This is a genomic window from Bacteroides sp. 1001136B_160425_E2, assembly GCF_015559655.1.
GTDB lineage: Bacteria > Bacteroidota > Bacteroidia > Bacteroidales > Bacteroidaceae > Bacteroides > Bacteroides luhongzhouii.
Genome location: NZ_JADMQH010000024.1, coordinates 1 through 57,671 on the forward strand (window position 1 = coordinate 1; position 57,671 = coordinate 57,671).

General features: G+C 44.0%; 56 protein-coding genes and 1 tRNA gene (1 of these 57 running past the window's edge). 9 read left to right on the top strand and 48 right to left on the bottom strand.

All coding sequences use genetic code 11. The features are described 5' to 3' along the window. Window positions 1-139 precede the first annotated feature (139 nt). From I2I04_RS20020 to I2I04_RS20050, 7 genes are all read right to left on the bottom strand, one after another. Window positions 140-385 carry an RNA recognition motif domain-containing protein gene (locus tag I2I04_RS20020; RefSeq protein WP_143258595.1) on the bottom strand — a complete coding sequence of 82 codons (246 nt, stop codon included), beginning with the start codon at window positions 383-385 and terminating at the stop codon, window positions 140-142. A gap of 253 nt (window positions 386-638) precedes the next feature. After that, window positions 639-1,382 (bottom strand): LytR/AlgR family response regulator transcription factor, encoded by a 744-nt coding sequence (locus tag I2I04_RS20025; RefSeq protein ID WP_143258596.1) that lies wholly within the window; start codon window positions 1,380-1,382, stop codon window positions 639-641. Beyond that, a complete protein-coding gene (locus tag I2I04_RS20030) occupies window positions 1,379-2,440 on the bottom strand; it encodes a sensor histidine kinase (RefSeq protein WP_195655774.1) in 1,062 nt (353 codons plus the stop codon). The genes I2I04_RS20025 and I2I04_RS20030 overlap by 4 nt, the downstream gene beginning before the upstream one ends. After that, complete coding sequence (locus I2I04_RS20035; protein WP_195655775.1) at window positions 2,437-3,474, bottom strand: sensor histidine kinase; 1,038 nt, start codon at window positions 3,472-3,474, stop codon at window positions 2,437-2,439. Before I2I04_RS20035 ends, I2I04_RS20030 begins: the two co-directional genes overlap by 4 nt. A 23-nt stretch (window positions 3,475-3,497) precedes the next feature. Beyond that, entirely contained in the window at window positions 3,498-4,394 is an 897-nt protein-coding gene (locus tag I2I04_RS20040) for a DUF6268 family outer membrane beta-barrel protein (protein WP_195655776.1), read from the bottom strand. Between the two features lie 224 nt (window positions 4,395-4,618). After that, window positions 4,619-6,121: a glutamine synthetase family protein gene (locus tag I2I04_RS20045; RefSeq protein ID WP_143258600.1), complete on the bottom strand. Its 1,503-nt coding sequence runs from the start codon at window positions 6,119-6,121 to the stop codon at window positions 4,619-4,621. Between the two features lie 67 nt (window positions 6,122-6,188). After that, window positions 6,189-6,995 (bottom strand): DUF4846 domain-containing protein, encoded by an 807-nt coding sequence (locus I2I04_RS20050; protein WP_195655777.1) that lies wholly within the window; start codon window positions 6,993-6,995, stop codon window positions 6,189-6,191. Window positions 6,996-7,119: 124 nt separating this feature from the next. Between I2I04_RS20050 and I2I04_RS20055 the strand changes: the two genes are divergently transcribed. From I2I04_RS20055 to I2I04_RS20085, 7 genes are all read left to right on the top strand, one after another. Beyond that, window positions 7,120-7,833 carry a DUF169 domain-containing protein gene (locus I2I04_RS20055; RefSeq protein ID WP_143258602.1) on the top strand — a complete coding sequence of 238 codons (714 nt, stop codon included), beginning with the start codon at window positions 7,120-7,122 and terminating at the stop codon, window positions 7,831-7,833. Between the two features lie 358 nt (window positions 7,834-8,191). Continuing rightward, window positions 8,192-8,701: an ECF transporter S component gene (locus I2I04_RS20060; protein WP_195655778.1), complete on the top strand. Its 510-nt coding sequence runs from the start codon at window positions 8,192-8,194 to the stop codon at window positions 8,699-8,701. Between the two features lie 13 nt (window positions 8,702-8,714). Next, the gene (locus I2I04_RS20065; protein ID WP_195655779.1) at window positions 8,715-9,650 is read left to right on the top strand and encodes a DUF362 domain-containing protein; all 936 of its coding nucleotides are present in this window, start codon (window positions 8,715-8,717) and stop codon (window positions 9,648-9,650) included. Between the two features lie 7 nt (window positions 9,651-9,657). Continuing rightward, a complete protein-coding gene (locus I2I04_RS20070) occupies window positions 9,658-11,205 on the top strand; it encodes a 4Fe-4S binding protein (protein ID WP_195655780.1) in 1,548 nt (515 codons plus the stop codon). 240 nt (window positions 11,206-11,445) lie between these two features. Further along, window positions 11,446-12,252 (top strand): patatin-like phospholipase family protein, encoded by an 807-nt coding sequence (locus tag I2I04_RS20075; RefSeq protein WP_143258606.1) that lies wholly within the window; start codon window positions 11,446-11,448, stop codon window positions 12,250-12,252. 53 nt (window positions 12,253-12,305) lie between these two features. Further along, window positions 12,306-14,003, top strand: coding sequence for an alpha-amylase family glycosyl hydrolase (locus tag I2I04_RS20080; protein ID WP_143258760.1), 1,698 nt, complete (start codon window positions 12,306-12,308; stop codon window positions 14,001-14,003). 143 nt (window positions 14,004-14,146) lie between these two features. Beyond that, window positions 14,147-14,635, top strand: coding sequence for a PepSY-like domain-containing protein (locus I2I04_RS20085; RefSeq protein ID WP_143258607.1), 489 nt, complete (start codon window positions 14,147-14,149; stop codon window positions 14,633-14,635). A 90-nt stretch (window positions 14,636-14,725) separates the two neighbouring features. Here I2I04_RS20085 and I2I04_RS20090 read toward each other — a convergent pair whose 3' ends face one another. The 6 genes from I2I04_RS20090 to I2I04_RS20115 form a co-directional block, all read right to left on the bottom strand. Further along, a complete protein-coding gene (locus I2I04_RS20090; RefSeq protein WP_143258608.1) occupies window positions 14,726-16,738 on the bottom strand; it encodes an alpha amylase C-terminal domain-containing protein in 2,013 nt (670 codons plus the stop codon). Between the two features lie 18 nt (window positions 16,739-16,756). Continuing rightward, a complete protein-coding gene (locus I2I04_RS20095; RefSeq protein ID WP_195655781.1) occupies window positions 16,757-17,203 on the bottom strand; it encodes a YhcH/YjgK/YiaL family protein in 447 nt (148 codons plus the stop codon). Between the two features lie 37 nt (window positions 17,204-17,240). Continuing rightward, complete coding sequence (locus tag I2I04_RS20100) at window positions 17,241-17,915, bottom strand: DUF2461 domain-containing protein (RefSeq protein ID WP_195655782.1); 675 nt, start codon at window positions 17,913-17,915, stop codon at window positions 17,241-17,243. 277 nt (window positions 17,916-18,192) lie between these two features. Beyond that, a complete protein-coding gene (locus I2I04_RS20105; protein WP_195655783.1) occupies window positions 18,193-18,789 on the bottom strand; it encodes an aminotransferase class IV family protein in 597 nt (198 codons plus the stop codon). After that, window positions 18,773-19,780, bottom strand: coding sequence for an aminodeoxychorismate synthase component I (locus I2I04_RS20110; protein WP_195655784.1), 1,008 nt, complete (start codon window positions 19,778-19,780; stop codon window positions 18,773-18,775). The genes I2I04_RS20105 and I2I04_RS20110 overlap by 17 nt, the downstream gene beginning before the upstream one ends. A 127-nt stretch (window positions 19,781-19,907) precedes the next feature. Beyond that, on the bottom strand, window positions 19,908-20,642 hold the full coding sequence (locus tag I2I04_RS20115; RefSeq protein WP_143258612.1) for a tetratricopeptide repeat protein: 735 nt from the start codon (window positions 20,640-20,642) through the stop codon (window positions 19,908-19,910). A 287-nt stretch (window positions 20,643-20,929) separates the two neighbouring features. On the opposite strand from I2I04_RS20115, the gene I2I04_RS20120 reads away from it, so the two are divergent. Both I2I04_RS20120 and I2I04_RS20125 read left to right on the top strand, forming a co-directional pair. Beyond that, window positions 20,930-21,003 (top strand) — tRNA-Arg (locus I2I04_RS20120). Window positions 21,004-21,161: 158 nt separating this feature from the next. Further along, the gene (locus I2I04_RS20125) at window positions 21,162-22,307 is read left to right on the top strand and encodes a site-specific integrase (RefSeq protein ID WP_004303351.1); all 1,146 of its coding nucleotides are present in this window, start codon (window positions 21,162-21,164) and stop codon (window positions 22,305-22,307) included. Between the two features lie 49 nt (window positions 22,308-22,356). Here I2I04_RS20125 and I2I04_RS20130 read toward each other — a convergent pair whose 3' ends face one another. From I2I04_RS20130 to I2I04_RS20300, 35 genes are all read right to left on the bottom strand, one after another. After that, a complete protein-coding gene (locus I2I04_RS20130; RefSeq protein ID WP_004325876.1) occupies window positions 22,357-22,851 on the bottom strand; it encodes a hypothetical protein in 495 nt (164 codons plus the stop codon). 1 nt (window position 22,852) lies between these two features. Continuing rightward, a complete protein-coding gene (locus tag I2I04_RS20135) occupies window positions 22,853-24,148 on the bottom strand; it encodes a reverse transcriptase domain-containing protein (RefSeq protein WP_004325875.1) in 1,296 nt (431 codons plus the stop codon). A gap of 432 nt (window positions 24,149-24,580) precedes the next feature. Continuing rightward, window positions 24,581-31,369 (bottom strand): CotH kinase family protein, encoded by a 6,789-nt coding sequence (locus I2I04_RS20140; protein ID WP_195655785.1) that lies wholly within the window; start codon window positions 31,367-31,369, stop codon window positions 24,581-24,583. Between the two features lie 9 nt (window positions 31,370-31,378). Beyond that, window positions 31,379-32,545 (bottom strand): hypothetical protein, encoded by a 1,167-nt coding sequence (locus I2I04_RS20145; RefSeq protein ID WP_004318207.1) that lies wholly within the window; start codon window positions 32,543-32,545, stop codon window positions 31,379-31,381. After that, complete coding sequence (locus I2I04_RS20150) at window positions 32,542-32,751, bottom strand: hypothetical protein (protein ID WP_004318206.1); 210 nt, start codon at window positions 32,749-32,751, stop codon at window positions 32,542-32,544. The genes I2I04_RS20145 and I2I04_RS20150 overlap by 4 nt, the downstream gene beginning before the upstream one ends. Before the next feature lie 43 nt (window positions 32,752-32,794). Next, window positions 32,795-34,930 carry a hypothetical protein gene (locus I2I04_RS20155; RefSeq protein ID WP_195655786.1) on the bottom strand — a complete coding sequence of 712 codons (2,136 nt, stop codon included), beginning with the start codon at window positions 34,928-34,930 and terminating at the stop codon, window positions 32,795-32,797. Window positions 34,931-34,939: 9 nt separating this feature from the next. Continuing rightward, entirely contained in the window at window positions 34,940-39,241 is a 4,302-nt protein-coding gene (locus I2I04_RS20160) for a phage tail tape measure protein (protein ID WP_005681019.1), read from the bottom strand. A gap of 343 nt (window positions 39,242-39,584) precedes the next feature. Continuing rightward, complete coding sequence (locus I2I04_RS20165) at window positions 39,585-39,812, bottom strand: helix-turn-helix domain-containing protein (RefSeq protein WP_004303369.1); 228 nt, start codon at window positions 39,810-39,812, stop codon at window positions 39,585-39,587. A gap of 5 nt (window positions 39,813-39,817) precedes the next feature. Beyond that, window positions 39,818-40,057, bottom strand: a complete 240-nt coding sequence (locus tag I2I04_RS20170; RefSeq protein WP_004318202.1) for a DUF2442 domain-containing protein — start codon at window positions 40,055-40,057, stop codon at window positions 39,818-39,820. 6 nt (window positions 40,058-40,063) lie between these two features. Further along, window positions 40,064-40,369: a DUF4160 domain-containing protein gene (locus I2I04_RS20175; protein WP_004303371.1), complete on the bottom strand. Its 306-nt coding sequence runs from the start codon at window positions 40,367-40,369 to the stop codon at window positions 40,064-40,066. Between the two features lie 33 nt (window positions 40,370-40,402). After that, entirely contained in the window at window positions 40,403-40,813 is a 411-nt protein-coding gene (locus I2I04_RS20180; RefSeq protein WP_004325872.1) for a hypothetical protein, read from the bottom strand. Between the two features lie 4 nt (window positions 40,814-40,817). After that, window positions 40,818-41,264: a hypothetical protein gene (locus I2I04_RS20185; protein ID WP_004318197.1), complete on the bottom strand. Its 447-nt coding sequence runs from the start codon at window positions 41,262-41,264 to the stop codon at window positions 40,818-40,820. Then, entirely contained in the window at window positions 41,261-41,695 is a 435-nt protein-coding gene (locus tag I2I04_RS20190) for a lysozyme (protein ID WP_004325871.1), read from the bottom strand. Before I2I04_RS20190 ends, I2I04_RS20185 begins: the two co-directional genes overlap by 4 nt. Continuing rightward, window positions 41,692-42,504 (bottom strand): hypothetical protein, encoded by an 813-nt coding sequence (locus I2I04_RS20195; protein WP_004325870.1) that lies wholly within the window; start codon window positions 42,502-42,504, stop codon window positions 41,692-41,694. Before I2I04_RS20195 ends, I2I04_RS20190 begins: the two co-directional genes overlap by 4 nt. A 9-nt stretch (window positions 42,505-42,513) precedes the next feature. Then, the gene (locus I2I04_RS20200) at window positions 42,514-43,464 is read right to left on the bottom strand and encodes a DUF6712 family protein (RefSeq protein WP_004325869.1); all 951 of its coding nucleotides are present in this window, start codon (window positions 43,462-43,464) and stop codon (window positions 42,514-42,516) included. Then, window positions 43,448-44,149 carry a hypothetical protein gene (locus I2I04_RS20205; protein ID WP_004318193.1) on the bottom strand — a complete coding sequence of 234 codons (702 nt, stop codon included), beginning with the start codon at window positions 44,147-44,149 and terminating at the stop codon, window positions 43,448-43,450. The genes I2I04_RS20200 and I2I04_RS20205 overlap by 17 nt, the downstream gene beginning before the upstream one ends. Beyond that, window positions 44,142-45,506, bottom strand: coding sequence for a hypothetical protein (locus I2I04_RS20210; protein WP_004318192.1), 1,365 nt, complete (start codon window positions 45,504-45,506; stop codon window positions 44,142-44,144). Before I2I04_RS20210 ends, I2I04_RS20205 begins: the two co-directional genes overlap by 8 nt. A gap of 4 nt (window positions 45,507-45,510) precedes the next feature. Next, window positions 45,511-45,789: a hypothetical protein gene (locus I2I04_RS20215; protein ID WP_004318191.1), complete on the bottom strand. Its 279-nt coding sequence runs from the start codon at window positions 45,787-45,789 to the stop codon at window positions 45,511-45,513. After that, window positions 45,777-46,298 carry a hypothetical protein gene (locus tag I2I04_RS20220; RefSeq protein WP_004318190.1) on the bottom strand — a complete coding sequence of 174 codons (522 nt, stop codon included), beginning with the start codon at window positions 46,296-46,298 and terminating at the stop codon, window positions 45,777-45,779. The genes I2I04_RS20215 and I2I04_RS20220 overlap by 13 nt, the downstream gene beginning before the upstream one ends. An 8-nt stretch (window positions 46,299-46,306) precedes the next feature. Continuing rightward, window positions 46,307-46,651: a hypothetical protein gene (locus tag I2I04_RS20225; protein WP_004318189.1), complete on the bottom strand. Its 345-nt coding sequence runs from the start codon at window positions 46,649-46,651 to the stop codon at window positions 46,307-46,309. Window positions 46,652-46,670: 19 nt separating this feature from the next. Then, a complete protein-coding gene (locus I2I04_RS20230; protein WP_004318188.1) occupies window positions 46,671-46,898 on the bottom strand; it encodes a hypothetical protein in 228 nt (75 codons plus the stop codon). Between the two features lie 156 nt (window positions 46,899-47,054). Beyond that, window positions 47,055-47,288 (bottom strand): hypothetical protein, encoded by a 234-nt coding sequence (locus I2I04_RS20235; protein WP_004318187.1) that lies wholly within the window; start codon window positions 47,286-47,288, stop codon window positions 47,055-47,057. 13 nt (window positions 47,289-47,301) lie between these two features. Continuing rightward, complete coding sequence (locus I2I04_RS20240; RefSeq protein ID WP_004325868.1) at window positions 47,302-47,676, bottom strand: hypothetical protein; 375 nt, start codon at window positions 47,674-47,676, stop codon at window positions 47,302-47,304. After that, window positions 47,673-48,029: a hypothetical protein gene (locus tag I2I04_RS20245; protein WP_004318185.1), complete on the bottom strand. Its 357-nt coding sequence runs from the start codon at window positions 48,027-48,029 to the stop codon at window positions 47,673-47,675. The genes I2I04_RS20240 and I2I04_RS20245 overlap by 4 nt, the downstream gene beginning before the upstream one ends. Beyond that, on the bottom strand, window positions 48,026-48,376 hold the full coding sequence (locus I2I04_RS20250; protein WP_138294011.1) for a hypothetical protein: 351 nt from the start codon (window positions 48,374-48,376) through the stop codon (window positions 48,026-48,028). Before I2I04_RS20250 ends, I2I04_RS20245 begins: the two co-directional genes overlap by 4 nt. Then, on the bottom strand, window positions 48,373-48,624 hold the full coding sequence (locus tag I2I04_RS20255; RefSeq protein WP_004318183.1) for a hypothetical protein: 252 nt from the start codon (window positions 48,622-48,624) through the stop codon (window positions 48,373-48,375). Before I2I04_RS20255 ends, I2I04_RS20250 begins: the two co-directional genes overlap by 4 nt. Before the next feature lie 377 nt (window positions 48,625-49,001). After that, window positions 49,002-49,388 (bottom strand): hypothetical protein, encoded by a 387-nt coding sequence (locus tag I2I04_RS20260; RefSeq protein ID WP_004303389.1) that lies wholly within the window; start codon window positions 49,386-49,388, stop codon window positions 49,002-49,004. A 457-nt stretch (window positions 49,389-49,845) separates the two neighbouring features. Next, window positions 49,846-51,567 (bottom strand): hypothetical protein, encoded by a 1,722-nt coding sequence (locus I2I04_RS20265; protein ID WP_118049951.1) that lies wholly within the window; start codon window positions 51,565-51,567, stop codon window positions 49,846-49,848. Further along, on the bottom strand, window positions 51,527-52,207 hold the full coding sequence (locus I2I04_RS20270) for a hypothetical protein (RefSeq protein WP_004318181.1): 681 nt from the start codon (window positions 52,205-52,207) through the stop codon (window positions 51,527-51,529). The genes I2I04_RS20265 and I2I04_RS20270 overlap by 41 nt, the downstream gene beginning before the upstream one ends. After that, window positions 52,188-52,532, bottom strand: coding sequence for a helix-turn-helix domain containing protein (locus I2I04_RS20275; protein ID WP_118049953.1), 345 nt, complete (start codon window positions 52,530-52,532; stop codon window positions 52,188-52,190). The genes I2I04_RS20270 and I2I04_RS20275 overlap by 20 nt, the downstream gene beginning before the upstream one ends. Continuing rightward, entirely contained in the window at window positions 52,507-53,181 is a 675-nt protein-coding gene (locus I2I04_RS20280) for a DNA-methyltransferase (RefSeq protein ID WP_004318179.1), read from the bottom strand. The genes I2I04_RS20275 and I2I04_RS20280 overlap by 26 nt, the downstream gene beginning before the upstream one ends. A gap of 156 nt (window positions 53,182-53,337) precedes the next feature. Next, the gene (locus I2I04_RS20285; protein WP_004318178.1) at window positions 53,338-54,285 is read right to left on the bottom strand and encodes a hypothetical protein; all 948 of its coding nucleotides are present in this window, start codon (window positions 54,283-54,285) and stop codon (window positions 53,338-53,340) included. A 114-nt stretch (window positions 54,286-54,399) separates the two neighbouring features. Next, on the bottom strand, window positions 54,400-55,206 hold the full coding sequence (locus I2I04_RS20290; RefSeq protein WP_122139276.1) for a hypothetical protein: 807 nt from the start codon (window positions 55,204-55,206) through the stop codon (window positions 54,400-54,402). A 59-nt stretch (window positions 55,207-55,265) separates the two neighbouring features. Then, window positions 55,266-57,467, bottom strand: coding sequence for a hypothetical protein (locus I2I04_RS20295; protein ID WP_195655787.1), 2,202 nt, complete (start codon window positions 57,465-57,467; stop codon window positions 55,266-55,268). Window positions 57,468-57,491: 24 nt separating this feature from the next. Further along, window positions 57,492-57,671, bottom strand: partial view of a S49 family peptidase gene (locus I2I04_RS20300; RefSeq protein ID WP_113748488.1) — the 3' portion only. 687 nt of this gene lie beyond the right edge of the window; 180 of the gene's 867 nt are visible here — the last part of the coding sequence; the start codon falls outside the window, past its right edge; the stop codon is at window positions 57,492-57,494.

Below are 57,671 nucleotides of genomic sequence, written 5' to 3' on the forward strand. Positions count from 1 at the left end.
CTTTGGCTGTACGCTTGCCGCTATTAAGCTGCGTTAGGGACTTGCACCCGTTAGACTATGCCCATGTCGGGCGAACAAGGAAGAAGGGCGCGCTAGTTACCTAGTGCGCCCTTCTCTATTACTGTCTATTTATTCAGTATTAGTTCTTTGGCAATGCTTCTTTCACTACCATTGAACGACCTACATATTCTGCACCGTTCAATTGTTTGATAGCGTTGTTAGCTTCTGTATCATCCGGCATTTCGATAAACGCAAAACCTTTTGATCTTCTAGTTTCACGATCTGTGATTAACTTTACTGAAGCAACTGTTCCATACTCTTCCATTACATGTCTCAAATCCGATTCCTTAACATTATAGCTAAGATTTCCAATGTACAAATTCATAAAATACAAATATAAAAAATTAATAATTCAATAAGAAAGTTTTAGGAAGATCTTAATTAGAGATGGATATGCTCAAATAAATGAGAAGATTCATGTAAAAAAATCAAATCGTAATAAACCTCTTTATTGTTGTTGGTACAAAGGAAAGCATTATTTGGAGATATTGCACTATATTCCCTCATTTTTCTTTTCTCAAAACATCTTTTTTATGAAAATAGGTCAATACTTAACGTTCGTATCCTTTTATATCGGGCTATTTCATACCAATCACCGGATTAGTCTTCTGCAGATTCTTTGTTACAAACTCCTCGAAAAACAATTTCTTATAGCTACCACTACCTATCGCTATCTCATAAGTTCTGATAAAAACATCATTGGTATCAAAAGAGTCAATCTGTGAGGTATTGACAATATAGGATTTATTTACCCGGAGGAATTGCCTGCCGGGCAGTTGCTCATGAATATTTTTCAAATTCATTTTAGTAACTACCCTCTGATCTTCTAATTGGAGAATTGAATAATCTTTTAGCCCTTCAATAAATAGAATGTCGTTAAAGTTTATTTTAAAATATCGTCGTTCCGACCTGATGAAGATGTACTCTTCCTGTATTTCTTCCACTTTCTCGGGCGTCTCCAACAACAACAGTTTATGGTAGGCAACAGCTTTATTGACCGCTTTCAGAAAACGATTCATCTCTATCGGTTTCACCAAATAATCGATGGCACTCACTTCATAACTATCAAGTGCATATTCTGCATAGGCTGTCGTAAAAATAATCAATGTATTTCTGGGGATACTTTGCGCAAATTCCATTCCCGTAATTCCCGGCATTTGGATATCGAGGAAAACCAAATCAACTGTATGTTCATTCATAAAGGCGGATGCCACGATAGCATTATTAAAACTACCCGTCAGTACTAATTGAGGTATTTGTTCCACCAATAATTTCATTCCTTTACGAGCCACCGGCTCATCATCAACAATAATACAATTCATAAATTTAGATGTAAGTTGACACTATAAGTTGTTTCTTTATCTTCTATCTGTAACGTATACTGTGATTCATAAAGTAAATCCAGTCTACGCCTCACGTTGGCTAATCCTATTCCCCCTTCCCGCTTTACAGGAATACGAGGCTTAGAATTCTCACAACGAAACATTAACTGCTTATTATGCACGGAAAAGTATAGGTGAACATAAGATAAATGATCGCTGTCCGAATTATGTTTCACCGCATTCTCTACAAAGGGGATAAACAATAACGGAGGAATACAGATATTCTCCATATTTCCCTCCTGAAAAATCGTATATTCAAAATGATCCCTTCTCACCTTCTCCAGTTCAAGAAAGCTGGTGAGAAATTGTATATCTGCACTAAGAAAGACTTCCCGTCTTGTACTGTCATTCAATTGGTAGCGAAGTAAGTCATCCAGTTTACCCAATATTTGTGAAGCCTCATCCGGAGCATCTTTTAGCAATATATTGGCATTATTCAGCATATTAAAAAGAAAATGCGGATTGATCTGTTTCTTTAATTGTTGAAGCTCCGTCTGCATAGTCGCTTTCTCCAATTCCTGAATCTTTCTATCGGAGACAACCCAACGACGGAAAAGTTCAAAACTAGTACAACCACCTGCGCTCAATAGTAGCACTAATATTCCATAAGAAATACTCCCAAAAGAAACGGAATGATTATCCTGCACACAGAACTCATGAATGCCATATCGTTGATATAACTGAGACAGAAAAATAAATCCCAATAGCACACTCACTAAGTTAACTCCGAGAAACGAAATCCAATAATACAATAATTGACGCTTAGCCCTATACAAGAAACGAGGTACCAACCAATAAATATTCAGATAGATAGGAAATGCAAAAACCAATACACTAACCGGACATGCATATAGGAAACCTTCTCTATTAAAATCTCCATATATATTCTGAAATCCCAAGAAAAATATAATAAATAGCAATAATAGATTACTGATAAACCTAAAACGGTCATTTACCATACTCTTCGCCCAATCGTATACATTCCCAGTATCTTTCATAATTTCAACATTAAATCAATGGCACACAACGCCTCATCGGTATAGCAATTTTTCAATTGATAACTTCCCGGATATAACAAATCCAATCGCCGTTGTAGCTTGTCAAAGACAGGTACTACCTGCTGAATTCCATTTCTTTGCAGATGATAGTATGTACAAGTGAACCGGAGCTGATTCTCTTCCATTTGAAAATCAACCCTGATATTTTCTCCCCTTTCATTTTTCCCACAAGTAGTTGTCTGAATCACATATTCTATAACAGGCATAAACAATAAAGGAGGTATTTGTATATAACGTACTTCATTTAGGATTCTGATTTCAAAATTAAGCTCCGGATTACATATTTTCTCCAACTTCATATAATCTGTCATAAAGCAAATGTCATCTCCCAATAATACCTTTTGCCGTTCACTTTCATAAAGTTGGTATCTTAGTAACCGGCTTAATTTAAAGATGAGCAACGATGCCTTTTCTCCATCTTCTTTCAACAAGGTCCGCACCTTATTCAACATTCTCGAAAAGAATTCCGGTTGGAGTTGATCTTTCAAACGATTCAGTTCAGTCTGTATATTCATATTCTCCAATTCGTTTAACCGTTGTTGATAGGCCACCCAATGATGCAGAAAAATAGTAAAAGAAAAAGCAAAGAAATAGAGTATAAGTGCCAATGCATTTAGAAATAGGAAGAAAGGAAGATCATCATTTAGTTTTTGTAATTGTTCGGGCATAACATAATATTGCCCTAAAAGACAAATACCAGTCACCATGGCCGCCAGCATAAATCCAACAAGGCTACTTAAATAAATGATATACTTTTTATATCTACGCTGAAACAGATAACCGGGAATCAACCAGCAAGTGTGCAGATTAATAATTCCCCAAAGTATGATAGAAAGTAAAAGGCTAACCCCTGTAGAAAGATTAAGTCCTAAACTGTTGCTTTCGACAAAAGTTCCTCTGAACACCAAAAAGGAGACTACAAGAAAAATCCCTATTTGTTTCAGTAGTGTATATAGTGGTATCTTAACTGACATCGGGCGATAAAGTTACCACTTTTTTAGAATTTATACTTCATTCCCATCGAAACATACATTGCCGGTTTAAAATACGGATCGGAATCTTTGGACATATCCTCGAAAAAAGCCTTTAATGTGCGGGTAGTGTAATAAGCGATTCTGCTGCACGAAACACCGGCAGTAGCAGTGACTGAAAAAGAGTCCCCCACATTTAATTCCGGTTGTAAACCAACAATAATGAATTGCTGGGAAAACATGGTATCTTTCCCTTCCCTTTCCAACAAAGCCAATGACCCGTTCATTTCTGCCACGATCCTTAGATTCAGGAATTTATTCATTCTCATCCCTGCCGAAACCTCCATTGCATTCAACATAGATACTTTAATTTGATAACGTCCTTCAGTGCTCCAATCAAAATAAATAGCGGGAAATACCATCGGATAGCCAAATGTGTTGTTAACTGCCAAGCCGGCTCCAAGAGATAAATTAGGCTTGAACTGCCGGATAAAAATAGCTCCTCCCTGCCCCAAAACATTCTTCAACTTTACATCCGAAGCGGTATAGACTCCTGCACCGACTGTCGTCAACAAGAACCATTTTTTGCTGATAGGACGAATATTAGTTATGCTCAACTGCATATTTATGATTTGATCTATGTCTATATATGAGTGAAGATTCTTATTATTCATTGCCGTATAGCTTCCTCCTGCCGAAATCATCCAGATTGTGGGTTGATTTCTTTCATTCATTTTCTGCGATACAGGAATATTGACGTTTCCTTCCACAAACCGCAAGTCTCCCCTCCCATCTGTTTCCTGACCATCTTCATTCTTATAACACGAAGAAGAGATATAACCCGTTTTGATAGTTACTTGCGCACACGTATCTTCCGACAACAATAAAATCAAAACAACTGTACTCAATAAAATATACTTCATTATTTATCTACCTTTAGATTTGAACGTTACAAAAATAGAGCTTTACCTATCTTCGTTGAGGAATTGTAGACCAAACCTCATATTCAGTATACAAAATGAAGAAATACAGCGTCATATATCGATAAATAATTCTGTGAGTTATATTAAAATGATACGTCAGAAAACAAAAAGACTACCTTCTTTGAAACAGAAGGTAGCCTTTTATTTACATATCAGTTTGCAGATTATCCACAATGGAAATACTTATGTACGAGATCTAACATCTCCATCGGCTTTCCTTCCAAATCCGCACGCAACGTTTTATCTTCATAACTGCGAAGTCTGCGGATGATACCATCAATCATTGCCGGACTAAAGACATTATATTGTTCAAAGATTGCCCGTTGTTGTTGCAGGCAATCAGCAGAAGCCTCACAGCTATCCGGCAGTTGTGCCAGTGAATTCAGTTTATCTTCATTCTCTTTCTGATGGATATTCACATTCACATACGTCTTTTGAGCGATATCCAACGCATTCTCAATTTCAAAACCATGACGGCAGGCAACAGCCAAACCGGCCAACAGTTGATATAAATCCGCCGAACCATCCGGAGAACGCATTTCTACAGTCTGCTTCTGGCTGGTGTCAAAATGGCTTTCGGTTTCCAACGGATTGGCCAATGTACACATATCTGTTTTTGCGGCCCATCCTAATGGTACACGTACTAATACGGAACGGTTACGATCTCCCCAGCAAACATTGGTAGGTGCCTCCTGATGAGGAACAAGACGGAAATAAGAAGTAGGATTGGTATTTCCAAAGGCAGTGATTGAAGGAGCAAGTACCATCATTCCGGCAATTGCTTTACGCGCTGTTTCCGACAAAACGCCGTCTTTCAACATTTGGTTCTTTCCGTCTTTCATGATACGCATGTGGACATGCAAGCCCGACCCTGCCTTACCGGCTGTAATTTTAGGAGCAAAGGTCACATTATATCCATATCTGTATCCCAGATTACGAATCACCCATTTGGCAATCATCAACTGATCTGCCGCCTGCGATACAGGAACCGGCAGGAACTCAATCTCATTCTGCTCATAAATATAGCCATCCAGCGTAAAATTACCCACTTCGGAGTGTCCATACTTTATTTGCCCGCCTGTCTGTGCGATATAAGACATACATTGAGTACGGAACTCATTGAATTTAGCGTATGGACCCGATTCGTGATAACCACGTTGGTCGGTTGCTTGAAACATACCTGTATCCGGGGCTATTACATAATATTCCAATTCGCCCATTGCCTGAAATTCCATTCCGGTAACTTCTGTAAAAGTTTTGCTTGCTTTGTAAAGGGTGTGTTCTGGTGCACTTTCGAGGGGTTCGCCGTCTTTATTGAAGAAAGAGCAAAGCATAGACAGCGTCGGAATCTCGGCAAACGGATCAACGAATGCAGTACAGAAACGGGGAATCACATAAAGGTCACTACTGCCCGCTTCTATGAAAGAAAAAAGACTGGAACCGTCTACCCGTTCTCCACAAGTAAGAATAGCTTCCAGATAGGCTTGATTGTTGATAACAAAGTTCAGGGTTTTCAGACGACCGTCTCCCGCCGGATACATGAAATTGACCATGCGGATATCTTTTTGCTGGATAAATGAGATAATGTCGGCTTTTGTAAACTCTGAAGTTGGCTTTTGAAGGAATGCTACCAACTGGTTAGCATTCATTGACAAATCTTGATTCATAATCGGTTGTTTTTCGTTGTTGTATGATTAAAACGGTTTGTTAAATGCCAAAGATAACGAAAAGATTCTACTCCTTAAAGCGTTTTAAATCTTTCCGGCTAAAAATCCATTCCGGAGTATATAGTTTCCCCGCATCCATTTCCGCCAATTCATACCAGGGGGAAAGGCTGCGACTGACAGGATTTACAAGAATATGAATCTGTTGTGCAGGCATATAGCTCTGCGCCAACAGGAACACTTTCTTTTTGGTAGCCGGATGAACAGCAACATCTACAACAATGACTGCATGTCCGGGTGAGCCTCCTTTAATAAATACATCACCGGGTTGCAAAGAAGTATAAGACACAGCCTGAAGCTCGCGGGATAAAGAAGCCGTTCCGGCATACATAAAGACCATATCGAGATAGTTACGGAAAGTTTTATAGGAATAATCCACTCCTTTGCCCGCAGCATACCATTGCACTTGATTGCCGCTGACTTTTATCCGATTTCCTTCCGCCCATTTCTTATACCCGGCAGGGAAACCATTGGTGAAGTTGAATTTTATTTCTCCATATCGTTTATGTTTCCACAGATATTCCGCCCGCAAACGCATTACCGCATCGGCACACTGTTGCAAATCACGGTTACCTATCTCCATATCGATTACAGCGTAAGCTGCGGACTGATTCGATTTTTCTTTTCCATTATAAAGCATCACTTTACTACCTTTCGGCATCAAAGGCAAATTACGTAAATAACCTGTAAACGAATGATCGGCACAAGCCTCCCTGATATATCCCGTCGGAGGAGCGATTCTTGTAGCAACCGTTTCTTGTCCCCACAATTGCAGGGATGTACAAAGTAACCCTATATATATTAGTAAGTACTTCATAACGCTTCTCTTTATATTCTGTTCCGGACAAATATAAGTAATTATTGTTTAAAAAGAGGATGAATGTCTATTTTTATTTTAACTTTGTACAAAGACCTACATACATAACTAAAATTGATAAGCTATGGACATCCAAACATTTATTCAGAACTTCAAGGAGGCATTCGGAGAGAATGCCGAATTACCTCTTGTATTTTGGTATTCGGATATACTGGAAGGAACAGCAGAGAAAATTAACGGTTGCTTCTTTAAGGGTATGAAGACTGTCAGAGAAGGTGGCACTATCAGCTTGAATGCAGAAAATATCGGTTGCGGTGGCGGCAAATTCTACACAGGTTTTACAGAAATGCCTGAACGCGTACCGACTTTTGTCTCACTAAAAGAACGATATAAACAGACTCCGGAAATGGTCATTGAGTTTATCCGGCAACTCGGGGTTCCGAGGGCAGAAAAGAAATACCTTCATTTTGCCCGTATAGACAAAATAGCAAGTCTGGAACAAATGGAAGGCGTCATGTTTATCGCCAATCCTGATATGCTTTCCGGACTGACTACATGGGCTTACTATGATAATAATGCCGAAGATGGTGTCGTCTCTTTATTCGGTTCCGGTTGCAGTTCCATAGTGACACAAGCCACTCTTGAAAACCGCAAAGGAGGCAAGCGGACATTTATCGGTTTCTTCGACCCGTCGGTGCGTCCATACTTTGAAGCGGATAAGTTGAGTTATACGATACCTATGTCCAGATTCAGGGAAATGTGTGGGACTATGCGCCAAAGTTGCCTGTTTGATACGCATGCATGGGGAAAGATTCGGGAAAGAATGGGCACCGAATAAGGCAAAAGTACAAACCAAATAGTTTCAAAATATGTTTCAAGCCTTGAAACTGTTTGTTTCTCGGTGTGAAACGAATGGTTTCAAGCGGTGAAACAAACAGTTTCTAAGTTAGAAACAAAGTGTTTCAAATAGGCTTGAAACTTTTCTGTCCCATTTTTAATATCATAAAGTAAATGCTTAAATTAGTTCGTATTATAAGTTGTTATTCAAAACGCAACGAAGCCTCCTTTTTCTATTAACTAATTTTAGACAGTTACTTAAGCAAATAGTTCTTTGTCCGGATTAAACCTTTTCTGCGGAAAGAAGTCTAATTTTTTAAATATTATCGTTCTATTAAACATTAAAGTTATCAACAAAAATGGAAACATCTGCTAAACTCTATTCACTGAATTACAGCAATGTAAGAACTTACCTCTTTGCCCTGCTATTTGTGGCAGGAAACATTGCACTTCCACAAATCTGTCATCTTGTACCATACGGTGGTCCTACTTTATTGCCGATCTATTTTTTCACGTTGATCGCAGCTTATAAATATGGCTTTCGTGTGGGATTACTGACAGCAATTCTTTCTCCTGTCATCAATCACCTGTTATTTGCAATGCCTTCGGGAGCTGCACTCCCCATTATATTGATAAAATCCGCTTTACTTGCCGGTGCTTCCGCCTTTGCCGCACGAACACTGAAATCCATTTCTTTATGGGCTATTCTCGGTGTCGTTCTCTCCTATCAGATTATAGGAACTGCTTTTGAATGGGCATTCATCGGAAATTTCCATGTAGCAGTGCAAGATTTCCGCATTGGTATTCCCGGTATGTTAATTCAATGGTTTGGCGGCTACGCCCTACTAAAAGCGATTGCAAAACTCTAAAGTAAAAACAAAAATGGACAGAAGGGACTTTTTAAAAACAGTAGCCATAACCGGTGCCGCATTGAGTATTCAGCATTCGGAGGCAATGGAGATATTAACCCAGACTATTAATAATACGAACGGAGGCAATCCGGACTTGGTAGCCGTTATGGGTGGAGAACCGGAAGCTATGTTCCGCCGTGCTATCAGCGAACTGGGCGGTATGAAGCAATTCGTCAAACCGGGACAGAAGGTGGTCGTAAAACCTAATATCGGTTGGGATAAAGTGCCGGAACTGGCAGGAAACACCAACCCGCAACTGATTGCTGAAATCGTGAAACAATGCTTTGCTGCCGGAGCTAAAGAAGTGACCGTATTCGATCATACTTGTGACGATTGGCAGAAGTGCTACAAAAACAGCGGTATCGAAGCGGCGGCAAAAGCTGCCGGAGCAAAAGTAATGCCTGCTCATTTGGAGTCTTATTACAAGCCGATAAACTTACCCAACGGTCAGAAGATGAAGAAAGCAAAGATACATGAAGCCATCCTGAATTGCGATGTATGGATCAATGTTCCCATCCTGAAAAACCACGGGGGCGCCAATCTGACTATCTCGATGAAAAATCACATGGGAATTGTTTGGGACCGTGGATTTTTCCACCAGAATGACTTGCAGCAATGTATTGCCGATATCTGCACACTGCAAAAGAAAGCTGTACTGAACGTAGTAGACGCCTATCGTATCATGAAAACCAATGGTCCGCGAGGACGTTCTGCCTCGGACGTCGTGTTAGCGAAAGGACTGTTCATTTCACCGGATATTGTAGCAGTGGACACGGCTGCCGCCAAATTTTTCAATCAAATACGTGAGATGCCACTAGATACTGTGGGACACCTCGCTAAAGGAGAAGCACTGAAAATAGGAACCATGAACATTGACAAGCTGAATGTCAAGCGAATTAAGATGTAAAATAACAATGTTAAGAAAGCTACGTATTGGAATATCAGCACTATTATTTGTGCTGATTTCTTTCTTTTTTCTCGATTTCGCAGAAATATTACCGAACAGTTTTCATCGGCTGGCACATTTGCAATTTGTTCCAGCCATCCTTTCACTAAGTATAGGTATCTTATTATTTCTCATTGTGTTAACGCTCTTGTTTGGACGCGTTTATTGTTCTACAATTTGCCCTATGGGTATTTTGCAGGATGTCATTGCACGCATTTCAAAAGCAACAGGGAAAAAGAAAAAAAGATATAGTTACAGTCCCGCAAAAAACAAATTGCGTTGGGGCATACTCGGACTGACAGTAATCGGGTTTCTATGCGGATTTACATTTGTTGTAGGCCTGCTCGATCCATACAGCGCGTATGGACGTGTGGTAGTGCATATATTCAAACCTATCTACATGTTGGGGAATAATCTGTTGGAATCCGTCTTTTCCAAGTTCGACAATTATACGTTTTATCAGGTAGATACCTCTGTTTTAAGCATTTCTTCTCTTTTCATTGCTGTTATCACTCTTGCAGTTATTTTTGTAATGGCATGGAAACACGGACGGACATGGTGCAATACGGTTTGTCCCGTAGGAACAGTATTGGGATTATTGAGCCGCTTTTCATTATTTAAGGTCCGCATTGATACTGCGAAATGTAATGGATGCGGGCTTTGTGCTACCAAATGCAAAGCCTCCTGCATCAATAGTAAGGAACATGCCATTGATTATAGCCGTTGTGTAGATTGTTTCGACTGTCTGGAAGTATGCAAGCAAAAGGCATTGGTCTACAACCCTTCTTTAAAGAAACAACAAACAAACGTAGAAGCCCCTGCGCCATCATCACCGGACACGGATTCATCCAAACGCCGCTTTTTGGTTGCCGGTCTTGTTACTGCCGGGACTACTCCCAAACTCCTGTCCCAAGCCAAAGAATCCGTTGCAAGATTAGAAGGCAAGAAGGCATACAAAAAAGAGAATCCAATCACTCCTCCGGGCTCTATCAGTCGGGAACACTTTCAACAGCAATGTACATCCTGTCATCTTTGTGTCAGCAAATGCCCCTCTCATGTTCTGCAACCTGCTTTTATGGAGTATGGTTTGGCAGGCATAATGCAGCCGACCGTTAGTTTTGAGAAAGGATTTTGTAATTTTGACTGTACTGTTTGCGGAGACGTTTGTCCCAATGGAGCAATTCTTCCCATAAGTGTAGAGCAAAAACATCTTACACAAATGGGATATGTTGTTTTTATCGAGGAAAATTGCATCGTTTATACTGATGGAACCAGTTGCGGAGCGTGCTCCGAGCACTGTCCTACACAGGCTGTGGCAATGGTACCATATAAAGACGGATTAACGATCCCTCATGTAAACAAAGAAATATGCGTAGGTTGTGGAGGATGTGAATATGTTTGTCCTGCCCGTCCATTCCGCGCTATCTATATTGAAGGAAATCCAGTGCAAAAAGAAGCAAAACCTTTTAAAGAAAGCGAAGAACATAAAGTGGAGATAGACGATTTCGGATTCTAATCAGTACACAGTACTGGTGTAAAAGATTCCATCCGTATATTTGCGCTCTATTGTGGTATATTTAAATGCGGATAACAAAACTTTATACTTACGCAATTAAAGTTCCATGTTATCCGCATTTATTGTGTTCTATGGATAACAAAAAACTGCTTATAACGTTCTCTTAAAAAAACTATTCATTATATTCCTCCTACTTTCAATAAATTCACTAAATTCGTGGCGAACTAAAGAAAGCAACTCATGGAGGTATTCACAAATAACAGGAATAGCCGGAAATATCAGATTGGCTATGCACTAAGCGGAGGATTTATTAAAGGATTTGCCCATTTGGGAGTTATGCAAGCTCTTTTAGAGCATGATATTAAACCGGAAATCATCTCCGGAGTAAGCGCAGGAGCACTTGCCGGTGTCTTTTATGCAGATGGCAACGAACCCCACAAAGTACTTGATTATTTCTCCGGACATAAATTCCAGGATTTAACCAAACTGGTAATTCCTAAAAAAGGATTATTTGACCTTTGTGAATTTATAGACTTTCTCCGAACCAACGTTAAAGCAAAAAACTTGGAAGATTTACAACTTCCTCTGATTATCACAGCAACCGACCTCGATCATGGACGCATGGTTCACTTTCACCGGGGTAGCATAGCTGAACGGGTTGCTGCTTCTTGTTGTATGCCTGTTATGTTCGCACCAGTCAATATAGATGGCACTAACTATGTTGATGGAGGATTGATGATGAATCTTCCCGTATCTACCCTGCGTAGAGTGTGCAATAAGGTGGTGGCTGTCAACGTAAGCCCCATCATGGCACAGGACTACAAAATGAATATTGTAAGCATTGCTATGCGTTCATTCCATTTTATGTTCCGCGCCAATACTTTTCCAGAAAGAGAAAAGTGTGATTTATTAATCGAGCCATACAATCTATACGGATATAGTAATACTGAACTGGAGAAAGCAGAAGAAATCTTCGGACAGGGATATAATACAGCAAATGAAGTGCTTAATCAACTGTTGGAAGAAAAAGGGAAAATATGGAAGTAACCTCCTATCCATCGGAAAAAAGAATGAATACGAATATTAATAATCTACTCTATATGAATGACGAAAATAAAATAATTATCTATCAAGTGTTCACCCGCCTGTTTGGAAATAACAACAACCACTGCGTCTACAATGGAGACATTGCCACCAACGGTTGTGGGAAAATGGCTGATTTCACGCTCAAAGCACTTGGTGAAATCAAAAAGCTAGGTACTACGCATATATGGTATACAGGCATCATCGAACATGCCACTCAAACGGACTATCGCCGTTATAACATCAGTCCGGACCACCCTGCCATTGTGAAAGGAAAAGCGGGTTCTCCTTATGCCATCAAAGATTATTATGATGTAGATCCTGACCTGGCCAACGACGTACAAGGACGTATGAAAGAATTTGAGAACTTGGTACACCGTACACATCGCGCAGGTCTGAAAGTGATTATAGATTTTGTACCTAATCACGTAGCACGCCAATACCATTCGGACGCACAGCCCGACGGTACGACGGAATTGGGGGCTAACGATGACCCCAGTCAATCTTTCAGTCCATACAATAATTTCTATTATATTCCGCAAGCGGAACTTCGTGCCCAGTTCGATATGAAAAACGGCGCAGCAGAGCCTTACCGGGAATTTCCGGCTAAAGCTACCGGTAACAATCGTTTTGACGCTACGCCCAATATCACCGACTGGTATGAAACGGTGAAATTAAACTATGGAGTGGATTATCAGAATGGCGGTACCTGCCACTTCTCCCCGACTCCGGACACTTGGATAAAGATGCTGGACATTCTTCTTTTCTGGGCGTCAAAGAACATTGACGGTTTCCGTTGTGACATGGCAGAAATGGTTCCCGTTGAATTTTGGGAATGGGTTATTCCTCAAGTAAAAGAGGTTTATCCTGAAATACTTTTCATCGCAGAAGTCTATAATCCCAGTGAATATCGTAATTATCTGTTCCGTGGCAAGTTTGACTATCTATATGATAAGGTAGGACTATATGATACGCTGCGGAACGTAGCCTGTGGATATGAATCTGCCGCCGCAATCACTCATTGCTGGCAAAGCCTGAATGGAATAGAGAAAAAAATGCTCAACTTCCTGGAGAACCACGATGAGCAACGTATCGCGTCTGATTTCTTTGCCGGTAATCCGCGTAAAGGGATTCCCGCACTAATCGTTTCTGCTTGCATGAACACCAATCCTATGATGATCTATTTTGGTCAGGAGTTCGGAGAGCTGGGCATGGATAGCGAAGGATTCAGCGGAAGAGACGGACGGACTACTATTTTTGATTATTGGAGTGTAGATACTATACGTCGTTGGCGAAACGGAGGTAAATTTGACGGGAAAATGCTTACTGAAGAGCATAAGCACCTCTACTCTATCTATCAAAAAGTACTGACGCTTTGCAACGAAGAGCAGGCAATCAAAAAGGGGGTATTCTTTGACTTAATGTATGCCAATATAAACGGATGGCGTTTCAATGAGCAGAAGCAATATACTTTTATGCGGAAATATAAAAACGAGATTCTGTTTTTCGTTATCAATTTCGACAGTCAACTGGTAGATGTTGCCATCAACGTGCCTTCACATGCCTTCGACTTTTTACAGATTCCTCAAATGGAATCTTATCAGGCTATCGATTTGATGACTGGCGCTAAAGAAGAAATCTGCTTATTACCTTATAAACCGACAGATGTTTCGGTCGGAGGTTATAACGGAAAAATTTTAAAAATTACTTTTTAAGTAAAAAGACTAAGAACCGCATACCCCTTACCCTCCGGGCACTTCATCTAGAAATGCCCGGAGGATTATTTTATGTATGTTGCCCAAACAAATATTCTCAAAGGCTGTTTAGTTAGATAACTAATCCTCTAAACTCAAAGCTTATGAAGAAATTTATGATTTGTGCAATCACGCTGTTTTTGCTATTATCTACATCTGTTTTTGGAGATACCCCTCCCGGCAATGTACAGGCAACCTTCAAAAAAATGTATCCCAAAGCAAATAGCATCGCCTGGTCACAAGATGACGGGTATTATTGTGCCAATTTTGTAATGAACGGATTTACTAAAAATGTGTGGTTTAACGTCCGAGGACAATGGGTGATGACGCAGACTGATCTTGTTAGCCTTGATCGTCTGTCACCGGCAGTCTATAATGCTTTTGTATCCGGGGCATATGCAAATTGGGTGGTAGATAATGTGACAATGGTAGAGTTTCCCAAATGGCAGGCTATTATTGTAATTAAAGTAGGACAAGATAACGTTGACATTAAATATCAGTTATTCTATACTCCACAAGGAGTATTACTGAAAACACGCAACGTGAGTGATATGTATGATATTCTCGGACCAAGTACCTTTTTGGTAAACTAGAATTAAATCATTTAATGCGCAATATAAATAAGAAAGCCCCCGCAGATATACAATGATATTTGCGGGGACTTTCTTATTTTAAAGATAAAATTATTTCTTCTTTCTAAGCACTACAGCGGTACGGGCAGGAATGTAGAGTTTCAGCCACTCTTTCTTCTCCTTACTGTACAGCGGGTCGGCAATAGTGAAATGCACTACAGAATCATCTGCCAAACCGTTTCCTCCAAATGCAACGTCATCCGTATTCAATATTACTTCATAGGCTCCCGGAGTTACCAGGAATCCATAATCGGTAAATGACTGTTTCGGATTAAAGTTAAAGACAAATATAAGGTCTTTACGTCCGTATGCCAATACCTGATCGCCATCATTATGCCATATTTCCTGAACAGGTGTTGCCTGGAAGTCTTTCACGCTCTTGAGAACTTTCAGCATATCCTTATCAAAATCACCCATATAATGATAGGTCAGATTCTTGTTGTCTACCAAATTCCATTGGCGACGGGCATATTTACATGACCATCCGTTACCTTCACGTGGGAAGTCAATCCATTCGGGATGCCCGAATTCATTTCCCATAAAGTTCAGATACCCCCCGTTGATGGTTGAAGAGGTCAATAAACGAATCATCTTGTGCAAAGCGATACCACGATTGACAACATAATTTTCATCTCCCTTTTGCATATGCCAGTACATATCAGCATCAATCAAACGGAAGATAATTGTCTTGTCTCCCACTAATGCCTGGTCATGGCTTTCTGCATACGAAATGGTCTTTTCATCCTGACGACGGTTGGTTACTTCCCAGAACATGCTGGAAGGTTTCCAGTCTTCATCAATCTTTTCTTTGATTGTCTTGATCCAATAGTCCGGAATGTTCATCGCCATACGATAATCGAAACCGTAACCGCCATCTTCTACTTTTGCAGCCAGCCCCGGCATACCGGAAACTTCTTCCGCAATGGTTATCGCTTTCGGATTTACCTGATGAATCACTTCATTAGCCAATGTCAGATAACAAATCGCATTATCATCCTGATAACCGTTGAAATAATCTCCGTAGTTACAGAAGGCTTCACCCAAACCGTGACTATAATATAGCATAGAAGTTACTCCGTCAAAACGGAAACCGTCAAATTTATATTCTTCCAGCCAGTACTTGCAGTTAGACAACAGGAAGTGAATCACTTCGTTCTTGCCATAATCGAAGCATAGAGAATCCCAAGCCGGATGTTCGCGACGAACGCCCGGATAGAAATACTGATTCGGATCACCGGCAAAGTTTCCTAATCCTTCTACTTCATTCTTCACTGCATGCGAATGAACGATGTCCATAATCACAGCAATTCCCATCTCATGAGCGGCATCGATTAATGCTTTCAATTCATCGGGAGTACCAAAACGGGAAGAAGCAGCAAAAAAGCTGGATACATGATAGCCGAAACTTCCATAATAAGGATGTTCCTGAATGGCCATTATCTGGATACAGTTATACCCTTCTTCAGCAACACGGGGAAGTATTTTCTCGCGGAATTCATTATAAGTACCCACTTTTTCCTCCTGCTGCGCCATTCCAATATGACATTCATAAATCAACAGTGGATTCGTGTCGGGCTTGAATGTTTTCTTTTTAAATTTATAGGGTTTCTCCGGGGCCCAGACTTGCGCACTGAATATCTTGGTCTGTTCATCCTGCACCACACGTGTAGCCCATGCAGGAATACGCTCGCCTTGCCCACCTTCCCAGTATACATTCAGCTTGTAGAGATCGCCATGACGGATGGCATCCGCCGGCAGGTTAATTTCCCAATTGCCATTCTTTTGTTTTTTCAGCTTGTAGGCTGCTTTTTCCTCCCAGTTATTAAATGTACCCACCATATAAATATGAGTAGCATTGGGTGCCCATTCACGGAAAGTCCACCCCTTATCGGTGCGATGCAATCCAAAATAAAGATACCCCGATGCAAAATCTGAAAGGGTTTGTTTTCCTTTATTCGTCAATTCAGCTTCCTTGTCTAATACACGCTGATGACGCCCGGTAATAGCACCGGCAAAAGGTTCCAGCCAAGGATCGTTTTTTATGAGATTAAGTGTCTTTTCCATATCAGAATTGAATTAGGATTATGCTTTTACTTTTACGATTACTTTTTTCACACCATCCGGAGTGATGCCGGGAGCATGACCGTCTTGCGGGAAGAAGATAGCAAACATTCCCGGTTTTACGGTAACGTATGTCTCCGCCAATCCTTCAAAGAAAGTAATGTCCTTTTCTGCGTTATAAGGCGCATCTGCCGGTACACAATCTTTAGCAGCAGTATACCCCATAATTTCTGTTCCCGACAACGGGATTTGAATATCAATAAAGTCGTTATGAGTTTCCAGTTTGGCTTCCTCTTTTGTTTTAGGTTTGGTTTGTGCGATATTCACGAACAGATCTTTCCCTTTCAGTTCTGTCTTACCAATTTCCATGGCTTGGAGGTCATGAGACTTCAAGAAGTCAATGGCTTGTGCAAACAAAGAATTTAAAGACGCATATTTCTCCAGATTTTCTAAAGTATCTACTACCATATGAGTTAAATTTTAAAGTTTATATTCTAGGCATTATTTATTCAAAATCATCAATCGTATAATTCATAAAATCGGCAAACCGTTTGAACTGGCGGAACGCTTTGTCTATCTGTTCCAACATATCCGGCTGGGTAAAGAAGTCATCAGGAACATTATAAGAGCAAACATACTCTTTACATTTCAAATAATCGACGTATTTGAAGTCTTTTTGGAAGCCTTTCGGAGCTGTTTTCAGAAAATCCTCCCCTATTACCGGGAAGTATTTCTTAAACTCCGGATCTTCTACGATCGCAACAAATTCTTCGATATTGTCATAAATAGATTGTCTCACTGCTTTCAGGATATTGGAAGGCAGACACAAGCTTCCTCCGGCAAGCATCGAACCATCCGGCTGCAAGTGTACATAATATCCACAATGGTCAGATTTCTTTCCTTTGGCATTGATATAACCGCCGAAATGTATTTTATAAGGTGTTTTATCCGCAGAGAAGCGGGTATCCCGGTAAATACGATAAGTACAGTCTTTGGGTTGAATTCCCCGGATAGTCTCATCAAACAGGGAAATGCGGGCAATCACTGTTGCCAAAAAGTTGTCGAACTCAGCACGGGCTGTTTCATATTCTGCCTTGTGCTCATTAAACCACTCACGATTATTATTCGCGGAAAGATCTTTTAAAAACTGAAAGATAACGGGTATGTTCATCTTTATCATTTTCTATTATTACTCTACAAACGTACAAATTTTATTTCATATAAACTACAAAAGGGGGTAAAAGGACATAAAAAAAGCATCGGCCTGGTAAAACCGATGCTTTAACACATTTATCAAAAAAACAGACTCTTCTGTCTCTGACGTACTTTAGCTTTCACAAGTGGAGTACAATCTCTTTAATTAATCTTATATCTAATACTATGAAAAACACATAAATATAACAGTACAAAAGTGACATTTGTTCAGCAATACTCTGTATATTTCAGTTAATTATCGTTTATAGAATAAAATGTTCCTCTTTTACAGGCAATACAATACGCTCCCAGTCAATCATGGCGTTGAATAACATGATATGTGAATAGTCATTTAAATGTACTTGCGCGATGTCTTTCTCAACAATCAATTGCTTATTCAGAAGTTCCGCCCGCTTCGTTCCCCGGAGTAACGGATGAGCCGGAGTAAACCATGTACGACCGTCATAGAGGGCGATATTGGCAATAGAAGTATCTGTCAGATAACCGTCTTTCACGATTAAAATATCATCCGCCATTCCTCTTTGGGCATACAAAGCGTTCAATTCTTCCCGATGTGTGCTTTTGTAAGTGTAATTAATGGTATCGGATTCTATCAGATGCAAAGAGGACACTTGCCGCATCTGATAAGGAGCATACGTGACTTCTTCTACTTCTTTTCCATACACAATCCGGCATTTATGAATCCCGTTTAAAACTGGTGGCGATATATACTCACTCAAATCAAGCGGAACACTATCTTTCCAAAAGACCGCACGGGTTCTATTGAAACGCTCTGTGTGATAATCAAGATTATAAATCTGTCCATCCTCTATCCGGATAGTCTCAATAAATGGGTACATATACTTTTTGTTTCATTTCGTTATACTCACTTTCCGCATCGCTCTGACAGGTGATTCCACCTCCACTTTTAAAATACATTTTTTCTCCTTCCTGTTCTACAAAACGTATCATAACGGCACTATCCAAATTAATTCCATCCGAATAGCCCATAATTCCTGTATAAAATCCTCTGTCGTAGGTTTCAGCTTCCCGAATAATCTGCATCGTTTTTTTCTTGGGGGCACCGGTAATGGAACCGGCTGGCAAAAGTCGGAAAATAAGTTCTCCCAAATGTTCCGAATAGTTTTCCGGCAATACGCCTTGAATTTCAGAGCTTGTCTGAAGAATCGCTCCCTGATTAGTCTGCAATGTATCGATATACCGATACCGGGAAACAGACACTTGATTGGCAATCATGCTTAAATCATTACGAATCAAATCTACGATAGTAGCGTGTTCTGCCGCCTCCTTAGGATCGTTCATCAATAATTGGGCAGCAGAAGGAATGGAAGCGTCAATAGTCCCTTTCATCGGGTATGAGCTAATTTTTCCTTGATGAATTCTCACAAATATTTCTGGAGAAAAAACAGTAAAAGAGTCTTTAACCCATAGCTTATAAATCGCTTTAGAGTGATAATAAATATCTTTCAGAGTGAGATTGGTATCTACCGGAGTGCGACAAGTCAAATTTGTGAGAAAACTATTTCCAGCCAGGATATTCTGTCGGACAATATTAAACGAGCGTTGATAGGAATAGAAAGATTCTGCAGAAGGCTGCCAATGGATAGAGTTCGCTAGTTTAGCTGAAAAAGAGGGTGTATACTTTTCAGTTGACGTAGCTTGATTGGTAAATCCATTCAAATTATACAAAAGTTCAGTAGAATCAACAGCAGCAACCTCTTCTATATAAGATGCATCCTGCAGATAATTGATAATAAAAATAAAAGGACGATGGTGTTGTCCAAACTGATTCATCCGTTTGATGGCCTGTTCCTTATTATATAAGTGCATAAAATACTTCAGCGTTTAGGAATGGCAAATGTACACAAAAAGTATAGATTAGAAAAAGATAGTAATAAAAAAGGGTTACCCGACGTATCATACCGGCAACCCTTTGTCATTTATAAGATTGGTCAAATTACTTCATAACAGCTTTCACTTGAGGAAGCATCTTTTTCACATTTTCATTTTCCGGAGAGATCTTAGCAGCCTCTTCCAAATAGTCTAATGCTTCTTTAAATCTTCCATCCGCTTTTTCTTTTTCTACAGCATATTTGTCTGCGTCTGAATTTGCCAAAGGAGCAGCTTTCTTCAGAATATTAGCTCCGTCATTATAACACAAAACTCCTAAACTATACAATGCATTTGTTTTATACTGCTTGTGATCCAATGGAATTACTTTCTTGAAACAATCTTCTGCTTCTTCAGCTTTTCCTGCTTTCTGCGCTGCAAGTCCTGCTTTTAGATAATGAAGACCATAATTCTTCACCATTGTCTTATTATTAGGATCAACTTTCAATCCCTCTTCCAAAGTAGCTACATATTCAGCAGTTTTCTTTTGTGCATCTAAAGCCAAAGCTTTACGAGCATACGCATTTCCTATATTGAATTTCTTTTGAATTGCTATATCAAAAAAAGTCACAGCTTCCGGATATTTTTTCACAGCATCAGCAGCTATACCACAATAATAAGCGGTAGCAGAGTCTTGATTATTCGTCTGTTTCAAATATTCACTGAATTTCGCATACGCTACTGGATAATCTTTAGCATTAAATGCATCATTTCCTTCTTTTTTCAATTGCTCAGGGTCGGTTTGTGCAAAAACATTAGCCACTACAATACAAAATGCAAATAAAAAAATCAATTTCTTCATAACTTTATGTGTTTTTTAGTTGTTTATCGTTCAAAAGTAAAAGTTATAATAGAAAAACACAACCGTATTTTATTTTTTTGAGCTTTTTGAAACCTATATAACGTTCGTTATTCTTCGTAAAAATGACGTTTTTCTATTTCTTCATCCCAAACCATATAAATAAACAAAACTTTTCTCTTTTATAAATTACTGATTCATAGCCACAAAGAAATATATGAATAAAAAAAGTGCCGGAAAGTTTTTGAGTTTTCATAAAAAGCACTACCTTTGCATCCGAAAATAAGGCTGGTTCCGTAGCTCAGCTGGATAGAGCAACGCCCTTCTAAGGCGTGGGTCAAGCGTTCGAATCGCTTCGGAATCACTATTAACATCCGGTAACAGTTAAATGTTATCGGATTTTTCTTTTAAATAGCTGATATTAAACGTTTTACTTTCGCCCCGTTTAACTTTTAATAACCTGCCTGTGTAGGCATATTTGTAGGCATATCCCCTCTACAGGCATAAAATAGGCATATAAAAATGACGGCAATAAGAGTTGTAAGACAAGGCAAAAAAGGCAAAACCGACCGGCTCCCCCTGTATGTGGAATTTTATATCAACCGCGAGAAAATAAGGATCGCGGTAAGGTTAAGTGTCACCTCTAAAGAATGGGATGAGCAAAACGAAGTGATAAAAGGCCGGGACAAAGAAAGTAAGGATAAAAATTTAATCATCTCCAATATCCGTTCACGAGTAAGCGATATATTTGTCCGTGCCCGTCTTAAAAATGAGACGCTGACAAAAGAAAGTTTCTTCCGCCAGTATAACAATCCCTCCGATTTTGGTACCTTCTTTGATTTTGCACGGGTTTACCTCAAACAAATTAGCAAAACTATTTCTTTCGGTACCTGGAAACATCACGTTTCTATCATCAAGAAACTGGAAACATTCGCACCCGGCCTTGTATTTTCAGAGATTACCCACGAATTTCTCCTGTCTTTCTTTGCATATCTTCGCAAAATAGGTAACATGGATTCTACGGCATGGCGTAACATGGCTACTATCAAAATATATGTAGGTGCCGCCATACGCGGCGGTTATATGGACCAGGACCCGTTCGCGGCCATAAAGATACGTCGCCCCAAAAGTGAAGTTATATACCTGACGGAAGAAGAACTCCTCCGTCTGACCGCCTTGTACCGGTCCGGCCGCCTGGAAGAATGTACCCAGAACGTACTCCGTTTTTTTCTGTTTCTTTGTTTTACTTCTTTGCATATAGGCGATGCAAAAGCATTGCAGATAAACCAGTTCATAGGGAATGAACTACACTACACACGAGGTAAGACAAAAATACCGGTAACTGTACCCTTATCGGACCCGGCACGTTATATCTATGAATATTACCGGGCCGGACGTACAAAAGGTAACTTGTTTATGAACCTTCCCACGGATCAGGATATAAACCGGGTATTGAAAACAATAGCCGGTAAAGTAGGAATAACAAAGGATATCAGTTCAAAGACCGGGCGGCATACATTCGCTACCTTGTATTATAAGAAAACACATGATATCGTAACGCTATCCCACCTTTTGGGACATAGTTCTATAACTATGACAATGGTTTACGCACATGCTCTGGAAGATGAACGCGAAGCGGGAATACACGCCTTTGATGATATGTTATAACTAAAAGAGTGAAGGGGAAACGTGTTTCCCGCTTCCCCCTTCACTTTTTCTACTCCAACGTATAAACGCTCCAGTCTATCGCCTTTTTAAGTTCCCAGCCTTCCTTTTGTGTCTCCTGTATATGTTTCACGGCACCGGTGTAAAACTCTTGTAGTTGCTGCATACTTGCAAACTCGTAAAACGTCGGGTTGTCTTCTTCCCCGAGCTTGAAAGTAACAGGAAGGTTTTCCCCGCCTGTCTGCAAGGCAAGATCGTACGCCGTCTTATAATTCATCTGGTTCTCCATGGAAAGCCAGACTTTCAGGCCGTTCCATACGTACCCGCTTTCGATCGTGTCGGTTATCTTCCGGTTATACCATTCATTAATAACCGCCTTGATTTCTGCCAGTGCGGGTAGATGATCGAACGTCTCTTCCATGTAACTACGCTGCACTCCTTCTGCTGTCTCTGTTTCCTGGTAATCCCACGTAATACGCCAGATTCCCCGGCGGCGGTTGGTACATCTTACCGGTTCCGCCTTGCTGTCTGCATAAATTCGTATCATTTCAAGTAAAATGTATAATTATCAATCCTTTTTCACTTACTTCACCTTCGCAATGTGCTTCAAAAGGCAGTTCTCCGTCTCTTGCCGCTGATTCACAAATGAAAAGTGTTTCCTCCAGGCTGGTAAAATACTTTCTCTCCTTGCCGTCGAGTTCCAGCTTTATAACAGTCCGGTTTCCGTTTTTCGTCGGAACATCCTTTTCATAATCAAGTACGATCACATCCTTGTTCATCAGTTCGGGCGACTTGATCCTTGCCCCGGTAAATCGTTTCCGTCCGTCTTTAGGCTTGTACTTGTAGCCCAGATCTTTTAATTTTTTCATTTTCTTTCCTGTTAGTTTATAAAATAAGTTCTTGCAATCGGCATGTTTTGTAAGCCCGTAAAATGAGGCGGTCAGCTCCTGCCTGCGTTTCTTGCTTTTAACCTTGTGCATCTTGCGGGCGAACTTTTGTTTGTTACGCTTCCTTAACCGTACATGATCCGGGCGGGTTACATATCCCAGGAAGTCGATACCTTCGGTGATCGGGAAAACGGTATCATTGCTTTTAATCTCCAGGCGGGCTTTACGGGCCTGTTCATGAATGATATCCCTAACCTTCCAAAGGTATTTCTTACTACCGGAAAGCACCAGACCGTCGTCACAATACCGGTAATAGTGTGCTACTGCCTCCTGATCCTTTAACCGGTGATCCAGGTAAATGGATAGAAGCAAATTACAAAGCCCCTGTGATGATCTTAGCCCGATACTTACGCCTTTAGGCATCATGCGGATGCACTCTTCCAGGATTCCGATTAATATTTTATCCTTGAACATCTTTTTCACTGCATCCAGCAAAATGTCCTGGTCTACGCTTTCATAGAATTTCGTTATATCGAACTGGTACCCGAACAGGGTTCCTTCGGGATCATCCTTTATATCTTTAACGATATACTGTAAAAGGTCATGCGTTCCCCTGTTTTTAATGGATGCGGAAGTAGTCCGGATAAAACGTACTTTCAAATGCCGGTCCACCACATTCATAACAGCGTTAAGAACGATCCTGTCCTCCAGGGAAACCGATTGTACGGTCCTTACCTTCGGCCCGTCGTCTACGGTCATTTCCCGATATCCTCCGAGCTTGAACCGCCCACTCCTGATCCGCTGCCTGATCCTCTCTACTGCCTTCGGGACATCCGCCAGTATTCTACGCCCGGCAAAGCTGCGCTTTCGTCTTCTTTTGCGCAATACCGTTTTTATGGCGTCCTCTATATTGGAGTCCTCGACAATCTCTTCTATAATATTATCTTCTCTCCACATGATAATTAAATTAGCCTTCAATTCCCCGGGCCGGGCTTCTTCGAAAAAAATTCCTACCAAACCCCATTGCCCTGCGCTTTATTTTTCCCCTTTCCAGCCGTAAACGGCTGCTGTTGGCGAGGCTCATTCCTCTTGGCTCCACGCCGGGGACACGTCCCCACTGTTGTACGCCAATCTTTAAGGCTTATGCGCTTTTTCTTTATCCTAATTGTTTGCAAGCCGAACGCCGATGTTCGCATTCGTGTTCGATGAATCGTTATTCGCGTTCGCATACGAAACACCGCCTAACGCGTTCGCGTTGTTGTTCGACCGATACACCACACGAGTGTATATGAGGAAATCCGCCTTTGTACTTTCAGGAAGCACCGGCACCCGTCTTACTTCCGGACGCCTGCGCTACCCGCACAACGTTTTACGTTGCTATTTTTTATCTTAATCTGCCTGATTTATGGCTTTAAAGGCCGCGACGCTACCCGCCCAGCGTATGATGCCCCTGAAGGCAAGCCGAACGCCGATGACCGCATTCGAGCTCGATGAACCGTAAGACGCGATCGCATACGAAACACCGCCCAACGCGGACGCGCTGCTGCTCGACCGATACACCACACGAGAAAGCCCGGTACCCACATAGAACCTGTCGAACCAATGAGAGGAAGTGGAACCGCCTTCCTTGGCCGCAATCAAATCCATATACCGGCCCCAAACCATGTGGGTAGGATAAATATCCGCATTATAAACAGTAATTCCCTGTACAACGCGTTCCGTTCCGTCCGGCATGGTAATAAACCACCTTCCGTCCGCCGCCGTCTTGTTTACTGTGACATACTGCAACCATTCCGCCTTGTTTCCCTGGAAATTCTCATATCCCAGCACATTGACGGACTGATAATTTACACCGTCCCGGTAAGCACCTTCCGCCTGTGGATTGGAACCGCCCTTTTCCTTATAATAAGAAACCGTATCACGCATCCCCAGCGCATTTGTAAGGCCTGTCACTTTCTGGTAATTGTTTGTTCCATATCCGCAAACTCCCTGCGAATCGGTATTACCGTATTTAAAGAAATGCAGATTACCCACATCCTTGTGCATCTCCCAGTCGAACAGCTGGAAACCTTTGCCCCTGTTCTGGGCGTATTTGACTGCCTGGCTCTGTGAAATAGTTCCTACACTTGAAACACCACTGACAGAACGCAGCACATCATCAATCAGATAGGCTTCATAAACACCGCCCAGGCATTCCGTATGCTCTACCCAGTCCGGCTCGATCGCTTCCACACTTTCCGATGTTGTGAGTAAAACGAAATCGAAGGCCGCCGAATTAAGGAAAGTAAAGGCCAGTTTCGTAGCCCCTACAGGAACGGCACAAAACAGATACATACCATTGATAAAACCGTTCGCATTTGAAACGCTGATCCGACTTACTATTTTCCCGGCATCATCTATAAATACAGCACCGTAAAGAGTAGAAGCAAAACCGGGAAAACGAACCTGCTTGTAATCCCGGACGTCCACCAGGGCGAACGATCCGGATTCGTATTCATTCTTCGCCTCTTCAATGGTTGTGTAATCCGTATTCTTACGAATCCCGATCCCTTCCGTCACATCCAGTTCCTCGCGGGTAAATCTTATACTGGTGTACCCTGCTGCTGCCGGCGCATCCTCATTACTTGAAATAAAACCGTAAAGGCACTGATTCAGCACGTCCGTTACTCCCTTGTACCAGTAATGAGGCTCATATATGTAAACTTCACCTTCCGATCCGGTTAATACTGCATCCGTGGCGTTCTCCACGCTGTCACTATCCGCGTATTTATTTCGGTTCTCATCATGAAGCGGGTAACAGGTCATTTCACCCTCCGCCGTCTTTTTAGCCAGAATACAACGTCTTTTCGACAACACTTCCAATATATGGGAAGACGGGGTAAATTCAGTATTATAGTCATATCCGGTAGAGTTATCCAGATTCGTAATCTTTTCCCCGTCTCCTACCGTCTGATCTATTTTTATACCGACAAACTGCGGCTGAATGATATTCAGTTCCGGGAAATGTGCACAGGTGGCGGCGTACTCTTCATCCGACATGGACTGGGTGAGCCGGTACGTACCTACCAGGCGGCACGTCTGCACGTTTCCCCCGTCTTCATCAACGCCGCCCATTGTCATAAGCCTGCGAAGCAAATTACCGTTCCCGTCCATATCTATACCGGTAATTCGTAGATAGCTGGTCGCACTGCATTGCTGTAATAACGTGTTCCAGTCGATCAGGCTACAGTTATCAATCACAAGGCGCGTGATATTTGCCGTACCTTCCAGCTGCAGCCCTGCATTGGTTAGTTTGTTCAGGTACCGGAGTTCGAGCGTCTGCAAAGTTCCGGGAAGGACGCAAACGGCCAGAGGCGCACCGCCGGCAAATGTCACACCGGTAAGGGATGTATCACCGGCCAGGAAGGTTTCAAGTTTGGTATTACTTGAAAGGTCCATACCGGTAAAGGAAGAAGATTTAAGTCCGGATATGTCGAGTTTTCGAAGATTACGGCAATTACCCACCAGAAGGGCGTTAAATGTCGTCTGTCCGGCCTCACAACTAACATTCAGTTCACGCAAGGCCGTGCAGTTGTTCAGGTTCAACGTGCCGACAATGGCGTGGGCTACATCCGTCAGATCAAGCCCGCGAATACGGCTTGCACCGTAGAAATATTGCGGATCGTTTACAATTAAATCCGTGTCCATTGTCAGTTCCACCACAGCCCCGGCCGTTTCTGCAAGTACCGCGCTTTGGTGCGGTGTTCCGGACGTGTACCCGTACCCGTAATAATACCGTTCGGAGGCCGTAATCCGAATTTTCCGGTTATCGCTGCCGAACTTGTATCCGAAATAAGCCGCGAAGCTGTCACGACGGTAAGTACCGGCCACATACTGACTATCCAAAAGGGCGAAACGGTTCTGAATGGTATAAGTACGGTGCGCATAACGGCTTCCCTGCAAGGCATACAGATAATTATAATAACTGGTTCCGCTGCCGGTTGTCACCCCTTCGGTAAGCGGAAGGATATATTTATATTCCGAATCCTTGTTATAAATCCGCTCGCACCAGTTGCCCATTTGTTCCTCGTTAAATACTTGCAGGACATATTCAAGGCTCATATTGCTACGCAAGGTTTCCGCCACTTCACGCAATTTGTCCGGACAAGACCGTACCAGTTCCCATAAAACGGAATCATGGCCGGCAAAAGCATAACTACCGATACTATCGTCAAAACTTTCGTGGGTAATGGTATATTCGTATTTCAGTACCGAATCATTACGCACACCGAACAGCGTGTCCATATCGTAAGGAAGGAAATACCAGATCAGAGAGTCCCAAGTCGCCAGCATCATGTTTTTTGCCCGGTTATCCACAGCCATAAAGTAATCGGTAATCAGATACCATGCAAACGGGCTGTCATTACCGAAATACTGGTTATATTCCGCCAGGAACTTGGCGGGATCATCCTTACATGAATCGATCCAGTTCCAAAGCCTTGTAACTGCCGCCTTGTCGTCCTCGTGTGCATCCGCCCAGGTAGTGTCCGCCTTGAAACGAAATTCCAGCGCATCATCAAAAGAAGACATGTCGGTAGTCCCGAACAGACAAAGGGCCTCGGAGTTGTTCAGGAACTCCAGACAGATACATTTGTTACGCTGCCCGTTCAGGGCCGCTTCGTCGTTGAATCCTTCAATTCCTTCAAAACCGTAAATGATCGCACTTTCCGACTTCTCATTATTGAAATTGTATTTTCCCAGATAAGTATTCGCACCGGTGCCGTCGTTGTCATAAAACAGGTCCATAGGGAAACCGTCCACGCCTATACGTACGTCATATTCCCCCTTATATGCAGCCTGCGGCGGTGTCAGCCACCCGCACCTCTTCCAAACGTCGTTCACAATACGCACCGCACCGGTATTATGTGTACCGGAAGAATCGGAAAAGTCCGCTTTCAAACAGAATATACTGATCGGCCGTGCTCCCGGTTTGAAACTGTATTCAAGGGACGGCACATCCACGCCGTTAACTTCCAGCGTGGTACCGTATTTTTCCAGGCGCAAGAAATAAAGACGGTAATTCTTACGCGGATAAGTGGTGGATGATGTACCCTGTATTCTTAGACCGACATTCCTTGCTACAAAATCGTACTCCTTACCCTGCGGACTATAAAAATAGATATCGACCGGTACCTCGAATTTCTTGTTATTGGTGGCGTTGACAAGGTTCACATCGCCGACAATTCGCATAACCGCCTTTCCCTGGGCGCGTAACTTGTCTATGTCGATATCCGTACCGTTGTCCCCCGTAACATCATTCTTTTCAAATAACAGGACCATTTCGTCCGACGTAGTCCGGTCTACCATGTAATTGTTCAATTCTTCATCATCCGTAAGCGCACGGTTATAAATACGGAAATTCCTGATCTCCACATCCGCCGTATCACTGAACAAACGGATGTTCACCGGTTCCGCCTGCAGTAATCCTTCGGTAGCCCCATACTGCACCGCTCCGCAACGGATTCCGTTTACATAAAGTTCCAGCAACCGCTTACCGGCCTTGGCCCCGACAATAAAGGCCATTTTCAGGTTCATATCACTTGCAAACTTCGTACTTACTTCCGTACCGCCGGAAACACGCATAAGGGCCTGCTCCGTTGTCATCTGGAAACCGATATCGCCGGCCATACAGTCCAGTATCACCCCCTGCCGGTCCGTTACCGACGAACAAAGAATTTCCATTTCATAGGTAGCCCCGGTAGTGGTTGCATCCGTGGAGAACGGCCGGTACCCGATTTCAATCTTCGCGCCTCCCGTAAGTTTCAGGGCGTCACCCGTCCAGCCGTTGCTGCTCCAGTCGAAACCAGAAAATGTCGTATGTATGTCGCCATAATCCCAGGCTCCCGGATCGGATTCGCTGTTGCTCCGCCCGGCTGCCGAAAGTTTCAGTACAAGCCCGGCGGTAGTTTCCTGCAAGTCGATCCCGCTTTCCGTTACGTCGATATAAAACGGGTATTCCGTGGCCCCCGTCTTAAATTTCATAGTGATCTCGCCCTGCTCCGTAAAACGGTTGGTATATGTCTGCGTAGTACGGGCCACACTGACAGACTGCGTTTTCACCCCGTCCCGGTAAACGTCCATTTGAGCCGGCGTTGCGTCAGGATCATAAGCCACAAAGTCAAATTTTACCTGTTCGTACTGCCCCGCTTCCAAGCGCGGAACAAGATGGTCCTCCGTAAAAATACGGCCGTCCGGAAAACTCATCATCGTGCCGATGAACGGTGCCGATCCTCCGGATTTCAGAATATCAATATAGATACTTTCAGACTTTAACACGAGATCGGCGGAAGCCTCCATTTCGGCAACCATTTGAACGGTATTCCGGCCGGTCACAAGCGAAGAGGGGGACAAACTGAAACTGCCGTTTGTCGTTCCCGATCTTGTAATGGTGTGCGCGTTCTGTTGCCGGCCGTTCAGATAAAGCGTGACGACCTTTGTTCCGGAACCGCTCACGGCATAAGGGATATTAATCGTGTCGGCCAGGGTATAACCGCCTGCGGCTATGGCCCCGGCCAGATTGTAAGAGCTGGTAAGGGAAAGGCTGACAACCTTCACGGATGTAAACGCCTGTCGGGTCTGTTTCTTGCCGGTAGTCGGATCGGTTGTGGTTGCCACTACGTAAATATCGGTATTCCCAACAAGCAAGTAACTTGAAAGGTCCAGTTCGTAACTGCCTTTGGAAACATCGCTGACCGTCTGGGAATACATGGTAGTTGTTCCACGCCTGATCGTAACGGTGATATCCGCCTTTTGCCCGGTAGATTCCCCCTTTTCATCCCCCGTGGTGTATTGGTGATCGTATGTATAAGTAAGACGGGCGTTTCCGCCTTCCTTGATTATGGCGTTATCTACAGCCGCATTCAAGACAATTTTAGTAGCCACCGTTTCGCCGGAACCTCCACCGGAACCGGCCGGGATATCCACGGCGGTAATTTCCGCGCCGCTTTTGTTCTGGAAAGACAGACGGACGGATGTTTCATCCTCGCTTACCTCCGCATTTACGTTAAACAGCGTGGAAGCGTCCACCTCGTTAAAACGGGCGGTTACTACCTTGTTTTCTACCGGATTGGTGGAATCGGCGGACAAAGTCTCGTCCACTTCCAGGATATCCACGTTTACATTCACATTACCGGCCGCGTCCGGCGTCTGCTTCTCGCCGTTTACCGTTACGCTCTTTACCGTTCCTTTGCCGCCGAACTCTTCCCAGCTCGCCTCCTGGTCCCAGGCATCCAGGGCGGTTCCGGTAAACTGGTACGTCTCCCATTTGCCGAGCGATGTTTCAAAGGTGATGACACGCCCCCGGCCGCGCCACTTCTCCGGTACCGCGGCAATGGCGGAAGCCAGGGTATAGAAACCTTCCGTAAGCGGCACACTGCCGGTTACATTATAGGTATTCCCGCCGCCTGAACCGCCGCTGCCGAAATCCTCCCACTTTTCGACATTCTCAAAATCCGTGTCCGGATTGCCTTTAAATTGTTTCGTCACCCAGCCGTCGGCAGTGAGGAAAGAAAGGATCACGCCGTTTTTCCGGACATCGTCAATCTTCCCCGCCGTTTTCAATGCTGCAAACACCCCCGACAGATCACTATAAACGCTGCCGGCGTTCAAGAGGTTGTTTACATTGGTAAAGGTGGAAGACAGACGCCCGGCAGTTTCCTGCAACTCCTGTTTCATTTCGTCACGGTCTGCCTGCAACGTGCTTATGTCCTCGGAACAACTGCTAATATCCTGGGACAGACTTTTCAGCTTTCCCCAAAGGGAACCGTCTTCACTCTGTGAACCGTCTTCGCTGCCGATACGGGCGTTGATATCGGCCAGCAATGCGGCCAGCGAATCACTGTCTTTAAGCCCGTCCAGAAAAGCAAGAATTTCGTTAAAGTTGTCGATTGCCTGCGAAGCGTTGTTGCCGACAAGCCGGTCGATACGTAGAGAAACGGCGTCGATAGCCTTCTGCAAGGCTGCATCGGCGGCAATGCGGGCGGCTTCCTCCGCCTCGATTTCCTTACCCTGGGAAACCAGTTTCAGGTGTTCGTTCAAGAAGCCAAGAACCGCCGCCACCATTTGGTTGGTAACGCTTTCCGCGTCCTCCGCGGTTTCAATGACTATAATAAGATCATCGATATACTCCTGTGTTGCCATATAGATACATTAATTAAATTGTTTACTGAACTCTTTGGAATGAACCCGCGGTTTCCGGTAGCCGCTTTCCGTGATTTCTCCCGTCCAGTTGGACTCCTTCTCGGCAAACGTGAGCTTTAACGTCACGTTCTGCGGCGCGTCCGGACGGACACGGTAAGAAAACTCTTCCGCCGAAGGAATTACCTTGATCTCTTCCCGGCCGTAACCTGCCAGGTAGACATCATCGGAGGAAAGCAGGTCAAGAAGAAAGCGTATTTCCTGCGGGCGTTTGAATCCCGTCTTAACCGTTACGGCTTCCTGTATCTCCGTACGTATGCGATCCGAATAATAATCATCGGTAATTTCATCGTAACGCCGGAAAACAGCGTCTTCGTCTTCATCCATGCCGGGAGTTACGCTCGCCTCGCCTTCCAGGGAAAACACCTCGTAAACCCCGTAACTGTTCAGGAACCGGAGCCGGTAACGCTCGCGGACCGTCGGGCTTTGCTCGATCCCGATCCGGAGAGCGAACGTTTCACCGCTATACACGTCAAAAAGGTTGGCCAGTACCCCGTAATCGGTAAAGAATTTAAGTCTTACGGCCTCCAGGTTCAAGGCGTAGAAATTCCCTGCCGTGCCTGGTACTGCAAGGCTTTGTCCGGTAAGAAGTTCCGTTATTTTCAGCTCGTGCTCCGGATAGATGAAACAGAGCGGGTAAAGTTCCGTCTCGCGCATCGTTATACGCCAGTCATTGCTCCGGGTGGTAAAGAAGAAATTGCAGGATTCATTCAAGAACTTCAAAGAAAAGATGTTATTACCTTCTTCATGCAATTTCTTAAAAGCCCGTTTGGATATACCGCCACGCCAGGCAGTAACAACCAAAGTGGCCGTTTCTTCCTCCTCATTTTGAAGGGTGATCGTGACGACCGCCTTGTTATACCGTTTATCGGAAAGGCTTATCAACATCTCGGAACTGTCCGTTAACGGGGGAATATCAACAAAAAGCGTTTCCAGGACCTCCGCGATATTCACCTTGAAACTTCCATTACCGTTACCGGTAAATATGGAACGCATAAATTCAAAGTTCACGAAATACATTATATTGTAAGTCGCCATAGAAGTAGTTTCTACCGAAAGATAAACAGGGTTTCCGGTAAAGGCGTTTTCCGTCGGATCAATGTTTGCTGTCAAACTCATAATTCAAAGGTGTTAACGATGAATATTCCGTTAAACTCACTCTTATTTTCAAGTCCGGAAAGGAAACGATCACGCTGATCCGTGGGAGACGTCAGGAACTTGTAAAAGTCCGAGAGCCGCCCCGCATGGTTTTCCCTCCAAAGCTTATAAAGCTCCGTCACCTGTGAAGATGACGGGGCAAGGATGATATTATTCTGCTTTTCCATGCTGCAAAAGTTGGGTTTATCAAAGGAAGAATAAAGGACGGGATCAGCTAAGCACCCTCGATGCGACAAACCTTACCTGGTATTCGACTTCTTCCGTTTCGTAACAAAAATAGTTGGCCGCGCCGGAACGCTCGTTTACCTCGATTTCAACCTCTATCTTACATTTGTAAGTTTTTTCTATGATGTTATCCTGTGCGGTGGGCGGATTTTTTAATATATCCTCATCCGTTGACGGCGTAACATACCCGTCATATATCGTATTCGATACACGGCAACCGTACACAGCATACATCCAGTGATAACGGTAATAATCTTCCCAATATTCCACCCTTCCGGCCTGTACACTCTGCAAATTGGAAGAATATACGACCCACACGTAGGAAGCACCGCCCCACACGGGAATGCCCTGTTCATTATCCAGATTATAGGGACCGATCAGACGCAGGGAACGCAACGTAATGTTTACCGGTACCAGTTTACCCGCAGGAAGCGAATAGGAAAGGCCGTCCAGAAGCATGTACTGCCCCCGCAGGGCTACCGGGGTCAAGACATCCATTTTCATAAGCTGGTGAACCGGTAAAAGGGTGTTTGTGTCCACCTGGTTAAAAGAGTGCCTTAATACGGCGTCATACTTCTGCCAGAACTTGGCAAACAGACCGTCTTCAAACTGGAATAAAAGCGATATCGTATGTTTGCTGCCGTCTTTTAACGTAATTTCTCCGCCGTCCGGAGCGTATGGTAAAATAGAACCGAAGGAATAATCCGTACTTTCCGTAACGGCCTTTGTAAAAGCGAAAGCGAAGGAAAGCGGCGTCTCCTCCTTTTCCGAATCCTCTTCATCATCGGAAGAGGTTTTCAGGTAGGTATAACGGTGCACATACCCGGCCAGGTAATACGGGGAAAGAAGGCCGTTCGGGGCAAAATTCATAAACACGCATTCATCATCGCTCGCCAGCTCCTCGTCCTCTACGTTTTCCGTCTTCCGGTCCCAGTTAAAGAAACTGGATGATGATAACGTATGCTTCTTGTTGCCCGAATCCCATTTGTACCAGTTGCCGGTGGTCTTCTCGTAGTTCAGCCACACGGAGGCCTGGGAAGGATCGAAACGGCTTACACGGATAACCATTTTTTCGTTCCCCTTGATATAGTCCTCGTACCGTTCCACCGAAGGCGCGGCACCGGTAAAAGACGTTTTGGCCGATAACTTTATCTGACGGGCCGTTTCATAATTGATAAGGGGTTCCGCCGTCAGATTCCGGGACAGATCAACGGCAGGTTCATCTTCCATTATATCCCGGATCAGTCTTAAAGTGGCCGTTTTCGTATCGGAAGAGACATTATAAACCAGTCCGAAACGTACATACAGCGCGTTTAAAAAGTCCTCAATCGTACAATCCGGCATTAAATCGGCATAATTGAGGATACCCGTCACGCAACAGTCGGCGGCATTGTTCAGGATTACCAGGCTGGAAAGTTCCTTGTCCGTCTTAAAAGGATTTTCGGTTATAGTATAACCAAATTCTGAAAATATAAAGTCCAGGACACGGTGCACGTATAAGAAGGGGGCCACGCCGTACCCTTCCGGTAAACTCGTTTCGGTCGGGGTATCATTTATCAGTAGTGTTTCCGTCCTTGCCTGATAGCATAAGGCATATTCACCGTTTGAATCCAAAGTGATACGGTTTATGTATTGCGGGTAATACGTGCCGTCCTTGGAATCATTTTTGACTACTATTTGAAATATGGCAAAATCTTCATGGGAATCCGTGAAGAACCAGTTTATAGAGGACATAAGACCGCTAACGGTACCGCCGCTTATGCTGGGTAATGTGATCGAGTTCAGTTTCTTTGCTTTCCAGGCGCTGTAGGCTTCCGAATTGTCAAAACCGATATTTAAAGTAATTCCTTCCGTCCTGCCGGCGGAAACGATATTTATCTTTCCGGTACGTTTATACACCCCGTCCAATACCGTACATGTCTGATCTTCATTCATCGGTTTTACACCCATGTCGAGCCGGTGGGCAAAACCGGTTATCCCTGCATTGTTGGCAGTGACGGGAACCGTGACCGGTACGGTTTGTGATCCCCGGTCGTTCATGACGGGGGATTTCTCGTCGATCTGTACGGTAAAGTCACCCCCTAAGTCCAGATAACCTTTGTTCGTCTTAATCTTTAGCATAATGATTACTTATTTTCCGCGTGTAAAGGTGTCGCGGGCGTTATCTATAGTTTCTTTGGCCTTCTCCAAATCCTGGTAAACGATATAGGCCTTTATCAATTTGATAGCCTCACAGGAGGCGCGAAGCTCCTTTGCCGCTTCCAGGAACTCCCGGTAGGAAGAATCACCTGCAGGGGAAGTCACGTAACCGCCTTCATAATATTCACCCGGATTCTGTGGTAACGGGTTGGCACTGGTACGCTGCCGCCTGATCGCTTCGATAGTGCTAACGGCGTCGATCACTTTAGGATTATTCATTTCCGGCTGTGGTACCACATATTCCCCCTTATGAACCACGCCGGCCACTTCATAACGTCCGCCGGGACCGGTGTAACCACCTTCATAATACCCACCACCGGAAGAACCGGAAACAACACGTTCAGCCGTGGCGGTCTTGCTGCCGGTGGTGTTTTTCAAGGACATGTTTTTAATCCTGTCCCGTTCTGCCTTGGCCGATGCAAGCTGGGCCACACCGGTAGCCGCAAGCATTACTGCAGCAACGGTTCCGGCAATCGGCCCGAGGTCCGCGTACGCCTTCATAATCGAAACGGCCGTATCTGCTATGATCTGGGAACACTTGATAGCAAAGTTTACATCCGCGTACTTCTTTTGAATCTCCAGTTTCTTATTTTCCTTCTCTTCTTCCAGGGCGGCAGTATCTTCACCGTTGTTCTCGGCTTCCTGTATGAGAACATCGTATTTTGCTTCCACCTGGTCGATTTCGGCTTGTTGAATGGCTTCCACCATGGAAGAGGAAAGACCGGAATAGTAGTCAAAGTATTTTTTAGCGTTATTCATCTGCATTTGCAGCTTTTTACGCTGGTATGTCTTTTCATCTATTAATTCCTGATCGTGCAGATTCTTTAACAGGGCCAGTTCATTCTGGTATTCCTGTGCCCATGATACGCCGATCTGGGATTGAATCTGGTATAAACTATTCTGGTACTCAAATTCAAGCTGGCTAATTTCCTGCTGTTTCTGTTTCTCCAAACCAACGGTAGAAATTCCCGCCTGCCTCGCTATCTCAATTATGGCATTATAAGTCGTTTCTACATCCTGAACCTGTTTCCGGTGTGCTTCCTGCATACCGGTTATTCCTACCGGAACGGAAGTTATTTCACGTACTTTTTGAGCAATGGCCGCCCGATCACGCAATAACTTCATTTCAGACTCACGCACGGCGTCGGCCGCTTCCGTCGCTGTTTCTATACGTTTCTGTTTACCGGTAATTTCCAAAGCGGCAATATCATTCTGGTAAGTACGGTTTATCTCCAGAAGTTCTGCGGCGTGCTCCGCTTCAACTTCCAGCATATAGGCGTCGGCGGCTTCCTGCGTGATACTTTGGTTTAATACCGCTTTTTCCATGGTGTCCTTCTGGACATTGTAATAGGCGGTTTCAATCTTTAACCGTTCGTCCCGTTTCTCCTGTACCAGTTTTATACGGGCGTCCTCCTGCTTGCCGGTTTCCGTAAAAATGGCCGTCTGTGCTTCTGTTTCGAGCTTGTGGATTTCATCGAGTAATTTCTTTTTATTAGCCGGCGTTTTTGCTTCCAGCTTCTGGAGTGCGTCGATACGTTCCCGGTAATAGCGAAGGTTTTCCGCCGTCCCTTCGAGAATATACTGGGCTTCCGTCTTATTTTCCTTCTCCCGGTTCTGTTTGATTAGAAGCATACGTTTTTCGTGCTCGATCTCCAGAGGTTTTAACGTGGCGTCCGTTTCCGTATTTTTATACTCCCCGGCTTCCGCCTTCTTTTTGACCTTCCCCAGTTCGTTTAAACGTTTTATTTCGGTGTCGATACGTTCTATTTCCTTGTTTTTCTTGGCGATATTCGCTTCGCTGTCTTCCGCCCACTGTTCCTGAACCTTTTTCTTTTCGGCCTCCAGTTTCTTTATGAGGGATGTTTCAGTATTTATATTTTCTTTATTGGTTCCGGTTAATGAAGTGGCCGTCGCCTCTGTTTTTAAGATATCATTATTGATCTGGGCGATTGCTGATTCTATACCGGCCAAATCCTTCTGTGTTGTCTGTAGGGCTTTCAACTGGTTAGCCTCTTTTTCCGTACCAAATAAACGGCTTATTTTAGCGGTAAGACTGTTCCGGTTATATCCTGACAATGTATTTTGCTGGCGGGTGTCCCAGTAAGCGTCGCTTTGCTCTGATTCCTGGCTTTCAAGATTCCTTTTTTTCTTGTACAATTCTTCCAGTTCCTCCTGGTAAGCTTTCAACTTGATTTGTTTTTCCAAGGAAACTAAATATTGATCTATAGCCTCCTTGTTGTTGTTTATGAGCCTGCCTTCTTCATTCAATTCCGCATTATAATCCGGTATCAGTTCTTTTAATTCAGCGAGCCTTTGTTTACGGGTGTAGTTGGAAAGGTTCTCGTCATTAATAGCAGCTACAAGAGTTTTTATTTTTGCTTCCTGGCTGGCATATTCTTCATTCACTTTCTTTACGACTTCCTGGTGGGCCTTCATCGCCGCCGAAGCCTGTTCCGTCTTCTTTGCAAGCTGGTAGATAGCAACACCGGCTGCCACGAGTAACGCGAGCAGGGCCGTATATGGATTCTTCAAAAGTTCGATCCTCATTAACCGAAGGGCGGCGGTACATCTTTTAATATTCAGGTGCAGCAATGCCTGGGCCGCCGCATAAGCCAGAGTAGCCGCCCGGCTGATATAAAGCTGTACGGCGTGCGCTTTCTCTGCAACGACCGAAGCAAGGGTCGCCGTTTTAAAACGGGCGTGCCACATGGTAGCGATTTTCAGTCCTCCATAGTAAGAAACCAAATAAGCGGTAACGGTATAAGTGACAACACCCCATTTATTAAACATGTCGATCATACCGCCCACACCTTCCACCATAAGCGTAACAAGGTCTATTAAATCCCGAAGAATACCCTTTGATTCATAGAAACGTAAAACTACCCCTTCGATAGTTGAACTTAATGTATTGAGGGAACCTTGTACATTATCACCCATTTCTTCCGCCATGGCATTAAATCCCTCTTCGGCTCCTGTTACTGCATCACGGAGATTTAAAACGGTATCAGTACCATTTAAAAAGGTATTAAATGCGGCAACCGAACGTTTATCCGTTAAATCCAGTGCCTTATTAAGGTCTATTCCTTCACTGTTCAGCTTTTTCAGCCCCTTTACAAGGTCTTCTAAGTTATCTACAGGACCACCAAGGGCAAGTGCAAGTTTACCGCTACCGTCAGCCAAGTTAAGCAAAATATTACGTGTTGCCGTCGCTGCCGATGAAGCGTCGAAACCGCTGTTTGCCAAAGCCCCCAAAAGGGCGGTCGTTTCCTCGATCGTGAATCCGAAAGAATTAGCAACCGGCCCAACAATAGACATTGCCGTATTTAAGTACTCGAAGCTTAAAGCGGATGCGTTACATCCCATAGTCATAGTAGAAACAGCCCGTTCCGTATCTTCCGCATCAAGGTTGAAAATACGCAATGTTGCACCGGCAAGCGTAGCAGCCGAGGCAAGATCAGTGTCCACAGCCTTAGCGAATTTCAGCACGGAAGGCGTCATCGCTTTAATATCCTCTTTAAAAAATCCCAGCTTGGCAAGCTCTATCTGAAGTTCCGTTACCTGTGCGGCCGTATAAGAAGTAGTAGCACCCAGCCGGCGCGCTTCATCTGTTAAATCCTTGATACTCTTTTTCGTGGTTCCCAGAATAGCGGCCAAAGTACTGTTTTTCTTCTCGAACTCTATAATAGTACTGATCGCATCCCTTAGCCCGCCGACAATCTGTCCGGTTATCATTGCGCCGATAGTGACAAACACACCGGCCAGAACCGTTTTTATCTTATTCAGGGAAAGAAGGGAACCGCCGAAACCTTCCGCCTTTTTCGTGGCCTGCCCGTATGCTTTCTCAACTTCTTTCAGTTCCTTCTCCAGGGCGGCATATTTTTCCGGCTGCAAGGATTTCACCGTATCGCGAAGCTCTTTCCGCAAGGCGTTTGCCTTCCTTGCCAGCTGGTTGGCACTCATGGTGGTTTTATCCAGCCGTTTCTCACATTCGGCAATCTTCTTGTTATTCTCGCCGATCGTCTTATTATTTTCTTTCAGTTGCTCATCAAGCCTTTTCCATTGTTTACCGCCAGCTTTCCCGGTGGCGATTAAATCGGTCATAGCCTTTTTTATCTCCTTATTGCTATCCCGGAGCTCCTTGTTCTTTTCTGAAAGATTATGTATTTCCTTCTGCGCATCGGAGGCGTTCAGGGTTAACACCCATTCGATATAGTCAGGTTTTAATTTTGCCATAAGAGTAAATTTTATAAGGCAAAATTATCCTGGTGTAAAGTGGCGGAAAAGGACACAAAAAAAGCCCGTAGAACCATTCTACAGGCTTATTATACTAAGAAGAAAGTATTTTATCTCTTAAAGGTAAAATCCGAAGGATCAAAACATTCTTTATCCTTAATTGTTGCCCGATCTATCATCCAGCAAATGTACCAGGTTAGAGGAACCGATATAAGAGGCGTCACGATAAAGGAAAGAAAGGCAAAAGCAAGCCACCCGGATAAAGTAGCCGGTTTATGCTTACATCCTACGAAAAAAAATATTACCAGGAAAAAGCCGATCAAAAATAAAATATCTTCGTATGTCATACAATCATCGTTAGTTCTTTACCGATATCTTTAATAGTATTTACTATTAGGGCCTCCCGTTCTTGTGAGGGCTTTTTTATTCCACTTATATATTGAGACATAAGGCTTTGACTTATTCCCATACGTCGAGCCACCGCAGAAGCATTTAGTTCCGGGTGAGAAATAAAAATCCGATATAAGAAAGTTTCTTCCTTCTTATCTTGAATAGCTAAACAATCATTCATAGGGTCTAAAAATATGCAGCTATACCAATTTCATATAAAAACTCCGGTGCAAGGTCGGCACCATTGGCCCATTCAATAGTAGCACGGGTTAAACCATATTGAACAAATTTTTCCTTATCCAATAACTCCCCGAAAACCTCACCTGTAAGATAAGGTTCCAAATTTACGATCTTTTTACTCCCGTCGCTGAAAGTAACAAGAAGCTCGTAATTCCTAATATAATCCACATCTATAACCCGTAACATAAGCGTTTATTTTAATGGTTCAATTTTATCTATTTTTTCCCCTTTTTGGGCCTTTTCCCAAAGAGAAAGTATTTCTGCCTCGTGCAAGTTAATCCACTCATTTACTTTTGCAATAACTTTAGCTGGAGCCTGACCGTCTACAATCCGATCCAATACGCTAATAGAACATTCATAATCACCATAAGTAAAATGAATATGTGGCGGATTATGATCTTTCCAATAGAGGAATATAATAATACCGAAGAATCTACAAATTTCAGGCATAAACTTTGTTTTATTGGTTACTGAAACAAAGATAGGTAATAAAATCATTACCTACAAATATTTAGGTATTAATTTTATTACCTATTTTAGCGAACTGGCAAACATTTCTTTTATCCTTTCCCTTACATAATCCTGATATTCATATTTAATCTTCCCGAGTGTGTCATGATATAGAATCCCGTATATCTGCCGGTTATAAATCTGGTAATTACCGTGTTTCTTCATATCCAGGAAGCGGGTATATAATGGAAGGTTAGAATGTGCGATTACTCCTTCGCCGTCCGGAATGACCGAATAATTCGGGTTCTGTAGTGCGGCCATTAATGCACCGGATCGCCCTTGTATGATCTCCCCGGTTCCCTGTACTTTCCTACGCTCACGGCCTTTCTGGTAAATCCGTTTGGTAGCGATATCCAGTTGGGCTTGAAATATGTCCTGTATTCCACGCCCGATCCGGTCGGTAAAAAAATCCGTTTTAAAATTCTCGGCCATTCAGTTAGAATCTTGTTTTAAATGAGAAAGCCAGGCTCCACCCTGCAAACGTCCGGTAAAAGCCGGATTCCGGAAGAGTGGAAAGGCTGGTTAAATCCAGTTCCTTAGTGACAGGGCAACCGGTGGCAGAATCTTCTATCAGCATTTGTTTGATACGCTCCATAACCGGCTGCACCTCTTCGATAGTCTCATAAGCCCCTTTACGTTGGGGATCGTACTTGCTCATAAGGAAAATAACGCATAAATTATTTTCCCTCACATTGTCAGCCGAAAGGCTGGCACCCGTTCCCGACGGAATCAGAATAAAGAGCACCGGACATTCTTCTTTTGATAGCCCCTGTATCGTCTTACTCATTTCCTCGTCAATGGTAACGGGTAGCACCTTCTTTATTTCAGGAATACGTTTTTGTACGCCTTCCCAGTATTCACGGTAAACCTTTATATCTATCATATCGTCAATCCCTGATAACGTTTCGCCTCCCATTCACGGCGGGTAACAAGCCCCGGAAGAATCTTACCGCCCCCGTATATCCACTTTTTAAACTCTGCCGGTATGGATGGCTCATACGCATCCGCTCTGATCTTCTTATAAAGCGTTGATTTCTTGAATTTTCCGATACCTACATTAAAGCAAAAGCTTACTACCGCGTCAAACTGGTACTGTCCCAAATGAAGGGGAAGCGCGTTTACCTGGTTTTCTACCGCCCTGATATCCGATTCAAAGAAAGCGTCGGCCCGGGCCTCGGTGATAACATCTCCCGGTTTTACGCCGGTTGTGTGACCGTAACCGATCGTACATACTCCCGCGGCACATACATACGCTTTCAGGCGTAGCCCCTCAAATTGCTTAATCTTGTTTTTTGTTCCTGTTGTTGTTCTCATTTCTTGTTACGTTTTTGGTGTAAATACTCAAACTTACATTTATACAGATAAAGTAATACATCCCAAAAGGGTGTATCGTCCACCTCCTTCTTATTACCGAACACGCCGGAAGCCGCCACTTCAAAGACTATTCCGGTCCAGCCGGTTTTATCGTCCGCCTTCCGGTCCTCGGATGCCAACTTCTGAAATAATATCCGAAAGTCAATATCTTCACCACCAATATAAACCGGTCCGGAAAGAACCATTTCCCAAACAGCGGAAAAGAAGTTTACCGCATGAATGGCAAGCAAGGAAGGAACGGCCGGCATCTTCTCCGGGTCCTTGTACCGGTAAAGCTTTAATGTGATATCCTGGAAGATTTCATTTATAGCCGGTTCGTCTTTTTCTGTCGCCGCCTGCTTGCTTTGCTGCAACAAATCCAGGCAATCACAAAAGTTACCGAAAGTAAGACCGTTCAGCATGTCACCGACACCATGCCAGCTCCCAAAATCCTGCATCAGGTTACGCCCGGTTTTCAGAATGGGCGTAACGATCCGCTCGCCCTCCTTACCGGTCGTATAAGAGAAAAAGCCGTCCAGCTTTTCCAGTTGGCCGTCCAGCTCCCGGATGATCTCACGCCGGTACATGGTGTAATCCGCTTTCATGCCCAGAAGGAAAGAAAGCCATTTTACGCGGAACTGTCCGGGGCTGATCGTACCGCGGTTCATCAGTACCGACAATATAAGAAACTGCCGGTACTGCTCACTGCTGACTTCATCCAGGCATGAAGGAACCTCCGCCGTCTTACTATTATATGTAAACTTCTCCATGTCCGGACATTAAAAGGTTATTCCTTTGGATTGTACGGTAACACCCGGTATATAGTAATCCACCGTTTCCGACTGCGCATCCAGTTCCCTGATGATATCCTGCAATACATCCAGGTAAGCCGCCGCGTCCTGCTCCAGACTGTTAGCAACCGATTGCCGGGCCTCTTTTTCCGCCCGCAATTTATCCCGTACGGTTGTGCTCTGCTGTACCTGTACGATTCCATTGGGTAGAACTTCCACCGGTAAACGTTCAACGGCCTTTTTTATGGTGAGAAGTGCAAGCGGGCGGCGTACATACTCCAGCAATTTCTCCGTTAAAACGGTATCGCCTTCAATCAGTTTATTATAACGGTTCCGGGTGATAACAGGTATTATCTGCCCGTCCTGGACTTCCCGGATCATAGGAATAAGCACCAGAAAAAGCCGGTGACTGCCGATATTGTAATATTCATCGAACGTTTCCTTATTCTGGATTAGAAGCCGGTTTATAGCCTTTTTCTTAATGCCGTTCATCCAGAAATCAAACTTTTCGCGGTCCATTAACTCCACCAACGCGTCTACGGCTTCATAAGCCAGGTTCCGGATATTCTCTTCATCCTTGAACTCCTGTAAGGCGGTCATACCCGTTTCATTCTCTCCAAGGTGTTTGCCACGTCCGGCCGTTCCGTGTTGTGCGTCTAAAGTGGGAATGACCTTTAACCAGGTAAACATTGCCACCGCCTGCTGCATCAGCCGCAAAGTTTCCGCCATGCCGTCCGGTTCCGTACCGTCCGCATGATCTTCACGGTAATACTTATCTACCGCGTCTATGGGTTCCGTTCCGATGATAGCCTGTAAATCCCGAATACCCAGCGGTAAGATAGGTTCCCACTTGGTAAAATCAAGATCATTATCGATCAATCCCAGAACACGGACTATTTCACCGGCACCGTCACCGCCTTTATTAAATAACTTCGTCATTTGCTCGGTCTCTTTTTAATGTATATGGTTTCCAATTATCAAAATCCTTTGTGAAATTGTTTATTTCATCGTAGAACTCCTTATAAAAGCGGGCCAGCCCGGTATCTATCGTTATACAGGTCTGCTCCGTGCGCGGATTGGTGTTCACATTGGCCGAGCTTTCTATTACAAAATCAAAAGCGTTACCAAAACCGGCCATTACTTTAGCATGATTACGGAAGATGCAGACACGTGATCCGAAACGTTCCGCCACCTTCTTTAGGTATAAATAAACATCCGCGTAGGAACCTTGAAAGATTTCACCTACATAAAAATCCGCGTGCCCTATGTCTTTTCTCTCCAGCCATTTCTCCACCTCCTTAACATCGGTAATTGCCATACACCAGGTAGAAATCAGAACATATTCCACCGGTTGTTGCTTCACGATCACACGAAGATAAGTAAGGCTGTCAACGTCCCCATGACTGATACAGTGATAAGACGCCCCTTTCTCAAAATGCCAGGGCAAACACTCTTCCAGGTGCAGCTCCGATTTTATCCGCCGGTCAAAATGAACGTTTTTCGTCCGGCGGGCCTTTATATGCTTATCCGGGGTGTTATCGGCCCGGTTCTCTTCCGGTTGCCGGTCGCTTACCGGTTCTTCCGGCACATCTTCCGGTTTCGGTGTAAAAAACAGACTACGCATTTTCTTTCATACGGTTAGAGGGTGAAACGTTCTGTTCCGCTTCCACTATGGTACGATAAAGCCCTACTTTCGTTGCGGTACCCGGAAAGTTGGCATTAATATACTGCTGTAACGGCTTACAAAGGATCATGTCCGGAATAGCCGTTTCAGAAGCGTTATACACTTTCAGGCTGTATAATTTCTCCGATCCGGAAGAAAGTTTGTTTTCTATAATCAGATTTGAAAGTACCGGATCAAGACCGAAGCCGGAAGTGGCGGCAGCGTCCGCCTTATTGGATATCTTAATCTGGGCGTCCACATAATCCTTTATCTTCTTATCCAGTGGTTCCACCGTCCAGCCCTCAAAGTTATTCGCTTCCGGATTCCAGAATTTGGTCGTGTGCATGTATTTTCCGGCGTTCTGCCTTCCGGTAATGTTGGAGGCGAATTTCTCCATAGCTTCGTCCTTGAAATCTTCCAGCATCTGGGCCGTGTATTTCTCGCCCGTACGCTCGCAAACCTGTTTTATACGTGCTTCCGCGCGGTCCCAGTAAGACTGCGGCGATTCGATATGCAGGGAAATGGCCGAAGCGTTTTCGTTATAGGCGATCAGGATAGCGGCCAGACCGCCGGCAAGCTCCAGCCAGTCAAGCGCACCCAAAAAACGCGGTGTACTCATAAAATCCTTGCAAAAGGAATAGATATTATAATATTTCACAGAAACCGGATATTTGAACGGGTGGGCCGGATCAAAGACCGGGTAACGGTAAGTATAGGCCGGATCAGGATAAGGAAAGTCGCCCACAAGTACTTCCTGCGGTTCATCCTCGCCGTCGGGAGGATATACCAGGCGGGCCTTCTGGTAGGGAATATGTTCCAGCCGTACCAAACGCCCGGGATTGCCTACACGCGGCGCACGGTTCCGGACAAACTTTATAAAAAAGCCCTGCATGTGTGTTAAGTCTACGAGTGAGCGGTGAAGAACCGTCGTGTAATCCCACGACTCCAGGTCGGCGGTTATTTCCGGATCGAGTTTCCAACGCCGGTAAAAACGGTTATTCTCTTCGTCGATCGCATCCTCATACAGCCGCGGGCCTTCTCCCCACTGTAAACCGGCTATTTTACCCATAATACCTTCACCGGCGTAGAATTTATCCAGTAAACGCATGACCTCGCCCGGCATGTCGTTATTGTCACCCATGGGAACGATAAAGGTACCGTTTACGCTGATCTTTCGCGAAAAGAAAGCCCCCCGCCGGTTTAACTGGATGCTGGAAGGTTCCCAACCTTTACCGCGGCCACCGATAGAAAAGGAGATCAAACCCTTGTCGGTGCCGGTATCTATAATTCCAAAGTTGCCACTTCGTCTTATTTCCATAATCTTAAATCGTTATTCTTTTCCCGTTGAACTCCATTACCAGACATTCCCAGCAATTCAGCGGCCGGCCCGTTGTGGTGTCCGTCAGGAATAGTTTATAGCTTGAATTTTCGATGCTTTCATCCGTCGCCTTTTTCCTCAAACGGGCGGCAGTAAGTATCACCATGTCGCCGCCGTCCCGCGTCTGACGGTTCCATTTCCGGAACTTGATAGAAAAGGTACCCCCGGAAATGGTAATCCGCTTCATCTGTTCTACCGCTACATAAAGGTTTATTTTTTCCATAGCCGGCGGATAAAGTTTTTAATACTGGCCCAGTTATCATGTACCAAGCAGAAGGATAGAAAGAAAAACATGAATTTTAGGAACGTCCATAGGCTACACCCGTTTGTAGTCTTTTCTTTTTCCTGGCTTTGTTGCTTAACGTCGGATTTACGGGTAACGGCTGTTTCCGTTTGACTGGTAGTTTCCTTATGATCCCGGAGGGAACTGCTTTGATTCTTTCCAGTTCTTTTTTCAGTTTTTCGGTTACTGAAATCAATTTCTTTAATTCTTCCGAGGCTGTCGTAGTCGATACGGATATGCGTACTATCTTCCCGGTAAACGTCAAGTACGTGCTCCTCATGGCTCGAATCTCTCCGCGCAAGTTCAATAACTCCGTCAGTAGTTGTTTGTTTTTCTTCTCCAGTTGCTTCTGTAACCGTTTTTCGTGTAACAGAGCGAGGAGAACGACAACCGTAAAAACAAGCTGCAAAACAAATAAGAATAAGTAGGTGTACGATTCCATGTCTCATAATTGATTTTAGTTATTAGTGTCGAAAGTGATAGATTTACGGTTCAGGCAATTTTTCACCCCGCAAAGAAACGGTTTCATGATATCCATTACGCGGGCGTTCTGCCTGATATCCTTTTCCATTTCGTTACATTTCTGCTGGAGTTCCCGGTACTGGCTCTCTACATCGTCGATCCGCTGTTTCAATTCCTTACGGTCATTCTTCATATCCTCAATCAGTTCCTGGTAAACCTCCTGTACTGACTTCATGGCGTCAGCTTCCGCCTGTTTACGGGTATACCGGAGAGTGAATAACCAAGTCAGGCCACCCGTGCAAAGAGCTGTAATAATCGCTGTAATTATCGTTTCCGTCATATTAGTAGAGTTGAAAATGTTACATTATAGTCCGGACGATACATACATGCGTCAAATAACCCGCCACGATCCCGGCCAGGTCTGCCAGAATATCCTTCCAGTCCCATTTATTACAGGGGGACATTTCATCCCCGTATTCCTTACCCAGTGAAGCACCCAGGGCAAAGGGAACACCATAATCACCCAACAGGGCACATATAGCGTAATTAATTCCGAAATGCTTCCATTTGTCCGTTCCTATTTTCATAATTTGAATCATTGGTTACTGCAAAGGTGGGAAGAACGGAAACGGACGAAAAGGACATAAAAAAGAGTGCCGGGAACCACCCCGGCACAAACAAACCCTAACCTGGGACTTAAACCCAACGGCTGCCTTTTCAGCCGGTATGCTAAATTGTTAATATTAAGGATTAGACAACTTTTCGATGTCTTTTTTCATCATACGTAATAATTGAATCCTTCTTAACACCTCATTTGTTGGTGTACTTTCATCTCCTTTCTCTATTAGGAAATCGATTAGGTCCTCAATAACTTCGATGTAACAAGCGGAAACCGGTTCCGTCTTAGTTTGCCACTGTGTCAAAATCTCGGCACTTTCATCTGTTATATGTGCGCCGTTTACTTCTATATCTTTCATAACAAATCTTTCATTAAACGTTTTTAATCGGTGTAGTCTCTAAGGTAGTGAAATCAATTATTCCGGCCTGCCGGTATATCCCGAGGGCGACTTTCCTAAACCGTTCGTAATTACGTCTGTCAATGGGCGATAACTGCCACCTCTTCATGTCTTTCATCAAATCCGGTATATTATTGGCACTATTATACAGACAGTTGTTTTTACCGTACTCGTGATGAAGTGATACAGACTGAAAATCACCGGAGAAAACAACCAACCGCAAACGTTCAAGTTCAAGGAAAGCAAACTCATTGTTAACCTTCTCCACCTTATAGGCTCTTAATTCAATGGAAGGCGTGCCGTATTCACGTCTAACGAAAAATAGGATATCAGGATTATTTGTATTCATTTGGCACCTCCTTTTAAGTCTTCTAATTTAATATGTGAAATACTTGTTATACTTTCCAGTACCCCGTCGCATACACTTTTAACCCTTAATCCGCGGGAACCGTCTTTCTTGGGTAAATTCAGGTGATAATACGGGCGATTCCTCCAGAATGTAATCCGGAAAATCCAGCCACGAACTTTAAAAGTAGCATTGCTTATTTTATAATCAATCTGTATCAGATCACCCGGTTTAAATTTACTTTCTTGTAGAAACATTTCCTGTATTTCTTCCTTTTCCTTCTTTATTTCCTCAATCCTTTTATCATTGTTTTGTAATTGAGTAAGTAACACTTGCTGATATTCAGTATATATCATTCGGCACCTCCTTTCTTTTCTATCTGGGGACGCTCTGAAAACCTATATATTCTTTTAACCCGGTAAATGAAAAAATAGGCTACAGGCTTGTCATAGCCGTTATTATGTGTTTTAGTGTCCTGATCTATATGAATAAACCCGCTACCGGAAGATATTTTCAGCGGCATTGTTTTAGGGTATTTCTCGTTCAGCTCCTTTACCTTTGCTTCCAGTTCAGTTTTAAAAGCATCAAAGGAAATTTTATCAGGGCAAAGCGTATTACCAAACTGGTTTGCAAACTCTGCCATTTCAGCACATTTTCGGTTCTGTGGCTTATATTCGTTAAGCTCTATAAAATAAGATATCATTTTCGGCCTCCTTTCCTCGCTTTCTTGGCACGACACACACATATAACTGCACCAATGACAGCCGGTGGATAGATAAAAGTAAGACAGAAACAAGCGATAGCAGATAAGTAATAAGCCCCAGAAGTTGAACAAACAGTACATTCATGTTTCGGTTCCTGAAAATAACGATGTTGGATTGTGTTTACGTCCGTGCTACCAGTACGGAACGAAGGTACATAGCTTGTACCGGATTGAAATTCATTTTTCATAACGGTGTTAATTTTGACTATTTTACATGGGAAAGGCGGTTACCATTTCCCCTAATTCGTCAAAATTAACACCGCAAACCGTCCGGAGATCGGGTTATAAGTTTAGGGAAAGGCAACCGCCTTGTATTAAACAAGCACTTATCGGGCATAAAAAAAGCCCGTTATTTATTCGAGCCAATAACCGAGACTCACCGGACCGCACCAGCGGTGTTAACTTTGACAGGGGCAAATGTCGGCATTAAATTCTGAACAAAAAAAAAAAAAACGTTAATAAAAGTTTATTAGGAAAGAAAGTTTCTCGACTCTACGATTCGTTACTTCGTAACAAAAAACGCCCACCTGATTAAGGGTGAGCGTTACACACTATAATTAATATTCTATTTGTCTTTTAAATTAATTCCCTCTTTTATCTGTTCATCAGAAGTTACCTTTTTACAAAGAATATAGTGATAAACAGGGTCTTTGCTCATTCCTTGTGTAGGTGTAACCGGATAAGCCAGTATTAGTTCCCAACCCAATTTAGCCAAATAGTTAACGGCGTCTATCATTGAATTAAAATTCATCTTTTCACCGTTTTCATCTACTAAAAAACGAGCATTTGGTGTTGCCCATTTTGCCTTCTGGCCGAAATCTACTTCTATTTTTACTTTTGTACCGGTTATATTTCCAGTACCCACGATTTCACAATAAGCCTTATACGGTTCTTGTGCAATGGCTGCCATTGTTAGTATGGCCAATACAATAACTAAAAAAAATCTTTTCATATCAGTAACTTAAAATTAGTGTGTACTTTAGTTTGTACAACCCCGTAAGTCCTGACGGTATATATGCAGTGTAATTTTGACGATTGCAAAAGTACTTAAATATATACATTTATAAAAAATATTACCCCAAAATCAATCAAAAATGAAAGGCAACCGCCCCAAAATACACGGTAATTCACCCAAAAATGGGCAAAAAATGAAGCAAAAACGCATAAAAAACACGCTTTTTCGCGTAAAATTTTGGTCTAAATGCAGATAAACGACTGAAAAACAATCAAAAACCGGAGAAAATTTCAAAAACTAAAAAAATAGCACCTTCCGAAGACCGAGCCGCTCAGAAGTCGGAAAGCAGTTGCCCTCCCCCTAAAAGGTGAAATATGACCTCTCCCGGAGGGGTACCCGTAACCTGGTAACACAAAAAACGCCGGAAAACCGATTTTCCAGCGTTACAAGGCAATTACCTTTTATGCCTGTTCTCTATCCATTGATCCACAAACGAGTCGGCCTGCAGCGTCCGCTTGCCTCGTACTAAAGCTATCCAGCCGGGGCGCATCAGTAAGTATTTGAAAGCGTCGGAGAAATTGGTGGATAACATCGGTAGTTTTTTCGGTGCCAGCTTTTCGGACTTCTTCACTTTGAACACTACCTTAGAGTTACCCCGGTATTTGATTTCAGCCTTTGCCTTTTCTACGGAACTAACCATTTCTTTACAGTTCACCGCATCAACCAAAAGGATAGGCAGGTTATTGTTGGTACCGCCCATAATCTCCTGCATGAAGTCGTATTCCGCATCCTGCCGGATAACTGCCTGTTTACGGCTCTTTAGGTTTACGATCCAGCCGGTACGGTTCCCGCTGCCGTCTTTTTCTATGGCGTCTTTGATCTTACCCGCGTAATCCTCCTTCTGTTTCTCAAAGTTATTACCTGCACGGTCATAGTACAAATCCAGTTCTTTGTATTCGTGGTTCTGGAAGAAAGAAAGGAACTGGTCGGCGATCTCCCGGAACCAGCCCGGCGGTATCTCAAAAAAGTTCTTATGTACCCGGTAATAGGCACCGTCCGGCTGACCGATCACCAAAGAAAGCATATTACCGAAGTCCATACCGCCTTCAATCGCTTTATCATGGTGCAGGTACCGGAGTTCCCGCGAGCTGTAAGCGGCTTCTCCGGACATGGTACCGTTATAATACTTATGTCCTTCACCAAACAACACATAGAAACGTAAATCCCTGCGAAGACCGGGACGCATACCCACCACCGACTTTTTAAATTCGTGAAGCTCCAGCGTACCATTATACAACCGCTTTAAATAATCAATCGTAAGTATCTCAACATTAGCGAATGAAGAAGCGTTAAGAAAGAACGTTTGTCCTTTTCTCAACTTCAACAAAGCCCGGTCGTAATATTCAATATCCCGTTTCAAACGTTTCAGTTTCAAAGGGGAAGGCTTATTTTTTCTTTCTTCTTTTAATAGAGAAATTACCAGGTCATTACGCATACTTGCCGCCTGTACTATTTTAATGATCCGTTCCGGGTCCATTTGCTTGACATACCGGAAAAACCAGTCGTACTCGTTTTCGTCGATATCCGGCATATCGGTAGTAATGGTTATCCCCAGGAATAAATGGGAATGTCCGTAAGTGATCGCATCACCGCGAAGAATAGGCATAGCGCGGTTTACTTTCATTTCCTTGTCGTACTTCGCTTCATCATAAAACAGATGTATTACAGACTTTCCGGCAAGCAGCGAAGGGTTATCCAGTGATCCCATGAAAATAACACATCCGTTCCAGAAGCTGTAAACATGCTTGTAATCATCCACGATAACCGAACATTTACGCCGCCAGGATTCAGGCGGGCGGGTATCTTTTACATAGTGTACCCCTTCGATCAGGCCCATAAGCTGCCAGCCCTTCTGTACGGCCGGCATTATATTATCTTCCAGGTTACTGTAGGTATTGGCAACAAAAGCGAACGCACCGCCGGGCATTTCTTCCACACAACGGGCGGAACGCCTGGCTTGTATAACGGTCGATTTGGCCGTACCGCGCCCGTCAACAGATACAAGGATAGTAGTATCGATCCAGTCCGTCAGAACCTGGATTATATGGCCGTATTTGATTTCCACATCATCGGCGTTACTCACCTTCGTTATCTTCCCCGAACTCTTTGATATCATACAACATACGTTTTTTCAGGTCAAAAGCTTTAATACGCGCGTCCTCTTTTATATTATCACGTACAATAACAGGAATTTCCGGGATCGCGTCGATAAACTCTTCCAGTTCCTTACGGTCGATTTCAGGAACACCCAGATCCTTACGGCTGGTAGTATAAATAACCGTGCTTTTCTGTGAAAGCAGTTCCTCCGGTATTTCGGCCTGTTGATCCTTATAACATCCGCGAAGTTCCGCCGCCAGTTTCAGCAGGTTCTTAGCCTCCTTCACATTTCCCATAAGAAAGACGGTATTCGCCCAGTTTTCGGCCTTTTCCGCATACAAGTTAGCGAAAGCCTGCGGGCGTACGTTATCCTGCGTATAAAAGAAATTGAGACTGTCAGCGTACACCTGGCGGGCCATCCAGTCCGAAAGGCCGTAAGGTTCCGACTTCAAAAGGCGGATGATGCCGGCCTTTGTCACCAGCTTACCATTTATACGCATACGGGCACGAAGGCCCCGTACCATTTCCATAAGGCTGTAATATTCCCTTTCATCGGGCGCGAGGGCTTCCAGCGTACCGGTAGAAAGAATCCTTTGAATCTGGTTGATATCCACCTTGTCAAAGTCTATTCGTGAGGGCTTAATTAAATTCGTCGTCATCCATTTGTTCGATTAAACGTTCAAAAGTATGTCTTTTCCGTACGGCCTCCAGCTGTTTTATAGCTTCCACGTTTCCGCCTTCCGCCGCTTCATGGAGTTTTATTTCAGGCGCGGCACGTGCTACCAGAATCCCTTCCCGGATCAGGAAGTTAACGGAAGTTCCTACCGTTTCCGCATCCCGGACAAAAAGCCCGGCATCCTCCAAAGAAATCCCCAGGGAAACGGCTATGTCTTTCGGCGAATACCCTAAAGAAGACAAACGCCGTACATCCTCCTTTTGCTGCGCATCCAGGTAAATACTATCCACCACCGTTAAATCGTTCATACGCATCTTTTATTCGTTTCTGTGCCGTGAAATAATAAATTTCGTCCTGTTCCATTAATACAAAGTTCCGGCCGCTTTCAATGGCTGCCACGGCCGTAGTACCGGAACCGCCGAAAGTGTCCAGGATCAGATCGCCGGGCTTTGTACTGTCTTCAATCAGTTTACGGATCAACGCCACCGGTTTCTGTGTGGGATGAACCTTTTCACCTTCTACCAGTTTCGCACCGGAAGCAAAAGACCGGATATTATCTATTATGTTTGTGGCACCGATAGAAACACCCTTTCCGCAATGAAACAAAATAAGCTCATGTATAAAGGCGTAATGATTACCCGGGCCCGACTGTTTGTTCCAGACGATCATGTTTGACGCACCTAAATACAAGTCAAACAACGGATAATAAAAAGCATACCCGCGCCAGTCCGTAAAAAAGTACACACAAGCACCGGGTTTCTTTACCCGGTTAAACTCCAGGAACAAATCCCGGTAAAAGGGTTTACAGATAGACAAATCTTTAAAACTGCCTTTCTGCCCGTTGTGTGTCATTCCCAGGAAATAAGGCGGATCGGTTATTATACAATCTACGGAATTGTCCGGAACACGTTTCAACGCCTCCAGGCAATCCTCGTTATATATTTGGTTTGTAATCATTGGAAAGTTGTTTAAGCCGGCTTTCTTCTTTTTCTATCCGGAGGGTTAATGTCTTGAGCTGGTGCCCCAGCTCCGAGCGGTCGCAAGGGTGAGAGAAACGGCCCAGGTTCTTTGTGATCCGTTGCCGTTTCCCTGTCAGACTGGCAATAAGTTCAATTACTTTTTTTTTCGCGCCTCAATTTCTTCCTCTATGGCCTTCTGTGTAGTTTCCCACTTTTGGATCAATGCAAGGGCACTCGCTTTCTTCTTCTCATCATCCCCGGCCTGTTCCAGTTTCGCCTTATTCTTTGAAAGGTTGGCGCGGGCGTTATTCAGTGCCTTTTGTATGTCGATATCCGAAAGGTTCTCGACGCCCTTACGGACGGACAAACTTTTTACCTTCTCACATTTACCCAGAATCTTTCCGTTCTCCCGGTAATATTCCAGTTCATCCCACATCTCGCGGTTAGCGATGAAGTTTTCCACAACCGCCTGCGCTTCCTGTGCTGTAGAAAGTGAACTGACATCATCCGGCGTAGCTTCCAGGCGGGCGAAAGCTTCCTTATACTTCCCGTATGCGGTGAACATGTCGGAAACAAGTATTTTCAGAATGTCGGGACAATCCGGAGAATTCAGGAAGGTAAATTTCTCGCGGAAACGTATCATTTTGGTTACGGTTTCCGGGGCTGCTTTGTATCGTTTCTCCGCCTCTTCCAGTTCCTCTTCCAGCTCTTCCACACGGTCGGCATTTTCATCCATGGAAAGAACCTTATCCCGGAAATCGGACGAAACGAGTTCTTCCACACTGACGCCGAAAGATTCGGCAAGTTCCAGCAGCAAATCATCGCTGTATTTTACCGGCGTTTTGGATGTTTCCTCCCGGGCGGGTTCCATTTTTACCGCGGTCAGCTGTTTGGAGTTTCGCCGGATCGTCTTAAATTCACGTTCAGAAAGCCCGGCCAACTTCCGTAGTTCCTCTAAAAGAATGGCCTTCATCGTTTCCGTTTCTCCCTGCCGGCGGAATGACTTCTTTAACATACGGTTGATACCGTATTTCTCGTACAGTTCCACGCCCTGAATAAAGTTACGCGGACCGGCCAGATAGGTAATAATTTCCTGTTTCATACTATATAAAATTTGATGATACAAAGGAAAAAAGGGGCAATTACCCTAAAAAGGACAAAGGGTGGCCGGGCATGTGCTGCCGGTCACCCTTTGAATTACATGAAAGCCGTTTACTTACGCCTCATAACGGCTTTGTTCAATCCATTTCATAGCCTCCGAACCGTCGTTAAACGCCCGCAACGTCAGTTGGGAACCTTCGGAAGCGGTAAACGTCTTACCACCTTTCAGAAGGAAATTACCGCCCGCTTCCACCGTAGGCGCAACACCCGAACATCCCATAAGGGTAATTACCGAGCCGTGACTTCCACCGGTAACACCGGCTATCTTAGCCGCACCCGCGGAAAGCTGGTACTGCCCGTCCGTCTGGTAATCTATATCCGTGGCTCCGGCTTCCACCACGGCCACCGGTTCTTCCAGAGTGTCGGTACCCCGGTAAATGGCGATATCATCCCCTTTGCTGATCTGGGTGAAAGTAAGTTCGTTCGTATTCGATTCATTGGAACCGGTATAAGAAACGGATAACTTACACGGGTTACAGGGCGTTCCGATCAGATCGGCAGGCTTTCCGCTACAATAACGGAGCACAACGATACATTTCTTGGACAGCCAGTTTGTCTTAAACTCGCGAATTTCCTGTTCGTTACCGGGATGATTGAACTTAACGGAAGGCGTATAACCTTCGGCGTCCGTTTCCCCGTCACTGTTGGAACTGATTTCAGCGGTACCGGGTGTCAGGTAAATACCGATCGCGTAACGTCCCGCCTTCATTACGATATCATCCTCGATAACCACGCCGGCATCGTTTCTCTGCGGGAAGGAAAGAATATCGTCAACGTCGTAAATTACGAGCTGATCCTTGGGCTGAATACCGTTACCGGGATTGCCGGACGGCCTTCTTACGCTTGCTTTTACGTATGTCATAACTTAATGATTTATAAGGTTATAAAATGGAAGGGATAAAGTATCCCTTCCGCCAAAAATTAGCCTCTTGCCACTTCGTAGAATTTACCGTCGGCGGCTTTCGCCAGCTTGATAAACTTGCCTTCGGAAAGCGTCATAGCTTCGGTTAAGACAAAGTTTCCGTCGGCTGCAATGGTGGAAGCAAATTCAGAACCGCTTCCGTAGATCGTGTAAACGACACCGGCTTCCGCATCGGTAAAGTTAGTGATTGCCGTTGCCTTTGTATTCTCACCGGTTACGAATACTTCACCGTCAAGCAAAGAAGGATCCGTTTCATCCGGCGCAAACTGCAACGCATCGGAAGAAGCGTTTTCGCGGCCGATCTCGATAAATTTACCGTCGGCACGTTTCATCAGTTTGATAACATCCCCCTTACCCGGCTGCCAGGTAGCGGAAATAAGGTCAAATTTTCCGCTTTTCTCAATCTTAACGCCTTTATCCACGCTTCCGCATTTCAGGGAAATAACCGTACCTATCGGCGCGTCTTCAATATCGGTAATCGTAAATTCGGCTGTGTTCGCTACGGTAACAATGGAGGTATGAAGCTTGGCCGACGGGTTCTTGTCCTTGTCAGCGTCCACAAAGTAAGACGCCGGGCGGTCATACTCATTACAGAAGATCATCTGGCGCGTATAGTCCATATCTTCTTTCTTGGTGTACTTGAAGCCCACGGCAATAGCCCAGATACTTTCACGCCAGTTACTCCATACTTTCAGGCTCCAGTCTTCCTGCTCCAGGTTGAAAGCCGTCATTTCACCCGGCTTGTCCTCGTAGGTTTTAATGTTGCCTTCAAACGTCCAGAAGATACGGTGGTGGTTGTCAGCATTGGGAACCGGGATAATCTTTACCGCCGGATATTCCTTCACATACATGATATTAGCCTTGTAATCCTGGTTCTGTCCGTAATGCAGTTCATTGTATTTATGATACAATACAATAAAGTGCGAAGGCATATAAAGTGCCAGGTTACCGCTGTCACGAAGAACCGCCGGGATCATGGAAGTACCCTTGTACACCTTTTCACCGATGTTTGCTTCGGTAAGTTCTCCCAGCTCGAACGGCTTGATCTGGTAAACGAACTTTCCGTTATTGATATCGGTATGTCCGTTCACTTTCTTGTTCAGGAACTCATACAGACCGTCAGCTGCAGCAAGTGCTTTGCCCGGTTCGTTCAGATTCGGGTCCTTACGGATTCCGTTAATACGGCGTTGTTCGCGCTCGTTATGCAACTTCTTGGCAGTTTCGGCCAGGATGTACTCGATAAAAGACCACTTGATAGGGTTTGAACCTTCCTTGTTCAAAGTGCCGATCCAGGTTTTCTCCAGGGCTTTTAAATTTTTGAAACGGTGTGCAAACATCACGTTGAACATGCGCAGGGTTTCATCGTCGAACTCGTAGGAACCTTTAGTCACCTTGTCGAAGTCGGATTCCTCATTACCGGCCTGTGAGAACTCACCCAGCCAAATGTTTACCAGCGTAGCCAAATCCTGATAACCGGATTCAAGCGGGAAAATACTTTCAATGGAAGGAAGTTCCATTAAAAACGACTGCAAACGCTGTTGCCAGGGAATACGGTAAAAGGCCCCGAGGTCCTCCTTCAAACGGCTGTAGTCAATGGAACTTGCTTTCGGAAGAGCAATCATTTCAAAACCGGCAGCCTCCATTAACGCAGCTTTGGCGCGAAGGTTATACGGGCGGTCCAGTGAGAACATTTCACCCTGCAAGCCTCCCAGCTGCTTTTCATCCTGGAGATTGAAAGCCCCTTTACCGTCCGCCTGGGCGTTGTGTTGCTTCCCTTTGCCCGGATCATCTTCCGCAGCGGCCGAAAGTTGGGCGATAATGCCGGAAAGCTTCGTTATTTCGGCATCCTTCTTGGCAATTAACGCGGTATTGTTCCGGTTTTCGTCACGCTGTTGCGTCTGCAAGGCTTCAAGCTGTTCCTGCGCTTGTGTCAAACGGGCCGCAGTATCACCCAACAAACCGCGAAGGAAAGCGGTTGTTTTAGGCTCCTCGGTTTCCTCTCCCTGGTTCCCGTCTTCGGCTTCGTCCTGGAAATCGTTTTCGAGGGACGCTTTAAAGTCCGTGAGGAATTTTTCAGTAAAACCGTAATTTTTCAGTTTTGCCACTTCCTCGACCGTGATAGAGTTTTTATCCTCTACCTTGCTCCATTCCGACAAGCCCAACAAGGCCAGAATGTGAGCGGAAAAGCTCTTAAATTTCATATATACAAAATTTTGAAGTTAATACTATATGTTATACATCTCATTTACTTTTCTGACGGTAGCCTGTGCCAGCACCCACTTTACCGCGTCTTCCAGCGTACCGAACTGATCGATATAGCCGTTTGCCACGGCTACGTCGCCGGTGAATATCTGTCCCCGGAAAAGGGGAAGTTCCGGATCGTAGGCAATACCCAGATTCCGACT

Coding starts and splice junctions, on each gene's coding strand:
- I2I04_RS20020 (WP_143258595.1), bottom strand. CDS start 385: ATGAATTTGTACATTGGAAATCTTAGCTATAATGTTAAGGAATCGGAT.
- I2I04_RS20025 (WP_143258596.1), bottom strand. CDS start 1,382: ATGAATTGTATTATTGTTGATGATGAGCCGGTGGCTCGTAAAGGAATG.
- I2I04_RS20030 (WP_195655774.1), bottom strand. CDS start 2,440: ATGAAAGATACTGGGAATGTATACGATTGGGCGAAGAGTATGGTAAAT.
- I2I04_RS20035 (WP_195655775.1), bottom strand. CDS start 3,474: ATGTCAGTTAAGATACCACTATATACACTACTGAAACAAATAGGGATT.
- I2I04_RS20040 (WP_195655776.1), bottom strand. CDS start 4,394: ATGAAGTATATTTTATTGAGTACAGTTGTTTTGATTTTATTGTTGTCG.
- I2I04_RS20045 (WP_143258600.1), bottom strand. CDS start 6,121: ATGAATCAAGATTTGTCAATGAATGCTAACCAGTTGGTAGCATTCCTT.
- I2I04_RS20050 (WP_195655777.1), bottom strand. CDS start 6,995: ATGAAGTACTTACTAATATATATAGGGTTACTTTGTACATCCCTGCAA.
- I2I04_RS20055 (WP_143258602.1), top strand. CDS start 7,120: ATGGACATCCAAACATTTATTCAGAACTTCAAGGAGGCATTCGGAGAG.
- I2I04_RS20060 (WP_195655778.1), top strand. CDS start 8,192: ATGGAAACATCTGCTAAACTCTATTCACTGAATTACAGCAATGTAAGA.
- I2I04_RS20065 (WP_195655779.1), top strand. CDS start 8,715: ATGGACAGAAGGGACTTTTTAAAAACAGTAGCCATAACCGGTGCCGCA.
- I2I04_RS20070 (WP_195655780.1), top strand. CDS start 9,658: ATGTTAAGAAAGCTACGTATTGGAATATCAGCACTATTATTTGTGCTG.
- I2I04_RS20075 (WP_143258606.1), top strand. CDS start 11,446: ATGGAGGTATTCACAAATAACAGGAATAGCCGGAAATATCAGATTGGC.
- I2I04_RS20080 (WP_143258760.1), top strand. CDS start 12,306: ATGAATGACGAAAATAAAATAATTATCTATCAAGTGTTCACCCGCCTG.
- I2I04_RS20085 (WP_143258607.1), top strand. CDS start 14,147: ATGAAGAAATTTATGATTTGTGCAATCACGCTGTTTTTGCTATTATCT.
- I2I04_RS20090 (WP_143258608.1), bottom strand. CDS start 16,738: ATGGAAAAGACACTTAATCTCATAAAAAACGATCCTTGGCTGGAACCT.
- I2I04_RS20095 (WP_195655781.1), bottom strand. CDS start 17,203: ATGGTAGTAGATACTTTAGAAAATCTGGAGAAATATGCGTCTTTAAAT.
- I2I04_RS20100 (WP_195655782.1), bottom strand. CDS start 17,915: ATGATAAAGATGAACATACCCGTTATCTTTCAGTTTTTAAAAGATCTT.
- I2I04_RS20105 (WP_195655783.1), bottom strand. CDS start 18,789: ATGTACCCATTTATTGAGACTATCCGGATAGAGGATGGACAGATTTAT.
- I2I04_RS20110 (WP_195655784.1), bottom strand. CDS start 19,780: ATGCACTTATATAATAAGGAACAGGCCATCAAACGGATGAATCAGTTT.
- I2I04_RS20115 (WP_143258612.1), bottom strand. CDS start 20,642: ATGAAGAAATTGATTTTTTTATTTGCATTTTGTATTGTAGTGGCTAAT.
- I2I04_RS20125 (WP_004303351.1), top strand. CDS start 21,162: ATGACGGCAATAAGAGTTGTAAGACAAGGCAAAAAAGGCAAAACCGAC.
- I2I04_RS20130 (WP_004325876.1), bottom strand. CDS start 22,851: ATGATACGAATTTATGCAGACAGCAAGGCGGAACCGGTAAGATGTACC.
- I2I04_RS20135 (WP_004325875.1), bottom strand. CDS start 24,148: ATGTGGAGAGAAGATAATATTATAGAAGAGATTGTCGAGGACTCCAAT.
- I2I04_RS20140 (WP_195655785.1), bottom strand. CDS start 31,369: ATGGCAACACAGGAGTATATCGATGATCTTATTATAGTCATTGAAACC.
- I2I04_RS20145 (WP_004318207.1), bottom strand. CDS start 32,545: ATGAGTTTGACAGCAAACATTGATCCGACGGAAAACGCCTTTACCGGA.
- I2I04_RS20150 (WP_004318206.1), bottom strand. CDS start 32,751: ATGGAAAAGCAGAATAATATCATCCTTGCCCCGTCATCTTCACAGGTG.
- I2I04_RS20155 (WP_195655786.1), bottom strand. CDS start 34,930: ATGCTAAAGATTAAGACGAACAAAGGTTATCTGGACTTAGGGGGTGAC.
- I2I04_RS20160 (WP_005681019.1), bottom strand. CDS start 39,241: ATGGCAAAATTAAAACCTGACTATATCGAATGGGTGTTAACCCTGAAC.
- I2I04_RS20165 (WP_004303369.1), bottom strand. CDS start 39,812: ATGAATGATTGTTTAGCTATTCAAGATAAGAAGGAAGAAACTTTCTTA.
- I2I04_RS20170 (WP_004318202.1), bottom strand. CDS start 40,057: ATGTTACGGGTTATAGATGTGGATTATATTAGGAATTACGAGCTTCTT.
- I2I04_RS20175 (WP_004303371.1), bottom strand. CDS start 40,369: ATGATTTTATTACCTATCTTTGTTTCAGTAACCAATAAAACAAAGTTT.
- I2I04_RS20180 (WP_004325872.1), bottom strand. CDS start 40,813: ATGGCCGAGAATTTTAAAACGGATTTTTTTACCGACCGGATCGGGCGT.
- I2I04_RS20185 (WP_004318197.1), bottom strand. CDS start 41,264: ATGATAGATATAAAGGTTTACCGTGAATACTGGGAAGGCGTACAAAAA.
- I2I04_RS20190 (WP_004325871.1), bottom strand. CDS start 41,695: ATGAGAACAACAACAGGAACAAAAAACAAGATTAAGCAATTTGAGGGG.
- I2I04_RS20195 (WP_004325870.1), bottom strand. CDS start 42,504: ATGGAGAAGTTTACATATAATAGTAAGACGGCGGAGGTTCCTTCATGC.
- I2I04_RS20200 (WP_004325869.1), bottom strand. CDS start 43,464: ATGACGAAGTTATTTAATAAAGGCGGTGACGGTGCCGGTGAAATAGTC.
- I2I04_RS20205 (WP_004318193.1), bottom strand. CDS start 44,149: ATGCGTAGTCTGTTTTTTACACCGAAACCGGAAGATGTGCCGGAAGAA.
- I2I04_RS20210 (WP_004318192.1), bottom strand. CDS start 45,506: ATGGAAATAAGACGAAGTGGCAACTTTGGAATTATAGATACCGGCACC.
- I2I04_RS20215 (WP_004318191.1), bottom strand. CDS start 45,789: ATGGAAAAAATAAACCTTTATGTAGCGGTAGAACAGATGAAGCGGATT.
- I2I04_RS20220 (WP_004318190.1), bottom strand. CDS start 46,298: ATGAGACATGGAATCGTACACCTACTTATTCTTATTTGTTTTGCAGCT.
- I2I04_RS20225 (WP_004318189.1), bottom strand. CDS start 46,651: ATGACGGAAACGATAATTACAGCGATTATTACAGCTCTTTGCACGGGT.
- I2I04_RS20230 (WP_004318188.1), bottom strand. CDS start 46,898: ATGAAAATAGGAACGGACAAATGGAAGCATTTCGGAATTAATTACGCT.
- I2I04_RS20235 (WP_004318187.1), bottom strand. CDS start 47,288: ATGAAAGATATAGAAGTAAACGGCGCACATATAACAGATGAAAGTGCC.
- I2I04_RS20240 (WP_004325868.1), bottom strand. CDS start 47,676: ATGAATACAAATAATCCTGATATCCTATTTTTCGTTAGACGTGAATAC.
- I2I04_RS20245 (WP_004318185.1), bottom strand. CDS start 48,029: ATGATATATACTGAATATCAGCAAGTGTTACTTACTCAATTACAAAAC.
- I2I04_RS20250 (WP_138294011.1), bottom strand. CDS start 48,376: ATGATATCTTATTTTATAGAGCTTAACGAATATAAGCCACAGAACCGA.
- I2I04_RS20255 (WP_004318183.1), bottom strand. CDS start 48,624: ATGAAAAATGAATTTCAATCCGGTACAAGCTATGTACCTTCGTTCCGT.
- I2I04_RS20260 (WP_004303389.1), bottom strand. CDS start 49,388: ATGAAAAGATTTTTTTTAGTTATTGTATTGGCCATACTAACAATGGCA.
- I2I04_RS20265 (WP_118049951.1), bottom strand. CDS start 51,567: ATGATATCAAAGAGTTCGGGGAAGATAACGAAGGTGAGTAACGCCGAT.
- I2I04_RS20270 (WP_004318181.1), bottom strand. CDS start 52,207: ATGACGACGAATTTAATTAAGCCCTCACGAATAGACTTTGACAAGGTG.
- I2I04_RS20275 (WP_118049953.1), bottom strand. CDS start 52,532: ATGAACGATTTAACGGTGGTGGATAGTATTTACCTGGATGCGCAGCAA.
- I2I04_RS20280 (WP_004318179.1), bottom strand. CDS start 53,181: ATGATTACAAACCAAATATATAACGAGGATTGCCTGGAGGCGTTGAAA.
- I2I04_RS20285 (WP_004318178.1), bottom strand. CDS start 54,285: ATGAAACAGGAAATTATTACCTATCTGGCCGGTCCGCGTAACTTTATT.
- I2I04_RS20290 (WP_122139276.1), bottom strand. CDS start 55,206: ATGACATACGTAAAAGCAAGCGTAAGAAGGCCGTCCGGCAATCCCGGT.
- I2I04_RS20295 (WP_195655787.1), bottom strand. CDS start 57,467: ATGAAATTTAAGAGCTTTTCCGCTCACATTCTGGCCTTGTTGGGCTTG.